The sequence below is a fragment of the Bradyrhizobium sp. SEMIA genome (assembly GCF_014844175.1).
GTDB lineage: Bacteria > Pseudomonadota > Alphaproteobacteria > Rhizobiales > Xanthobacteraceae > Bradyrhizobium > Bradyrhizobium arachidis.
In genome coordinates this window covers 8,132,230-8,189,900 of sequence record NZ_CP046601.1, presented here as the reverse complement: position 1 = coordinate 8,189,900, position 57,671 = coordinate 8,132,230, and the positions used below count along the sequence as shown (strand labels likewise).

General features: G+C 64.7%; 45 protein-coding genes and 9 pseudogenes (2 of these 54 only partly in view). 25 read left to right on the top strand and 29 right to left on the bottom strand.

Translation table 11 applies throughout. From position 1 onward, the window contains the following. The 6 genes and pseudogenes from cyoB to FOM02_RS39260 form a co-directional block, all read left to right on the top strand. On the top strand, positions 1-1,723 hold the 3' portion of the coding sequence (gene cyoB, locus FOM02_RS39285; protein WP_027565012.1) for a cytochrome o ubiquinol oxidase subunit I. It extends 275 nt beyond the left edge of the window; only the last 1,723 of its 1,998 coding nucleotides appear in the window; the start codon falls outside the window, past its left edge; its stop codon occupies positions 1,721-1,723. Continuing rightward, positions 1,724-2,353, top strand: coding sequence for a cytochrome o ubiquinol oxidase subunit III (gene cyoC / locus FOM02_RS39280; RefSeq protein WP_027565013.1), 630 nt, complete (start codon positions 1,724-1,726; stop codon positions 2,351-2,353). Beyond that, positions 2,350-2,730 (top strand): cytochrome o ubiquinol oxidase subunit IV, encoded by a 381-nt coding sequence (gene cyoD, locus FOM02_RS39275; RefSeq protein ID WP_027565014.1) that lies wholly within the window; start codon positions 2,350-2,352, stop codon positions 2,728-2,730. Before cyoC ends, cyoD begins: the two co-directional genes overlap by 4 nt. Then, a pseudogene (locus FOM02_RS39270) lies at positions 2,727-3,574 on the top strand (SURF1 family protein). The gene cyoD and the pseudogene FOM02_RS39270 overlap by 4 nt, the downstream one beginning before the upstream one ends. Then, positions 3,546-4,936 (top strand): annotated as a pseudogene (locus FOM02_RS39265) (ATP-binding protein). The pseudogenes FOM02_RS39270 and FOM02_RS39265 overlap by 29 nt, the downstream one beginning before the upstream one ends. Then, a complete protein-coding gene (locus FOM02_RS39260) occupies positions 4,926-5,459 on the top strand; it encodes a response regulator transcription factor (protein WP_027565016.1) in 534 nt (177 codons plus the stop codon). Before FOM02_RS39265 ends, FOM02_RS39260 begins: the two are co-directional and overlap by 11 nt. A gap of 69 nt (positions 5,460-5,528) precedes the next feature. On the opposite strand, the gene FOM02_RS39255 is transcribed toward FOM02_RS39260, so the two are convergent. Then, the gene (locus tag FOM02_RS39255; protein WP_027565017.1) at positions 5,529-6,422 is read right to left on the bottom strand and encodes a LysR substrate-binding domain-containing protein; all 894 of its coding nucleotides are present in this window, start codon (positions 6,420-6,422) and stop codon (positions 5,529-5,531) included. Positions 6,423-6,563: 141 nt separating this feature from the next. Here FOM02_RS39255 and FOM02_RS39250 point away from each other — a divergent pair, with 141 nt between their 5' ends. Both FOM02_RS39250 and FOM02_RS39245 read left to right on the top strand, forming a co-directional pair. Next, the gene (locus tag FOM02_RS39250) at positions 6,564-7,235 is read left to right on the top strand and encodes a hypothetical protein (protein ID WP_027565018.1); all 672 of its coding nucleotides are present in this window, start codon (positions 6,564-6,566) and stop codon (positions 7,233-7,235) included. A 15-nt stretch (positions 7,236-7,250) separates the two neighbouring features. Further along, on the top strand, positions 7,251-7,652 hold the full coding sequence (locus tag FOM02_RS39245; RefSeq protein ID WP_027565019.1) for a nuclear transport factor 2 family protein: 402 nt from the start codon (positions 7,251-7,253) through the stop codon (positions 7,650-7,652). A 93-nt stretch (positions 7,653-7,745) separates the two neighbouring features. On the opposite strand, the gene FOM02_RS39240 is transcribed toward FOM02_RS39245, so the two are convergent. The 5 genes and pseudogenes from FOM02_RS39240 to FOM02_RS39220 all read right to left on the bottom strand — a co-directional run bounded on the left by FOM02_RS39240 (position 7,746) and on the right by FOM02_RS39220 (position 14,762). Next, positions 7,746-8,564, bottom strand: a complete 819-nt coding sequence (locus FOM02_RS39240) for a CarD family transcriptional regulator (RefSeq protein WP_084335133.1) — start codon at positions 8,562-8,564, stop codon at positions 7,746-7,748. A gap of 345 nt (positions 8,565-8,909) precedes the next feature. Next, positions 8,910-9,248, bottom strand: a complete 339-nt coding sequence (gene fdxA, locus FOM02_RS39235) for a ferredoxin FdxA (RefSeq protein ID WP_025033361.1) — start codon at positions 9,246-9,248, stop codon at positions 8,910-8,912. A 132-nt stretch (positions 9,249-9,380) separates the two neighbouring features. Beyond that, the gene (locus tag FOM02_RS39230) at positions 9,381-9,650 is read right to left on the bottom strand and encodes an RNA-binding S4 domain-containing protein (protein ID WP_084335135.1); all 270 of its coding nucleotides are present in this window, start codon (positions 9,648-9,650) and stop codon (positions 9,381-9,383) included. Between the two features lie 22 nt (positions 9,651-9,672). Continuing rightward, positions 9,673-13,070: pseudogene (locus tag FOM02_RS39225) on the bottom strand (helicase-related protein). 828 nt (positions 13,071-13,898) lie between these two features. Next, on the bottom strand, positions 13,899-14,762 hold the full coding sequence (locus FOM02_RS39220) for a DUF3108 domain-containing protein (RefSeq protein WP_027565023.1): 864 nt from the start codon (positions 14,760-14,762) through the stop codon (positions 13,899-13,901). 471 nt (positions 14,763-15,233) lie between these two features. Between FOM02_RS39220 and rpmB the strand changes: the two genes are divergently transcribed. The 5 genes and pseudogenes from rpmB (at position 15,234) to ftsZ (ending at position 19,442) form a co-directional block, all read left to right on the top strand. After that, the gene (gene rpmB, locus FOM02_RS39215; protein ID WP_027565024.1) at positions 15,234-15,542 is read left to right on the top strand and encodes a 50S ribosomal protein L28; all 309 of its coding nucleotides are present in this window, start codon (positions 15,234-15,236) and stop codon (positions 15,540-15,542) included. 245 nt (positions 15,543-15,787) lie between these two features. Beyond that, the gene (locus FOM02_RS39210) at positions 15,788-17,272 is read left to right on the top strand and encodes a helix-turn-helix domain-containing protein (RefSeq protein WP_210248915.1); all 1,485 of its coding nucleotides are present in this window, start codon (positions 15,788-15,790) and stop codon (positions 17,270-17,272) included. Then, positions 17,242-17,426, top strand: a pseudogene (locus FOM02_RS47400) (hypothetical protein); the annotation flags it as partial. The gene FOM02_RS39210 and the pseudogene FOM02_RS47400, both read left to right, overlap by 31 nt. Before the next feature lie 91 nt (positions 17,427-17,517). Further along, the gene (locus FOM02_RS39205) at positions 17,518-18,132 is read left to right on the top strand and encodes a hypothetical protein (protein WP_265440999.1); all 615 of its coding nucleotides are present in this window, start codon (positions 17,518-17,520) and stop codon (positions 18,130-18,132) included. 50 nt (positions 18,133-18,182) lie between these two features. After that, positions 18,183-19,442, top strand: a complete 1,260-nt coding sequence (gene ftsZ / locus FOM02_RS39200; RefSeq protein ID WP_027565026.1) for a cell division protein FtsZ — start codon at positions 18,183-18,185, stop codon at positions 19,440-19,442. A 305-nt stretch (positions 19,443-19,747) separates the two neighbouring features. Here the strand turns inward: ftsZ and FOM02_RS39195 are convergent, their stop codons facing one another. Then, a complete protein-coding gene (locus FOM02_RS39195) occupies positions 19,748-20,293 on the bottom strand; it encodes a hypothetical protein (protein ID WP_231164183.1) in 546 nt (181 codons plus the stop codon). Between the two features lie 204 nt (positions 20,294-20,497). Next, positions 20,498-20,776, bottom strand: coding sequence for a DUF1488 domain-containing protein (locus FOM02_RS39190; protein WP_027565028.1), 279 nt, complete (start codon positions 20,774-20,776; stop codon positions 20,498-20,500). A 394-nt stretch (positions 20,777-21,170) separates the two neighbouring features. Between FOM02_RS39190 and FOM02_RS39185 the strand changes: the two genes are divergently transcribed. After that, positions 21,171-22,490, top strand: coding sequence for a DUF2235 domain-containing protein (locus tag FOM02_RS39185; RefSeq protein ID WP_035730488.1), 1,320 nt, complete (start codon positions 21,171-21,173; stop codon positions 22,488-22,490). A gap of 344 nt (positions 22,491-22,834) precedes the next feature. Next, positions 22,835-23,080 (top strand): PilZ domain-containing protein, encoded by a 246-nt coding sequence (locus FOM02_RS39180; protein ID WP_027565029.1) that lies wholly within the window; start codon positions 22,835-22,837, stop codon positions 23,078-23,080. A 172-nt stretch (positions 23,081-23,252) separates the two neighbouring features. Here FOM02_RS39180 and FOM02_RS39175 read toward each other — a convergent pair whose 3' ends face one another. The 7 genes and pseudogenes from FOM02_RS39175 to cobS all read right to left on the bottom strand — a co-directional run bounded on the left by FOM02_RS39175 (position 23,253) and on the right by cobS (position 30,439). After that, the gene (locus tag FOM02_RS39175) at positions 23,253-23,660 is read right to left on the bottom strand and encodes a hypothetical protein (protein WP_027565030.1); all 408 of its coding nucleotides are present in this window, start codon (positions 23,658-23,660) and stop codon (positions 23,253-23,255) included. A 356-nt stretch (positions 23,661-24,016) separates the two neighbouring features. Further along, positions 24,017-25,128, bottom strand: a pseudogene (locus FOM02_RS39170) (NADH:flavin oxidoreductase/NADH oxidase). A 119-nt stretch (positions 25,129-25,247) separates the two neighbouring features. Beyond that, positions 25,248-25,943 (bottom strand): hypothetical protein, encoded by a 696-nt coding sequence (locus FOM02_RS39165; RefSeq protein WP_027565032.1) that lies wholly within the window; start codon positions 25,941-25,943, stop codon positions 25,248-25,250. A gap of 109 nt (positions 25,944-26,052) precedes the next feature. Beyond that, on the bottom strand, positions 26,053-27,126 hold the full coding sequence (locus FOM02_RS39160) for an esterase-like activity of phytase family protein (RefSeq protein ID WP_027565033.1): 1,074 nt from the start codon (positions 27,124-27,126) through the stop codon (positions 26,053-26,055). Then, complete coding sequence (cobT, locus tag FOM02_RS39155; protein WP_027565034.1) at positions 27,123-29,030, bottom strand: cobaltochelatase subunit CobT; 1,908 nt, start codon at positions 29,028-29,030, stop codon at positions 27,123-27,125. Before cobT ends, FOM02_RS39160 begins: the two co-directional genes overlap by 4 nt. Further along, positions 29,027-29,437 carry a GNAT family N-acetyltransferase gene (locus tag FOM02_RS39150; protein ID WP_265440996.1) on the bottom strand — a complete coding sequence of 137 codons (411 nt, stop codon included), beginning with the start codon at positions 29,435-29,437 and terminating at the stop codon, positions 29,027-29,029. The genes cobT and FOM02_RS39150 overlap by 4 nt, the downstream gene beginning before the upstream one ends. Positions 29,438-29,440: 3 nt before the next feature. Continuing rightward, positions 29,441-30,439: a cobaltochelatase subunit CobS gene (gene cobS / locus FOM02_RS39145; RefSeq protein ID WP_018643488.1), complete on the bottom strand. Its 999-nt coding sequence runs from the start codon at positions 30,437-30,439 to the stop codon at positions 29,441-29,443. Between the two features lie 322 nt (positions 30,440-30,761). Here cobS and FOM02_RS39140 point away from each other — a divergent pair, with 322 nt between their 5' ends. After that, positions 30,762-31,424, top strand: a complete 663-nt coding sequence (locus FOM02_RS39140; protein WP_027565037.1) for a DedA family protein — start codon at positions 30,762-30,764, stop codon at positions 31,422-31,424. A 171-nt stretch (positions 31,425-31,595) separates the two neighbouring features. Here the strand turns inward: FOM02_RS39140 and FOM02_RS39135 are convergent, their stop codons facing one another. Beyond that, complete coding sequence (locus FOM02_RS39135) at positions 31,596-32,804, bottom strand: citrate synthase family protein (protein ID WP_265440995.1); 1,209 nt, start codon at positions 32,802-32,804, stop codon at positions 31,596-31,598. Positions 32,805-32,883: 79 nt separating this feature from the next. Between FOM02_RS39135 and FOM02_RS39130 the strand changes: the two genes are divergently transcribed. Further along, positions 32,884-33,849, top strand: a complete 966-nt coding sequence (locus tag FOM02_RS39130) for a citrate synthase/methylcitrate synthase (RefSeq protein ID WP_265440994.1) — start codon at positions 32,884-32,886, stop codon at positions 33,847-33,849. A 234-nt stretch (positions 33,850-34,083) separates the two neighbouring features. Here FOM02_RS39130 and FOM02_RS39125 read toward each other — a convergent pair. Next, positions 34,084-34,828 (bottom strand): annotated as a pseudogene (locus tag FOM02_RS39125) (J domain-containing protein). Between the two features lie 105 nt (positions 34,829-34,933). Between FOM02_RS39125 and FOM02_RS39120 the strand changes: the two are divergent. Then, entirely contained in the window at positions 34,934-35,203 is a 270-nt protein-coding gene (locus FOM02_RS39120; protein ID WP_027563446.1) for a BolA family protein, read from the top strand. A gap of 163 nt (positions 35,204-35,366) precedes the next feature. On the opposite strand, the gene FOM02_RS39115 is transcribed toward FOM02_RS39120, so the two are convergent. From FOM02_RS39115 to FOM02_RS39105, 3 genes and pseudogenes are all read right to left on the bottom strand, one after another. Next, on the bottom strand, positions 35,367-36,671 hold the full coding sequence (locus FOM02_RS39115; RefSeq protein ID WP_027563447.1) for an HlyC/CorC family transporter: 1,305 nt from the start codon (positions 36,669-36,671) through the stop codon (positions 35,367-35,369). A 29-nt stretch (positions 36,672-36,700) separates the two neighbouring features. Next, positions 36,701-37,848 (bottom strand): annotated as a pseudogene (gene aroB / locus FOM02_RS39110) (3-dehydroquinate synthase). Further along, a pseudogene (locus FOM02_RS39105) lies at positions 37,845-38,467 on the bottom strand (shikimate kinase). Before FOM02_RS39105 ends, aroB begins: the two co-directional pseudogenes overlap by 4 nt. Positions 38,468-38,629: 162 nt before the next feature. On the opposite strand from FOM02_RS39105, the gene FOM02_RS39100 reads away from it, so the two are divergent. The 4 genes and pseudogenes from FOM02_RS39100 to FOM02_RS39085 all read left to right on the top strand — a co-directional run bounded on the left by FOM02_RS39100 (position 38,630) and on the right by FOM02_RS39085 (position 42,986). Continuing rightward, on the top strand, positions 38,630-38,776 hold the full coding sequence (locus tag FOM02_RS39100; RefSeq protein WP_035730492.1) for a hypothetical protein: 147 nt from the start codon (positions 38,630-38,632) through the stop codon (positions 38,774-38,776). A gap of 17 nt (positions 38,777-38,793) precedes the next feature. Next, positions 38,794-39,780, top strand: a complete 987-nt coding sequence (xerD, locus tag FOM02_RS39095; RefSeq protein WP_092218512.1) for a site-specific tyrosine recombinase XerD — start codon at positions 38,794-38,796, stop codon at positions 39,778-39,780. 322 nt (positions 39,781-40,102) lie between these two features. Beyond that, positions 40,103-41,064 (top strand): annotated as a pseudogene (locus FOM02_RS39090) (acetyl-CoA carboxylase carboxyltransferase subunit alpha). 491 nt (positions 41,065-41,555) lie between these two features. Then, positions 41,556-42,986, top strand: a complete 1,431-nt coding sequence (locus tag FOM02_RS39085) for a L,D-transpeptidase family protein (protein ID WP_416207742.1) — start codon at positions 41,556-41,558, stop codon at positions 42,984-42,986. A 293-nt stretch (positions 42,987-43,279) separates the two neighbouring features. On the opposite strand, the gene FOM02_RS39080 is transcribed toward FOM02_RS39085, so the two are convergent. From FOM02_RS39080 to FOM02_RS39050, 7 genes are all read right to left on the bottom strand, one after another. Further along, positions 43,280-43,975 carry an ABC transporter ATP-binding protein gene (locus FOM02_RS39080; protein WP_027563453.1) on the bottom strand — a complete coding sequence of 232 codons (696 nt, stop codon included), beginning with the start codon at positions 43,973-43,975 and terminating at the stop codon, positions 43,280-43,282. Then, positions 43,968-44,699 (bottom strand): ABC transporter ATP-binding protein, encoded by a 732-nt coding sequence (locus tag FOM02_RS39075; RefSeq protein WP_027563454.1) that lies wholly within the window; start codon positions 44,697-44,699, stop codon positions 43,968-43,970. The genes FOM02_RS39080 and FOM02_RS39075 overlap by 8 nt, the downstream gene beginning before the upstream one ends. After that, positions 44,689-45,792: a branched-chain amino acid ABC transporter permease gene (locus FOM02_RS39070; RefSeq protein WP_027563455.1), complete on the bottom strand. Its 1,104-nt coding sequence runs from the start codon at positions 45,790-45,792 to the stop codon at positions 44,689-44,691. The genes FOM02_RS39075 and FOM02_RS39070 overlap by 11 nt, the downstream gene beginning before the upstream one ends. A 6-nt stretch (positions 45,793-45,798) precedes the next feature. Continuing rightward, a complete protein-coding gene (locus tag FOM02_RS39065) occupies positions 45,799-47,016 on the bottom strand; it encodes a substrate-binding protein (protein WP_027563456.1) in 1,218 nt (405 codons plus the stop codon). 2 nt (positions 47,017-47,018) lie between these two features. Further along, positions 47,019-47,876, bottom strand: a complete 858-nt coding sequence (locus FOM02_RS39060; RefSeq protein ID WP_027563457.1) for a branched-chain amino acid ABC transporter permease — start codon at positions 47,874-47,876, stop codon at positions 47,019-47,021. 36 nt (positions 47,877-47,912) lie between these two features. Next, positions 47,913-49,427 (bottom strand): amidase, encoded by a 1,515-nt coding sequence (locus FOM02_RS39055; protein WP_027563458.1) that lies wholly within the window; start codon positions 49,425-49,427, stop codon positions 47,913-47,915. 155 nt (positions 49,428-49,582) lie between these two features. Then, complete coding sequence (locus FOM02_RS39050; protein ID WP_027563459.1) at positions 49,583-50,767, bottom strand: substrate-binding domain-containing protein; 1,185 nt, start codon at positions 50,765-50,767, stop codon at positions 49,583-49,585. Positions 50,768-50,946: 179 nt separating this feature from the next. Here FOM02_RS39050 and FOM02_RS39045 point away from each other — a divergent pair, with 179 nt between their 5' ends. Further along, a complete protein-coding gene (locus FOM02_RS39045) occupies positions 50,947-51,390 on the top strand; it encodes a MarR family winged helix-turn-helix transcriptional regulator (protein ID WP_025576502.1) in 444 nt (147 codons plus the stop codon). A 323-nt stretch (positions 51,391-51,713) separates the two neighbouring features. Here FOM02_RS39045 and secA read toward each other — a convergent pair whose 3' ends face one another. Then, positions 51,714-54,554, bottom strand: a complete 2,841-nt coding sequence (gene secA, locus FOM02_RS39040; protein WP_027563460.1) for a preprotein translocase subunit SecA — start codon at positions 54,552-54,554, stop codon at positions 51,714-51,716. A 353-nt stretch (positions 54,555-54,907) separates the two neighbouring features. Here secA and FOM02_RS39035 point away from each other — a divergent pair, with 353 nt between their 5' ends. Both FOM02_RS39035 and argJ read left to right on the top strand, forming a co-directional pair. Further along, a complete protein-coding gene (locus tag FOM02_RS39035) occupies positions 54,908-55,840 on the top strand; it encodes a peptidylprolyl isomerase (RefSeq protein ID WP_027563461.1) in 933 nt (310 codons plus the stop codon). Positions 55,841-55,941: 101 nt separating this feature from the next. Then, on the top strand, positions 55,942-57,183 hold the full coding sequence (gene argJ, locus FOM02_RS39030) for a bifunctional glutamate N-acetyltransferase/amino-acid acetyltransferase ArgJ (protein WP_027563462.1): 1,242 nt from the start codon (positions 55,942-55,944) through the stop codon (positions 57,181-57,183). 156 nt (positions 57,184-57,339) lie between these two features. Here argJ and FOM02_RS39025 read toward each other — a convergent pair whose 3' ends face one another. Next, positions 57,340-57,671, bottom strand: the 3' end of a protein-coding gene (locus FOM02_RS39025) for a TadE/TadG family type IV pilus assembly protein (protein WP_027563463.1). Its footprint extends 1,027 nt past the window's final position; 332 of the gene's 1,359 nt are visible here — the last part of the coding sequence; its start codon lies beyond the right edge, outside the window; the stop codon is at positions 57,340-57,342.

Genomic DNA, 57,671 nt, shown 5'->3' with positions numbered 1-57,671 from the left:
GCTCGCGTTCGGCGGCTCCGAAGGCTTCCTCCCCGCCCATCACTACGACCAGGTCTTCACCGCCCACGGCGTGATCATGATCTTCTTCGTGGCGATGCCGCTGGTCACTGGCCTGATGAACTACGTCGTGCCGCTCCAGATCGGCGCGCGTGACGTGTCGTTCCCGTTCCTGAACAATTTCAGCTTCTGGATGACGGTCGGCGGCGCGGTGCTGGTGATGGCATCGCTGTTCATCGGCGAGTTCGCCCGTACCGGCTGGCTGGCTTATCCGCCGCTGTCCAACATCGGCTACAGTCCTGACGTCGGCGTCGACTATTACATCTGGGCGCTACAGGTCGCCGGCGTCGGCACGACGTTATCGGGCATCAACCTGATCTGCACCATCGTCAAGCTGCGCTGCCCCGGCATGACCATGATGAAGATGCCGGTGTTCACCTGGACCTCGCTCTGCACCAACGTCCTGATCGTCGCCTCCTTCCCCGTCCTGACCGTCGTGCTCGCGTTGCTCTCGCTCGACCGCTACGTCGGCACCAACTTCTTCACGAACGATTTCGGCGGCAGCGCCATGATGTACGTGAACCTGATCTGGATCTGGGGTCATCCCGAGGTCTACATCCTGGTTCTCCCCGCCTTCGGCATCTTCTCCGAGGTGACCTCGACCTTCTCCGGCAAGCGCCTGTTCGGCTACACCTCGATGGTCTACGCCACGGTCGTCATCACCATCCTGTCGTACCTGGTCTGGCTGCACCACTTCTTCACGATGGGCTCAGGCGCCAGCGTCAACTCGTTCTTCGGCATCACCACGATGATCATCTCGATCCCGACGGGCGCGAAGATGTTCAACTGGCTGTTCACGATGTATCGCGGCCGCATCCGCTACGAGCTGCCGATGCTGTGGACGATCGCCTTCATGCTGACCTTCGTGCTCGGCGGCATGACCGGCGTGCTGCTCGCGGTGCCGCCGGCCGACTTCGTGCTGCACAACAGCCTGTTCCTGATCGCGCATTTCCACAACGTGATCATCGGCGGCGTGGTGTTCGGCGCGTTCGCCGGCATCAACTACTGGTTCCCGAAAGCGTTCGGCTTCAAGCTCGATCCGTTCTGGGGCAAGCTGTCGTTCTGGTTCTGGGTCACCGGCTTCTATCTCGCCTTCATGCCGCTCTATGTGCTCGGCCTGATGGGCGTGACCCGCCGCCTGCGCGTGTTCGACGATCCGTCCCTGCAGATCTGGTTCGTCGTCGCCGCGATCGGCGCCGGCCTCGTCTTCCTCGGCATCATGTGCATGCTGATGCAGTTCGCGGTCTCCTTCCTCAAGCGCGAGCAGCTCAAGGACGTCACCGGCGATCCCTGGGACGCGCGTACGCTGGAATGGGCGACCTCCTCGCCGCCGCCGGACTACAACTTCGCCTTCACCCCCGTCGTTCACGACAATGACGCGTGGTGGGACATGAAGAAGCGCGGCTACCAGCGTCCGCTCACCGGGTTCAAGCCGATCCACATGCCGAGCAGCACCGGCACCGGCATCATCCTCGCCGGCCTCGCCACCGCAATGGGCTTCGGCCTGATCTGGTACATCTGGTGGCTGGCGGCCGTGAGCTTCATCGCGATGCTCGCCGTCGGCATCGGCCACACCTTCAACTATCACCGCGACTTCGACATTCCGGCTGAAGACGTCATCCGGACCGAAGACGCGCGCACCAAACTGCTCGCCGGAGCCAAGTAAATGACGATCGCTGTCAATCCCACCCAAACCGGCGAGCCGATGTTCTACCTCGCCGACGAACACCCGCATCCGGAAGGCTACAGCACCTCGCTCGGCTTCTGGATCTACCTGATGAGCGACTGCCTCATCTTCGCGATCCTGTTCGCCACCTTCGGCGTGCTCGGCGGCAACTACGCCGCCGGCCCCGCGCCGAAAGACCTGTTCGACCTCAACCTGGTCGCGGTGAACACCTCGATGCTGTTGCTGTCGTCGATCACCTACGGCTTTGCCATGCTGACGATGCAGCAGAACAAGGTCGCCCAGACCCAGATGTGGCTGGCGATCACCGGCCTGTTCGGTCTCGCCTTCATCGGCATCGAGCTCACCGAGTTCGCCCACATGATCCACGAAGGCGCTACCCCTCAGCGCAGCGCCTTCCTGTCCGCCTTCTTCACCCTGGTCGGCACCCACGGCCTGCACGTCTCCTGCGGCCTGATCTGGCTGGTGACGCTGATGGTGCAGGTCTGGAAGTTCGGCCTGATCGAGGCCAACCGCCGCCGCCTGATGTGCCTGTCGATGTTCTGGCACTTCCTCGACGTGGTCTGGATCGGCGTCTTCACCTTCGTCTATCTCCTGGGAGTCCTGCGATGAACACCGATACCCACGCAGCCGGCGCGCACGACCATCACCACGGCGATAGCCACGCCCACGGCACGTTCTCGACTTATATGCTCGGCTTCGTGCTCTCGGTCGTGCTGACCGCGATCCCGTTCTGGCTGGTGATGAGCGGGGCACTGCCGAGCAAGCAGATCACCGCACTGGTCATCATGGCGTTCGCGGTCGTGCAGATCGTCGTGCACATGATCTACTTCCTGCACATGAACACGACGTCGGAGAACGGCTGGAGCATGATGGCGCTGATCTTCACCATCGTCATGGTGGTGATCGCGCTGTCCGGGTCGCTGTGGGTGATGAACCACCTCAACAGCAACATGATGCCGATCCACCAGATGACGGGAATGAAGTGAGCGACACCGGGACCGTGACGGGCAAGGCAGAGGGGACGCGCGGCAAGACTGCGCGCCCCTCTTTGTGGCTCACGGTCCTCTCGCTCACCGCCATTGTCCTTCTGATCGCGCTCGGCATCTGGCAGGTCGAGCGCCGCGCCTGGAAGCTGGCGCTGATCGACCGCGTCGAGCAGCGCGTCCATGCCCCGGCCGAGCCGATTCCCGCGCCAGCGTCATGGCCTGCGGTCACCGCCGCGAACGACGAATACAGGCACGTCCGCCTCGCCGGTCGCTTCCTGCACGATCGCGAGACGCTGGTTCAGGCCGTCACCGAGGAGGGTCCCGGCTATTGGGTGCTGACGCCGCTTCAGCGCGATAACGGCACGCAGGTCCTGATCAACCGCGGTTTCGTGCCGTCCGAGCGGCGCGACGCATCGACGCGCCAGAGCGGCAATCCCGACGGCAAGGTCGAGATCACCGGCCTGTTGCGCATGACCGAGCCGAAAGGCGGATTCCTCCGGAACAATGTGCCCCAGCACAACCGCTGGTATTCGCGCGATGTCGCCGCGATTGCGGCGGCACGCAGCCTCACCCACGCCGCGCCGTTCTTCGTCGATGCTGACGCCGGATCACAAACCGCCGGCGGGCCGATCGGCGGATTGACCGTGATCCGCTTTCCCAATAACCACCTGATCTACGCGCTGACGTGGTTTTCCCTGGCTTTCATGCTGGCCGGCAAGCTTTTCGTCACATTCGGCGGCGGGCTGTTCCGCCGCACGCGCTTCGTCCACGAACCGGAAGGCGGGCCCGATGCGCCGCCCGCAGGACGGGATCAGATGCTGAAACGATCGTCGAACAGGCCTGACGACGGAAGAACGCAGACGCTTGCGGGTAGCGCCGTCACGCTGCAATCGCAGGCGGACGCGCGCGGCGAGTTGATCGGCGCTGCGCCGACCGACGACGAGACCAACCGCAAGAACATGGCGCTGCTGATCCAGCTGCGCTGGACCGCGGTGGTCGGCCAGATCGTGACCATCGGCGGCGTGCATTTCTGGCTCGGCATTCCCCTGCCCCTGGAGCGGATGGGCGCGGTGATCGGCGCGCTGGTGCTGCTCAATGTCTCCAGCCTGATCTGGGTGCGCCATCGCGCCGCGATCTCCAGCAACGAGCTGCTTGTCGCCTTGATGCTCGACGTCGCAGCGCTCACCGCGCAGCTTTACCTCAGCGGCGGGGCCACCAATCCCTTCACTCGCTGTTCCTGCTTCAGGTGACGCTCGGTGCGGTGCTGCTCGATGCCCGCTCGACCTGGTCGCTGGTCGCGCTGACCTGCGCCAGCTTCGTCTGGCTGACGATCGCCTATCGCCCGCTCGACCTGCCGCCGAACCCGCTGAGCGAGACCTATACGCTCACGGTCGCCGGCATGCTGCTGGGCTTCGTGCTCAATGCGGTGCTGCTGGTCGTATTCGTCACCCGCATCAACAGGAATCTGCGCCAACGCGATGCGCATCTGGCGGCGCTGCGCCAGCATGCCGCCGAGCAGGACCACATCGTGCGCATGGGGCTGCTCGCCTCCGGCGCCGCGCATGAGCTTGGTACGCCGCTGGCCTCGCTCTCGGTCATCCTCAGTGACTGGCGCCGCATGCCGGATCTCGCCGCCGATCAGGAGCTCGCCGAGGATCTCTCGGAAATGGAAACCTCGCTGCAGCGCTGCAAGACCATCGTCACGGGCATCCTCGTATCGGCCGGCGAAGCGCGCGGCGAAGGCTCCTCGCCGACCACGGTAACGGCGTTCGTCACCGCGCTGGTCGAAGAATGGCGCGACGCGCGCTCGGCGCGCACCCTCTATTTCGTCAACACCTTCGGCGAGGATGTCGCGATCGTCTCCGACATCGCGCTGAAACAGGTCATCTTCAACGTGCTCGACAACGCCTATGAGGTCTCGCGCGACTGGGTCGAGCTCGTGGCCGAGCGCGAGGGCGACAATCTCGTGCTGGCGATAAGCGACCGCGGCCCGGGCTTCGCGCCGGAGATGCTGGCGCAGCTCGGAAAACCCTATCAGTCGAGCAAGGGCCGCGCCGGCGGCGGGCTCGGCCTGTTCCTGGTGGTCAACGTCGTGCGCAAGCTTGGCGGCAGCGTGACCGCCGAGAACCACAGGAAGCGCGGCGCCACCGTCCGCCTGACGCTGCCGCTCGCAACGCTCGCGATCGGAGACAAGTTTGACACCTGACCGCTCGCTCATTGTCGTCGAGGACGATGCCGGCTTCGCGCGCACGCTGAAGCGCTCGTTCGAGCGCCGCGGCTACGAGGTCGTGCTGGCGGCCTCGATCGAAGAGGTGCGCAAGGTGCTGGAGGAGCGCTCCTTCGGCCATGCCGTGGTCGACCTCAAGCTCGGCGGTGCCTCCGGACTCGCCTGCGTCGAGCTACTGCACACCCACGATCCGGAGATGCTGATCGTGGTGCTGACAGGCTTTGCCAGCATCTCTACCGCCGTCGAAGCGATCAAGCTCGGCGCCTGCCACTATCTCGCCAAGCCGTCCAACACCGACGACATCGAGGCCGCCTTCAACAGGGCCGAAGGCAACGCCGAAGTCGCGCTCGACACGAGGCCGACCTCGATCAAGACGCTGGAATGGGAGCGCATCCACCAGACGCTGATCGAAACGGACTTCAATATCTCGGAAGCGGCCAGGCGATTGGGGATGCATCGGCGCACATTGGCGAGAAAGCTCGAGAAGCGGCCGGTGAAATGAGCCGTCGTCCCGGGCTCGCGCTTCGCGCGCCCCGGGACGACGCCGAATATGTCGCGGGTCCCTGCGGCTTCACGAACCCGCCGCCCCCGCGAGCGAGCCAACCTTGGAGAGAAGCAGCTTCAGGATCGGAGACTTGTTCGCCTTGTGATAGGCGACAACGAGGTCGAGCGTGGGCGCCTCTCCCCGCACCGGCCGGGTCGTGATGGTCTCGGGCAGATATCGCCTGGTATAGGCCGGCAGCATCATGACGCCGCGAGTCGATGCAATCATCGAGATCGCGTGGACGACGTTGTGCACTTCGCGGTCGGGCTTGAGGTCGATACCGGCCCGGCCAAGATAGTCGAGCACGATGCGGCGCACCGCGGGCGCGGATTTGGAAGGCAGGTAGAAGGTCTCGCCCTTGATCTCCTCAGGCGCCACTGCGGATTGTGAAGCTAGCCGGTGATCGCTGGGAAAGACGAAGACCAGCGGATCGGTGCGCACGCGCCGGCAGGCCAGATCCCCCATGTTCTCTTCGGGCCGGATGAAGGCGGCATCGAGCTTTCGCCGCATCAGTGCCCTGGCGAGTGAAGGCGAGTAGTCGCTCGACAGGCGGATGTCGATGCCGGGAAATGCATCGCGCAAGACGCGATCCACCTCCGGCAGCAGGTCGATCTCGGCGCCCGACAGAAAGCCAAGCGAGAAAGCCGGCTTCGGCGGTTGCGCGGCATGGAGCGCGGCTTCCTTTGCGGCGTCCGCCTGCAGCAGCGCCATTCTGGCGTGATCGAGAAAGGCCCTGCCCGCCGCCGTCAGCGCGATGCCCTGGGCACTGCGGCTCATCAAGGGAACGCCGACCTCCTGCTCGAGGTCACGGATCTGACGGCTGAGCGACGGCTGTGACGTGTGCAGCTTCTGCTCGGCCGCAACAGTCAGGCTGCCTGCGTCGGCCACGGCAACGAAGTATCGGAGATGCCGAAGCTCCATCGCGATCTCCCATGCTCATCGGGCATGGGCCCAGCTTACAAAGTCTTTTTCAGCACAGCCAGCCGACCGTATAGCCACCGTCAGCGAGGTCTGCCTCGCAGGCAGGACGCGCCTCAGGCACCGTACGGGAGCGAGCTCCGCATGTTCAAAGGCATTCAAACGGCGCTGCTGATCCTCGCGCTGGCGGGAGCTGGCGAAGCCGCCGCGCAATCCCCCAACGATCAATCGAAGGCAAACGGCATGGAAACGGATGTGGCAGGGTTGAAGCAGGCGATGCTCGGCGAGTGGGAGAGCATCGCACCGGAAGTGCGGCCGAGCGCGGCCAAGAATTCTGACGGCTCACTCAAGCCGTTCTATCTCAAGCGCACCTTCAAATATCAGCCGTCCGACCGGTTCGAGCTCGAGATTGTCAACTCGGCCGATCCGTTCGGGGCGGTGCCGCTGGCCCGCATCAGGATCGGCGGGCACATGCTGTGGCGGGGCGCACATCCGATCGCCCCCGGTGCGCAAAAGGTCGACTTCGTCGCCGACGAAGCCTACGAGGTCACGCCGCTGGCGATAGGGTTTGCCGATCTCCTCAACAAGGTCGCCTCAGCCGGATACGCGCCGTGGACGGTCGATACACCCCAAAGCATCTTCGGCAAGACATTCGCGCCCTTCGGTCTCCAGCAAGGCACGAACTTCATGGAGTACGACCTCGTCTATCTCCGTGGCAGCCTGCTGTTCTGGGGCGCCCGCAATATCGACGGCCGCGGCTTCGATACCGAGCAGAACCGGCCGACCAATTTGCAGATTCCGCTGATCAGGAAGTAACGGAGGAGCACAGTCATGAGCGGGGCCGGCCAGGATCACCGCGTCAAATTCGTCCTCGACGCATTCGACACGCTCTTCAACAAGCGCGACTACGCCGCGGCCGAGCGCCTCTGGTCCGCGCAATATATCCAGCACAGCGCTCATATCCCGCCGGGCCGCGACGGGCTGTTTGACCTCGTCAAGGGTCTGCCCGCCACGTTGCGCTACGAGAACCACGTCGCGGCAGCGAGCGGCGATTTCGTCATTCTCCATGGACGCTTCAGCGGGATTGGCGCGCCGGCCGCATGGGTCGTTGCCGATATCGTGCGGCTGGAGGATGGCATGCTCGCGGAGCATTGGGACGTCATCCAGGACGAAGCAACGCAGGCGCAATCGCGCAGCGGCCTGCCGATGTTCGGCGACCGTTTCCCGGCCTGACCACGGTCACACGAAAGCTGATCGCCACCGCGTTCTCAAACAAAAAGCCCGGCCGAGCGGCCGGGCTTTTGATCTCTTGCGATCGACGTGGGCTTACGCGGCCTCGTCGGCGACGGTGGTGTCGTCGCCATCCGTATCGTCGGCATCGCCCTCGGCATCGCTCTCGCCTTCGCCGTCGGCAGCTTCCGCCTTGGCGTTGGTGCGGCGCGGGCTCTTCGCGAGCTGGGCCTCGATCTCCTTGACCGCTTCGGTCTCGGTCGAGTGCTGCACCACCGCGATCTCGCGGGACAGACGATCGAGCGCCGCTTCATAGAGCTGGCGTTCGCTGTAGGACTGCTCCGGCTGCGACTCCGAGCGGTAGAGGTCGCGCACGACTTCCGCGATCGCGACGATGTCGCCCGAATTGATCTTCGCTTCGTATTCCTGGGCGCGGCGCGACCACATGGTGCGCTTGACGCGGGCGCGACCCTTGAGCGTCTCCAGCGCCTTCTTGACCAGCGCGGGCTCGGACAGCTTGCGCATGCCGACGTTGGCGACCTTGGCGGTCGGAACGCGGAGCGTCATCTTGTCCTTGATGAAGTTGATGACGAACAGCTCGAGCTTCGCGCCGGCGATCTCCTGCTCCTCGATGGCCAGGATCTGGCCGACGCCGTGAGCGGGATAGACCACGAATTCGTTGGCCTTGAAGCCCTGACGCTGGGTCACGACCTTCTTTTCCTCGACCTTCGGCGCAGCAGCGGGCTTCACGGCCGGCTTGGCGGCAGCAGCGACGGGAGCCTTGGCAGGCGCAGCTGCAACGGGGGCCTTCGGCGCGGCGGGCTTGGCAGCGTGAGCCTTAACAGCAGCGGGCTTGGCAGCAGCAGGCTTGGCAACGGTCGCTTTCGCGGCCGGTTTGGCAGACTTGTTAGGCATTGCGCTTCTTTTGTTCTTCGAGGACTTTGCAGCCGGCGCCTTCGTCGCGGTCCGACCCTTGGATGCGCTACGGCTGGCCGCGGCGACTTTTTTGGCCTCCTTATGGGAAGCCCTCGCTGAAGTACTCTTTTTACGCGTTTTCTGTGACACAGCCTGCGCGCGGAAACTGCCACGCCCCTGTTCGACATTTTGGTTTCACGGGAACCCAGAGGGGCCAACGGGGCTGACGGGGTTCGGCTCAATGTGCCCAATATAGCACATTTCCCGCAAAAATCAATGATTTAGGGGCTTTTGTGACTGGTTTTCGGCGCCGACGAAGGTATTAGGGTTAAGTTTGGACCCGATTCAGTCTCCGGAACCGGGGTTCGGAGAAAAATATTTCTCGAACTTGCCGTCCATCCCGTCGAATTCCTTGGCGTCGGCGGGTGATTCTTTCTTCTGGGTGATGTTCGGCCAGCTCTTGGCGTAGTCGGCGTTGACCTGGAGCCACTTTTCCAGGCCCGGTTCCGTATCCGGCTTGATGGCGTCGGCGGGGCATTCCGGCTCGCACACGCCGCAATCGATGCACTCGTCCGGATGGATGACGAGCATGTTGTCACCCTCGTAGAAACAATCGACCGGGCAGACCTCGACGCAGTCGGTGTACTTGCACTTGATGCAGTTTTCAGTGACGACGTAAGTCATCCAACGCTCCGAAAAGCTCTCTTAAAAGTCGCGGCTTGCGTAGCGCGGATGGCCCGGCGCCGCAAGGTCGGGAAGCCCCGATCATGACGGCTTTATGTGGTTGATCGACCAAGAAATGAATTCGAAGCGCAATTAATTGCCCCGAGAACCTGGATTGCCTTCGCTCAGCTCCTCGTAGAGCACACGGGCCGAGGCAGCATCGCCGCGGCGTTCGTTGAAGGCGGTAACTTTCAACACACGCACCGTGCGATCGAGCGCGATGGTAAGGACATCACCGAGCTTGATCGCATGGCCCGGCGATGTCTCGCGGGCGCCGTTGACGCGGACGTGGCCGGACTCGACGAGCTCGGCCGCGGAGGTGCGCGCCTTCACCACCCGCGCGTGCCACAGCCATTTGTCGATGCGCTGCCGCTCGGTCGTGGGATCACTCCTTCCGACCGGACAGCTGTTCCTTCAGCGCGGCGAGCTTGGCGAACGGCGAGTTCGGATCGATGGGACGATCGCGCTCGCGCGGGTTGGCGCTCGAGGCGTAGGGACGGAGCGAGGGACCGGACTCGCGGTCGCGACGATCGCGGCCCTTGTCGCGGTCGCGACCGCCACGGTGCTCGCGCTCGCCCGGCTTGCCCTTGTTGCGATCGCGGTCACGATCGCGATCCTTGCCCTCGAAGCGGCGGTTGTTGTCGCTGCGCTGCTCGCGGCGCTCGCCACCACCCTCTTCGCGACCCTTGCGGAAATCCCTGCCATCCCTGCGATGACCGCCGCCGTGACGATGGCCCGGCTTCGCGCCTTCAGCAGCTTCGCCGGGCGCGGCGCTCGCTGCACCGGGCGCGGCGCCCGCTTCAGCACCGGCCTGCGCGGCTGGTTGTGATGGCGCTGGTGGCGATGGCGGCTCGTGGCGCGGCTTGCGATCCTCGTGACGGCCGCCGGGACGCCAGACCTCGACCAGCTCGGGCTCGGCGGGCGTAGCAACAGCCTCGACGGGCGCAGCGGCATCCGCCGATGCGGCGGCTTCCGTTGCAGCGGTCTCGGCAGGAGCGGCTTCAAGACCGGCAGCCTCCGTGGGCGCAGCGGTTTCTTCCGCCGGCGGAGCGATGCCTGGAGCGTCCTCGGGCGTGACGGGAGCCTCGGGCGAGGCTTCCAGCGCCGGCTCCTCGTGCGCGGGCTCGTCGTGCTGCTCCATGCCGGGCGCGTCTTCGACGGTGACGGGTTCAGCAACTGGCGTATCAGAAGCGGCGGCCTCGGCCGGCAGACCGGCGACGGCTTCAGCGGCGGTCTCGGTCGAGGTCTCCGCGCTGCCTTCAGTGGGCGGCGTCTCGGCCGCAACTGTCTCGGCGGCAGGCGCTGCCGGCTTCACCGGCAGCGGCGGACGCTTCTCCATGCGATAGCCGAGCGCGCGCAGCACCGAGGCGAAATCCTCACCGGCCGAGCCGGTGAGCGAGGTCATCGCCTGCGTCACCACGAAGCTACGGCCATCGAATGCGCCGGCGGGCTTTTCGCCGGGCGAGTTCTCGCGCCAGGCCAGCGCCGGGCGGATCAGATCGGCAAGACGCTCCAGGATGTCGACGCGCACGGCGCGCTCGCCGGCCTGCTTGTAGCCGAGCACGCGATAGGCATCGCGCGGTAGCTGCTTGTCGACCGGGAACGAGGTGCGGCCGGATGATGCCAGATGCTGCGCGCCCGAGAGCGAGGACAGATCGACATTGTCCTGCTTCAGCGCCCACAATAGCGCAGCGAGCGCACGCGCGGCGGGCTTCAGGAGGCCGGGGAAATAGATGTGATAGGCGCCGAAGCGCACGCCGTATTTGCGCAAGGTCGCGCGCGAGGGCTGGTCGAGATCCTTCAGCTCGTTCGCGATCTTCGGACGCTCCAAAACGCCGAGCGCCTCGACCAGCTGATAGGCGATGCCGCGGGCAATGCCGGTGACGTCCTCGGCCTTCGACAGCTCGAACATCGGCCCGAGCAGCTTTTCGATATGCGTTTTGAGCCAGAGCTCGAGGCGCGCCTGCACCTTCTCGCGGGGGCCGCCGGTGAGGCGCTCGTCGGAGATGATCCGGATGCGCGGATGCAGCGCGTCGTCTGCGGCAGACAGCCGCGCCACGGCATCGCCGGTCCAGCGGATCATGCCCTCCGAGGTCAGCACGAACTGGTCGTCCGGCGCGTTGCCCAGTTTTTCGGCGCGCGCATTGATCTCGCCGGCGAGCACCGCTTGCGCTGCAGCCTGCAAGGCTTTCGCATCGGAGCCGGCCTCCGCCGCATCCGGTGCAAAGGTGAAGCCATCGAGGCGGCCGATGACATGGCCTTCGACGATGACTTCGCCGGTCTTGCCGATTTCAGTATTCAAGCTCGTGTTCTCCCGCAGGCGGCGCATCAATACACTGGTCCGACGATCAACGAAACGCTCAGTCAAGCGTTCATGGAGCGCATCCGATAATTTATTTTCGACCTCCCGCGCGATCCCCTGCCAGCGTTCGGGGTCTTTCAGCCAGTCCGGGCGGTTGGCGACGAAGGTCCAGGTGCGGATCTGCGCGATCCGGGCCGACAGCGTGTCGATGTCGCCGTCGATGCGGTCGGCCTGGTCGACCTGGGCCGCGAACCAGGAATCGGGGATGCAGCCCTTCTGCATCAGGAAGCCGTAGAGCGTGGTCACGAGCTCCGCATGGGCGGCCGGCGACAGCTTTCGGTAATCCGGGACCTGGCAGGTCTCCCAGAGCCGCTCCACGGCGGCCTTGCCATGCGCGATATCGCGCACCTCGACGTCGCGGGCGCGTGGTCGAGCACGCGCATGTCCTCGGCGATCGGCGCACGCGTCAGCACCTCGTGGCCGGGGGCCAAGTTCAGCGACACCTGGAGCGCGCCGAGCGAGGAGAAATCCAGCTTCGAGTTGCGCCATTGCAACATCTTCACGGCATCGAAGGTGTGATTCTGCAGCGCGTTGACGAGCTCGGGCTCGAACGGCGCGCAGCGCCCTGTCGTACCGAAAGTACCGTTGCGCGTGGCGCGTCCGGCGCGGCCGGCGATCTGCGCGAATTCGGCCGGCGTCAGGCGGCGGAACTGGTAGCCGTCGAACTTGCGGTCGGAGGCGAAGGCGACGTGGTCGACGTCGAGATTGAGACCCATGCCGACGGCGTCGGTGGCGACGAGGTAATCGACATCGCCGTTCTGGAACATCGCCACCTGCGCATTGCGCGTGCGCGGCGACAGCGAGCCCAGAACAACGGCAGCGCCGCCATGCTGGCGGCGGATCAGCTCGGCGATGGCGTAGACCTCATCCGCCGAGAAGGCGACGATGGCGGTGCGGCGCGGCTGGCGCGTGATCTTGCGGTCGCCGGCGAATTCGAGGCTGGACAGGCGCGGCCGCGTGATCATGGAGACGCCCGGCAACAGCCGCTCGATGATCGGGCGCATGGTCGCTGCGCCCAGCAGCAGCGTCTCGTCGCGGCCGCGGCGGTTGAGGATGCGGTCGGTGAAGACGTGGCCGCGTTCGAGATCGGAGGCGATCTGGACCTCGTCGACGGCGAGGAAGGAGACATCGATATCGCGCGGCATCGCCTCGACGGTGGAGACCCAATAGCGCGGGTTCTTCGGCTTGATCTTCTCCTCGCCCGTGACCAGCGCGACGCTCTCGATGCCCGCGCGGTCGGCGATCTTGTTGTAGACCTCGCGCGCAAGCAGGCGCAGCGGCAGGCCGATCATGCCGGAGGGATGCGCCAGCATCCGCTCGATGGCGAGATGGGTCTTGCCGGTGTTGGTCGGCCCGAGCACCGCAGTGACGCCCGCGCCGGGTGCGCGCTCGGAAGCGAAGGGGGAGGAAGAGAAGGGCATGTCTGGGGGATTAGGTAATGGCGATTTGGGCGAATGTCAGTGCTGGATGAGGCGTGTTGGGGGCTCGTGCCCAATCCCGTCATCCTGAGGTGCGAGCCGTGCGGCGCATCGCGCCGTGCGGGAAGCCTCAAAGGATGAACGGCCCGGATGCCAGCCGAGTGGCACCAGCCGGGCCCGTCGTCCTTCGAGGGCCGCTGAAGAAGCGGCCACCTCAGGATGACGGGACGCACCACCGATCGCGTGGGAGCGCGCTCCCCAAACCTCGCGCAACTGTCTCACTTTGCGACGCTTTTCCCGTTCTCTTAAGCTTCGGAACGACTCTAGAACGAATCGCGGCCGAATCGCTGACTCCCCATTGAGTCCTGTTACGTTCACGCAACATGTCGCGGGACTCGTTTTGCGTGTGCACTAGATGGAGTTTTGGGGTGCCGCACAAGCGACGATTTGAGGACGGAAATGCTTAAGTTGGGGACGAGCCTGAGTCGAATCAGAATTGGGAAGGAGTCAAATGGATTCCTGTTCCAGGCGCCCAAACCCATTTCGCGAAAACAACCCCATGCACAGTAGAACCGGCCCGCCGCCGGAAGGGCGGGGTAACGGCGGGTAAGGCGTTGATAGAGCGTGAAAAATCCTGCCGATCCGTCATCCTGAGGTGCGAGTGGCGCGGTGCGCAGCATCGCGTCGGGAGCCTCGAAGGATGGACGGCCCGGATCGGGCGGCATGCCGGGCTATTCGCGCGGGAACAGCCGGGCTGTCGCCCTTCGAGGGCCGCTGAAGAAGCGGCCACCTCAGGGTGACGGTCTGAGAGGTGAGTGCGCGGCTAAAGACCTACTGCGTCTTCGCGACGCGCGGGGGCTGGGGCGAGGTGATGAAGCTGGTGGCTTCCAGCATCGCCGGGCCGAGCGGCGTCGGGACCTTCAGCCAGAACGGGACCAGGATGCGCGTGCCGGCGACGGGGGCAAACGCGATCTCGATGTTGCGCTGGGCGGCGAGGTATTTGATCACCGGGCGGTCGGGGATGTAGCCGGCCACGGGGACGAAATAGAGCGCGCAGACCACGACCGGGCCGCGATAGCCCTTCTCGGCCTTCACCGTCTCCATCCGCTTGAAATCGAGCTTGAGGTCGTAGCGCATGCGGCCGTCGAAGACGGGCGCGGCGTTGTGGCAGGCATCGGGCGTCACGGGATCGCCGGTGCCGGGCACGCGGAGCAGCGAGGCCGTCATCGGATCCCAGACGCCGCGGCGATGCGCGTCGGTGACGACGATGCGATCAGGATCGACCGGCGGCTCCGGCACGATGCCGAACTCCTTCACATTGCCCTTGTCGAGGGTGATGTGGATCTCTTCGGTCTTCTTCGAGGTGGTGGTGGAGGCCTGGTAGCCGGTCGCGACCAGCGCGCCGTTGACGACGCGCCCCTGCGAGGCACCGGTGCCGGACCCGCCCGCGAACGACTTCAAGAGCCCCGTGGTGCCGCCGGAGGCTGCGGCCGCGAACACGTCGTCGCCGATATCGATGTTCCAGGCGCCTTTGCCGACGGGAATGCCCGCCAGGGTCGCCTCATATTGCGCCTCGAGCTTGCCCTGCGCCGCCACCGGCTCGGCGCCCCACGCGAGCGCGAGCCCGCAAAGGGTCGAGAAGGCCAGCCGGCGAGCCGAGCGCGGCCGGGACGCAAGTCGGGGAGGTCTGGGCACGAAACGATCCAATCGGGGCGCGACGGTTGTTACTTAAGCCAAAAACCGCGGCGGGCAATGTGTCCGGGCATCCAGCCTGGAACCTGACCGGACTTTTCAAGCCCGATTGCGCCCTTTATGTGATGGTAAGGGGTTTCAATCATTGCCGTTTTGGTGATCGGGGCGCATCAGGGGCGCGCACCCTCTCACCACCCATTCCGTCGTCATGCCCCGCGAAGGCGGGGCATCCAATACGCCGCAGCTTCTCGGTTCCAGCCGCGCGGCCGGTGGAATACTGGATCGCCCGGTCAAGCCGGGCGATGACACCGTGGTGGGGCAGAGCGCGGCCCCAAAACCCCGCCCAAAACCTTGACGTCCCGCCCCTTCCCCCCTATACGTCCGCCCGCTCCCTGCAAGGACAGAGAATTTGCCCCTGTGGCGCCCCGAATGGCGGCCGCAACTCATTGGGGGCTCGAACCAAGGAACTATGCCATGTCTCGCCGCTGCGAACTGACGGCCAAGGGCCCCCTCGTCGGCCACAAGGTCAGCCACTCCAACATCAAGACCAAGCGCCGCTTCCTGCCGAACCTCGTCAACGTGACGTTCATCTCGGAAGCCCTGGAGCGCAACGTGCGCCTGCGCGTCTCCACCAACGCGGTGAAGAGCGTCGACCACAATGGCGGCCTCGATGCCTTCCTGCTCAAGGCCAACGCCGACGTCCTGTCGCCGCGCGCCCTGGAGTTGAAGCGCGCCATCCAGAAGAAGGTCGGCGACACCGCGCCGGCGAAGAAGGCCAGCTAAGATTTCCATTTAAGGAGGGGGCTGAGTTGCGTCGCGTGGCGTAGGCTTAGCCAGTCGAGTTTTGCGTTGCGGCCGGATCGAAAGATCCGGCCGTTTTTGTTTCTTCTTTCCAATGCGCAACGGTAGCCGCTTCATCTGTAAATGCGGCACATCCCTTTCCAAAGCGAAACGCCATACTCTAGTGTCGCGCTAAAGTTGTCCCTGAGTTGGAACGCTAGGCAGATATGGCGGCTCGTCCTCGAACCTTGAGCGATCGTGAAATCGCACTCGCAAAAGCAATGCTCCTAAGAGGATTCAAAAATGACGCCATCCACTTCTATTTCAATCTTCCCAATCGACTAATTAGTCCTGGCCGCATCACTCAAATCAAGCAGAAGAAGTATGGCGCCAATGTCGAGGAAGCGCCCCAAGAAGAACTCGACCAGTTCCTCCAGACCTGGAATAGCTCTCGATCAGGCTCTGGTCACGCCCTGACCTCGCCGCTCGACCGCTCACGCCTTATGCGCATGTTTCACGAAACGTCTGCCGGCTGGGCATTGGTCCCCGGCGAAACGGATTTCACGGAATGCAAGCGCAGCTTTCGAGTGTCGCCCGAGACACGCTTCGCGGATGTCATCCGATCGATCGCAGGGTTAGCAAACAACCAAGGAGGCTATCTCTTCTTTGGCGTCACCGACAAAACTCTACTCGTTGAGGGTCTTCCCGACGATACATTTGCCAAAACCGATCCTGCAGAGATAAATCGCTCACTCGCAGGCTCGCTGGATCCAGTTCCGCGAACAACCACAGCGACACTTCTGCTTTCAGGCAAAACCATCGGCATTATGCATGTGGAAAGGCACGATGGAGCCCCCGTTATCGCTCTGAAGAATATCGGGACGGAAGTCCGAGAAGGCACCGTGTATTATCGATACGTTGGAGAAACACGCGCGATCAAACCGGGCGAGCTGCGCAAAATCATCTCAGATCGAGAGCAAAGAGCCGTGGCAGCGTTCAGCCATCAAATGGCGCGCATTGCCGCCGGAACCGATGCAACGCTGAATTTAGACACCGGAGAGGTGAGCGGGAAAAGCGGCAACCTTGTAATCGACAAGTCCCTCCTATCGAATATTCAGTTCATCCGCGAAGGTGAATTTTCGGAACTCAAGGGCGCACCAGCTCTACGACTAATCGGAGACGTAGAGCCGCTAGATGCAACAGAACGCAAGCGAGCAAACATAATTAGAGATAACGTCACGGCCGACGCGGTCATAAGAAATTTTCTGAGAGACGAGAAGGTTTCCGACCCAACACAGTATGTGCATTTTCAAGCTCATTCGCAGCGAAAATGGCTACCAGCCTGGTACTACGTCAAGCAAACGAAGCAACCAGTTGGCGAAATCATAGACGACCTTCGAAAGCAGGTCGCAACCTATCCAGCCAATCGCGACGCTCTCGTGCAAAGACTTCTTCGTAAATCAACCGCCCACAAAGAGCCCACTGGCAAACCTGCACGAATTCTATCAGGGCTTCTCTCAGGGAATGTCCGTGCACCAACAGACATCGAGAGCGACGCTCTCTTCGCAACTGCACTCCAGGGACTTCCTACCGGCTACAGGCGCGCTCGCGATTTAAAGCCCTTGCTCCTAGCAAGCCTTGATCGCGCTCAGGGCCCAGATAATCGAAGCAGCAACCGGCGAAGCTTAATATATCGAGCCGCATGCCGATTGGACGAACTTGGGAATGCGTAACCGGCAACGAGATCTCGGAGAACATCTCCAACGTCCTGAAGCTCGATCGGTGCCTGCGCGAGACCAACAAGACGCAGCCGCGGCAATGGTGCTTTGCGATCCCGGGGTCGGCTCGGTGACGGGCCCCCGTAAACGCCACCTCGCGCCCGTTAACCGTCCGTTAACCAACGCAGCCTAGCCTGCGGTAATCGTCCAGCCATCATTAGCTCGAAATGCCTTCCCGGTTTGCTCCAGGAGAAGCGCCGATGTGCGTTGCGTTGTTGACGTATGCCGATCTCAGTGCCCGCCTCAAGATCTCGCGCGAGGCCGCGCGTTCGCTGGCGAGACGTCGCCGGTGGCCGCGCTCGCGGTCGGATGACGGCAAGGCCCTGATCACCGTTGATTTATCCGAGCTTCGCTACACGCCCCGCCCGCGACGTGCCCGCGAGGCAAGCCACACCGATGCCGCCGCGGCAAGGATGGAGGCGTTAGAGCCATTTCCGTTCGGACCGAGTCCGAACGGGGCTCCAGATTCTTATTCTGACGCGCTTTCCCTGCGCGAACCGGTAGCCACTTCGCTCGAAAACGCTATGGAGATCGAGGCACTCAAGGCGGAGGTCGCGCGGCTCGAAGAGGTCGCAACCGCCTACAGGGCCGTGTTCGAGCGCGAGCGCGAGCGCGCCGATCGGCTGGCCGCCGAGCTGATGCAGGCGGCGGCCGAGACGGCGGCAGCCAATGCGTGGGCGGCACGACTGGAAGACGAAGTGGCGGAGTTACGGACCGGTCGCCGCCCTGGCGGCGGGGTCGCGGGACAGGGCGCGCTTCGATTGGGACGACTGGCCGCTTCGATCGTGCAAGCAGACCGCGCGGCTCGCAGGTAGCACTTGAACCTTTCCCCATTCCCGGCCGCCGGAGCAACCGCGAGGACAGAATGACTGACATCACCGACATTCGCGAGATGAAGGCCCGCATCGTCGTGTTCGGCGTCGGCGGCGCCGGCGGCAACGCCGTCAACAACATGATCACGGCCGGGCTGGAAGGGGTCGAGTTCGTCGTCGCCAACACCGACGCGCAGGCGCTTGCCATGTCGAAGGCGACGCGCCTGATCCAGCTCGGCACCAACGTCACCGCAGGCCTCGGCGCCGGTTCGCAGCCCGAACTCGGGCGCGCAGCGGCCGAGGAGGTCATCGATACGATCCGCGAGCATCTGACCGGCGCACACATGGTGTTCGTGACGGCCGGCATGGGCGGCGGCACCGGCACCGGGGCTGCACCGATCGTCGCCAGGACCGCGCGCGAGCTCGGCATCCTCACCATCGGCGTCGTCACCAAGCCGTTCTACTTCGAGGGCCAGCGCCGCATGCGCTTTGCCGAAGCCGGCATCGAGGAGCTGCTGAAGACGGTCGACACCCTCCTGATCATCCCGAACCAGAATCTGTTCCGCGTCGCCAGCGCGAAGACCACGTTCGCCGATGCCTTTGCCCTTGCCGACCAGGTGCTCTATTCGGGCGTGGCCTGCATCAGCGACCTCATCGTCAAGGAAGGCCTGATCAATCTCGATTTTGCCGATGTTCTCTCCGTGATGCGGGAGAAGGGCAAGGCCATGATGGGACGGGGCGAGGCGTCCGGCGAGAAACGCGTGCTCGCGGCCGCCGTGGCGGCGATTTCCAATCCGTTGATCGAGAACCCCTCGATCAAGCGCGCCAGTGGCCTCATCATCTCCATCACCGGCGGCAAGGATCTCATGCTGTACGAGGTCGACGAAGCCGCCACCCGCATTCGCGACGAGGCCGATCCGGACGCCAACATCATCGTCGGCGCCTCGTTCGATGAAAGCCTCGAAGGCATCGTCCGCGTCTCGGTGGTGGCGACCGGGATCGACAATGTCGACCCGGCGCTCCAGGCGCCGGCGGTGGAAACCGCGCTCACGCAGCTCGCCGGCCGGTTGCGCAACGACAGCCGCCGCATCGCCGATCGCATCGAGCGCGGTGCAGCGCTGCCGCAAGTGGAAAGCCCGCCGCTCCGCCCGCAGCCGCATCACCCCGTGGGGCCACCGGCAAGGCCGAATCAGGACCATGCGCGCCAGGCGGCTCTGCAGACACTCGATCTCTACGGCCGATCATCCCCGCGCAACATGGCCGACGAAAGCGTTCTCGATATCCCGGCCTTCCTGCGCCGCGCCGCCAACTGAGCGGTGGGTCAACGACAGGTCGTCATCCCGGGGCGCGACGAAGTCGCGAGCTATGATGCGCAATTGCGCATCTGAGGATCCATAACCACCATCGTGAGTATGGATTCTCAGGTGCGCAATTGCGCACCGTAGCTCGCGCCAAGAGGCGCGCCCCGGAATGACGGAGCAAAACAACAACTCTCCCGCTTCGGCGGGCTCCTCACCATGAGGGTCTGATATCACGCCGCAAGACGCGACCTCATCCTGAGGGCCCGCCATAGGCGGGCGTCTCGAAGGATGCGCCACGAGGAAGCCACCCGCTACGTTCACGCTGCGGTGCTGCGCGGGCTCTCCGCTGCTTCCCGTTTTTCCGTCTCCTTGTCGCGAGACAGCCATGCCGGAAAGCGAAGCAGGCGATCGCCCGCCTCTTTTGGCGGCTCGATGGGCGCTTCGCTGGCCGAGCTCGGGAGGTCCAGCACGGCGTGTCCCGTTCGCACGGCGTCCGCGCGCTGGTCCAGTTCACGCAACAGGGGATCGAGCACGGTGTCGATTTCGGTCGCCACCGACACCAGGAAACTCTTGAGCTCGCGCGCCTCGGGCACGACGGCCGAAGCCTGCGCGATCGCCTTGGAGAGACCATCGACGACCGGGGCAAACGCGCCGGCGGCTTGCATGATTCGCGTTTTTATCGCTTCGATTTCGGCCAGGACGCGATCACGCTCCCGCCTGTTCTTCTCCTCCGAAAGGCGGGCTTCGATCTCGGCGATCTGGGCCGTCAGGGTGGTGGCTTCGGATGCGAGTGCATCGCGTCTTGCGCGTGCGCGATCGAGATCGCGGCTGAGATTGTCCACTAGATCGTCCTTCCCGAACATTGCTTTGCTCCGTAGGACAGCCGTGGCGCGAACCGCCAGCCGGTTGAGCGAGCCAAGGGCTCGATCGGCCGAAACAGGCATCAATTGCGGTCGCGTCACATGGGCCGACATGGTGACCCCCAGTCGTCCCCATTAGGCGCCGGCATGGTTAACGAGTGGTTAATGTCAACAGATGATGCGACGCAGCCGCGATAGCCCCCTCCCCTAGCTCCGAAAATCGATGCTCCGCAGCACGATGCCCGGCGGGGTGCCTTCGAACTCGCAGGCGCGGTATTTGCTGGCGGCGCAGGCTTCGATGCGGTCGCGCAGGCGGCTGAACTGGGCTTCGCGCTGCTCGGGGGCGACCTTCGGGCCGCGTTCGAGATCGTCCATCGCCGAGGTCGAGATCGCGCAACCGATCTCCTGCGGGCCGTCCTGCATGGAGAACAGCACGATCATCCGGTCGTATTCGAGGCCGATGTAGCGGCCGCTGGTGAGGGTCATGGGGGAATCCTTTCGCTGGTTGCCCGGCAACGCGATGATCGCGCGAAGCGCACAAACCCACCTCGACGTCGTCCATCACCCCGGCCAGCTCCTGGCCGCGCACGCCGTGGCACAAATATCCACAACAACTCATTTCGGTGGTTATGGGTCCTGCCTCCCCTGCGCAATCGCGCACCAGGCCAGGACGGCAGCTGCTTTCCACGCCCGTACCCTAGTTGCCGCAGAGCGCGGCGGGTGAGGGCTCTTTCCTCTTGGGGATTATGATGCCGCCGCATCATGCAAGCCACATGCGATAGCCCCTGCCCTCCTGGGAGGGTAAGAGCACCACCGTCTCCTCTCCGTCGCGCAGTTCCGCTATACTCGTCGGGGTAGCATTTCCCGGAGGGGCAGACCTGTGGAGCACGCACACAACACCGAGCCGAAAAACCTCGTCATCTGCTGTGACGGGACCGGCAACGAGATCTCGGAGAACATCTCCAATGTCCTGAAGCTCTATCGCTGCCTGCGCAAGACCGACAAGACGCAGCCGCGGCAGATGGTGTTTTACGATCCCGGGGTCGGCACGGTGACGGAGCCGACGACGTGGCACCGCTGGAAGGCCAACATCAATCTGGTGCTGGGGCTCGCCACCGGCTACGGGCTCGATGACAACGTGCTGTCGGCCTATTGCTTTTTGATCGAGCACTACGCGCCGGGCGACCGCATCTATCTGTTCGGTTTTTCACGCGGTGCCTACACGGTTCGCGTGCTGGCGGGGCTGATCCACAAGATCGGCCTGATCTCGCCGGAGCAGGCGAACCTCGCAGGCTCGGGGCTCGTCGCCTACAAGCAATATTCCGGCACCGGGCGCGGCAACTCCATCTCCGACCTCCAGGACGTCGCGGTCGACGACCAGGGGCCGCTGCCGAAGGACACGTTCGACCTCGCCGCCCAGTTCGCGCGCATCACTTCGACGCGCTGGCCGACCATCCACTTCATCGGCGTCTGGGACACGGTGGCGAGCGTGATTGTGCCGCGGCGCGACAATTTCTTCTTCGTGTTCAGCCTGGAGGAGCTCGCCTTCACGCTGCGCAATCCGAGCGTAAAAATCTTCCGGCAGGCGATCGCGATCGACGAGCGGCGCTGCATGTTCCGCCTCAAGCAGTACGAGGAGCCGCAGGAATACTGGCGCAACCGCTATGTGCCCGACGAGAAGAAGGAGCCGCAGGACATCTTGCAGGTGTGGTTCGCCGGCGTGCATTGCGACGTCGGCGGCGGCTATCCGGAAGCCGAGAGCGCGGAGTCCAAATATCCGCTGATCTGGATGATCGAGGAAGCGGCGAAGGCCGGGCTGAACTTCAACCCGCGCACCGTGAACCAGCTCGCCTGGGGCGTGCAGCGCAAGAACTCGCCGTTCAAATATGTCGCGCCGGCCTACACCGGCAAGGCGGGCGCGCTGCACAATTCGATGACGACGGCCTGGCGCGTGCTGGAATATCTGCCGAAGAGCGCGAAGTACAAGGAATGGCCTGACAGGACGGTGGTGCTCGGCTTCTACATCCCCGATTGCGAGCCGCGCGTCATTCCCGAAGGCGCGCATGTGCATGAGAGCGTGCTGAAGCGGATGGCGGTGGAGCCGGACTACCGGCCGGTGAACCTGCCGAAAGAATATGTCACCGTGCCGATGCCGGTGCCGCCGCATGCGGACGCGCCGGTGGAGGAGCACGTGGCGTGAGGGGGGTGATGGCGACGATGATGGAGGCAGTGGCGTGCAACATCACCGGTGTCGTCCCTGCGAACGCAGGGACCCATACCGCGTGATCTCTCGGTCGCAGGAGGCAGGAGTACCGAACGACGAATCTTCGCCAAACCTCTCCCTGGGGTTATGGGTCCCTGCGTTCGCAGGGACGACAGGGGAGTTTGGGGTGGACGGCGGAGCACCTCGCTACCGCCGGTTTCTCCATTCGCCGCCACTTTTCGTTAAAATTCTCCGGCCCGCCTTAGCATCATCGCATCAACTCCTCTGCATCATCCTGCACAGAGCCCGCCGTAAGCAGCGGAATTGGAGGAGATGTGCCAATGCATCCGCGAAAATTTGTCCGCGTCAAACCCGCAGGCCTGGTGTCCCGCCAGGCCAAGATCATCACCGACCCGCGCGCGCCGGTGATCCCCTGCACGCTGATCGACTACTCGCCCGGCGGGGCCTGCGTCGATCTCGGCGGGCAGGTGAAGATCCCCGACCGGTTCGAGCTGTTGCATGTGAACACGAAGAAGCGCTGCCGCATCGCCTGGAAGCGCGGCACGCGCGTGGGCGTGGTGTTCTAGCTGTCGGCTTCGTAGCCCTCCCAATGGGTCGTCATGCCCGGGCTTGTCCCGGGCATCCACGTTTCTTGGGCACGGATGCAAAGACGTGGATGGCCGGGTCATAGGCGAGCGGAAGCGACGCCGTCCTTCAGACGGCTATGCCCGGTCATGACGGTGCGGGAGGGTCAGAAAACTACTTCCGCATCCTCGCCTTCGTTCCCGCGACGATCTGCATGGCGACGCCGGCGATCCAGCCAAGCAGGACGAGCCAGGTCCAGGCGATGTGCGGGTCCAGCCGCAGCACGATCACGGCGACGGAGGCGAGCGCGGTGAAGGTGGCGCAGAGCGTGCCGGCGGCGCTCAAGAATTCCGCGGCGTCGATCTGGCTGTGCGCGTCGTCGAAGGGAAGCTGCGGCGTGTCGATGCCGAGATAGAAGCCGATGAAGCCCAGCACCATCATCGTCAGCAGGAAACCCTGCGTGGTGAGGTGCGCGATCGACGAGCCGACATAGGCGCCGACGAACAGCCCGCATGCCGCGCCTGCCATCGCAAGGCCCACGCGCTCGAACACATGGGCAGTCTTCCGGACACGAAACCGCATGGGCCGGCCTCCGTGATGCCCCGGGATGCAAGGTTAGGCCAGTTTTGCGGACCGCGAAAGCTGAGGAGTTTTACGGATACGTGAGGTCGCGTGATGAGAGGCGTGAGGGAGGTGAGGTGGACACCACATCCTCCGCTGTCGTCCCGGACAAGCGAAGCGCAGATCCGGGACCCATAACCACAGGAAGCAGTTTGGCGAAGACTCTTAGTTGAGTTGTCAACGCACACAGCGCGCTATCGTGAGATCACGCGGTATGGGTCCCTGCTCCCCGTGCGCAATTGCGCACTAGGCAGGGACGACAGGGGCGGTGTGGCGCGGTCATCGCGCCACAGACATACATCACGCGCGCAGCGCCCTCACCGCGCCCCGAACGTTGTCTTGCCGAACAGCGCCTTCTGCGTCGAGGGCTGCGAGCGCCAATATTGCGGCGGGGCTTCGACTTCGCCGCCGAGCTCGGCGGCGGCGTGCCAGGCCCAGCGCGGGTCGTAGAGCAGGCCGCGCGCGAGCGCGACCATGTCGGCCTTGCCGCTGGCGACGATCTCTTCCGCCTGCTTCGGCTCGGTGATGAGGCCGACCGCGATGGTCGGCAATCCCGTCTCGCGCTTGATGGCCTCGGCAAACTGCACCTGATAGCCGGGGCCGAGCGGAATCTTCTGCAGCGGCGAGACGCCGCCGGAGGACGCATCGATCCAGTCGACGCCGCGCGCCTTCAACGCGCTCGCGAACTCGATGGTTTGACCCAGGTCCCAGCCGCCCTCGACCAGTCGGTCGACGACACCCGCATGCCCACCGGCTTGTCGTGCGGGACGACGGCGCGCACCGCGTCATAGACCTCGAGCGGGAAGCGCATGCGGCTCTGCAAGGAGCCGCCATATTCGTCGGTGCGCTTGTTGGAGACCGGCGAGAGGAACTGATGCAGCAGATAGCCGTGCGCGCCGTGCAGCTCGATCGCGTCGATGCCGATCCGCATCGCGCGCTTGGCGCTGTCGACGAAGGCGTCGCGGATGCGCTTGAGACCGCTCGCATCCAGCGCCAGCGGCGCGGCTTCGCCCTCCTTGTGCGGCACCGCGCTTGGCGCCACCGTCTGCCAGCCGCCGTGCTCGACCGGGATCAGCTGGCCGCCGTCCCAGGGCCGCGCGCTCGACGCCTTGCGGCCGGCATGGGCGAGCTGCATCGCCACCGCGGTTGAGGAATGCTTGCGCACGGAAGAGAGGATCTGCTTCAGCGCGGCCTCGCAGGCATCGCTGTAGAGCCCGAGGCAGCCCGGCGTGATGCGGCCGATCGCCTCGACATGGGTCGCCTCGATGCAGAACATCGCCGCGCCCGACAGGCTGAGATTGTTGATGTGGGTGAAGTGCCAGTCAGTGGCGACGCCGTCGTCGGCCGAATATTGGCACATCGGCGACACCACGACGCGGTTCTTCAACGTCAGGCCGCGCAGCTTGATCGGGGAAAACAGGGCGCTCATGCGGGAAGGTTCCGGGGATGGAGGGATGGAAGCGATTGCATGAAGTTTAGTAGGCCGATGGCGAATTGCCAGTTGCGCGGGCAGCATGGCCGACCGGGACGGCATGCATTGCGGCTGCCCTACTCCAGCTCCTCGAACCTCCCCGGCACGGGTTTGCCCATACGCACGCTGCCATCGGGCAAGATCTCGCCATCCGCCTCCGCCGAAAACTGGATCGTGTTGCCGCCGCCCTCGCGTTTCGTCGCCTTGCCGAACACCCCCAGCTTGTCCGCGAGCGCCAGGTCGTCGAGCACGAACACGCGGTACTCCGTGAGGTGAAAACGGCGCGGCGACTGCCAGGTCAGCGCCGGCACGGAGGTGCGCATGTCGCCGTCGGTCTTGATGTCGATGCTGCGGCCGGTGACGTCGCGGAACAGGTCCGGCCCCTTGAGCAGGCGCGCGTGGCCGCCCTCGACGGCGTAGAGGTTCAAGGTGACGATATGGCGCTCGGTGCGGAAGCTCACCGCGACAGTGCGCGCGTCGGCCGACCAGGCGGCGTGGAAGGCGTCCGGCGCGGTGTCGAGGATGTTGTCGTCATCGACATTGTCGAGCGTCATCAGCCGGCGATGGCTCGGCTCCGCCATGAGATAGAGCCGAAAACCCTCGCGGCCGGCCTCGCCGCCGGCATGGGCGGCGACCGAGAGCTTCCCATTCGGCGCACGGCCGCCCTGGATGATGGCGTATTCGCCCTTCTTGTACTGGTGCTCGGCCGTGGCGTGCGCCTGAGGCAGCGCGGCAAGCATGAGGATGAAGGCGAGGATGGCGCGAAGGGGCATGGATGTATGTAGCGGACTCGTACGCGCGAGTTCAATCTCCGCTGCTAGCGCCCACCTCCGCTGTCGTCCCGGGTTCGCGCTTCGCACGCCCCGGGACGACAGCGGAGAATTACTCCACCAGCGTGAACTGCAGCAGCAGCGTCCGTTGCAGCAGCGAGAAATTGTCGTCCGACACCAGCGTCAGCACGGTCTCGCCCTCGGCGGTGACGTGGGCGTCGATGCCTTCCATGTTGTCGATCTCGTGGCCGAGATCGGCGGCGAACAGCGCGGGGCCGTCGACCACCGCGCCCGGCGCGATGGACTTCAACGGAATTGAGCGGATGCGGATGTTGACGCCGGTGAACCAGGAGAATTTGCGTTCGAGGATGAGCAGCTCGCCGCTGGGCAGCAGCACGGCATCGCTGATGTCGAACTTGTCGGTGCGGCGCACGCTGAACTGGCCGGGCCTGGGACCGCCGATCAGGAACGCCATCAGATTGCCGTCGGCATCGAGCCCGCGCTCGGAGAACGCGATCAGGGTGCCGGCCAGCGGCTGGCCTTTCGGCACGAAGATCAGCGCCTCCAGCCCCTTGTTGCTCGGCAGCTTGCGGATCGCGGCCGGCGTCGGCACCACCTCGCCGCGCGCCCCGATGCCGCCCTTGGCGAAATCGAAGCGCATGATCTGGTTGACGCGCTCGAGCCCGACATAAAAGACATTGCCGTCACGCGCGAGCGACTCGGTGTCGTACCAGTAGCGCGTCTCGGTGATCGGCCTCCCCTCGCCATTGAGCATCGGCGCCGCCTCGACATTGTCGAGGGCGACCATCTTGCCACTGGCGTAACGGATGCTGCCGGTGAACCAGCTGCCCTGGTCGGACAGCGCGAGGAAGCGCTCGCCCTTCGTGTCGAGAAAACGGAGCGCGGACAGGCCGCCGAAACCGCGATGCGGCGAAGTCAGCACGAGGCCGCTGCGATATTCCAGCGAGCCGAAGCGCACGTGCGAACGATCGCGCGGCTCGAACGAGGGGATCTGCCGCGCGTTGACCTCGATGCTGACGGGCGCGGTGACGGCGTGCTCGACCTGCGCCGGACGCAGCGCCGGCTCGCTCGCAGGCTGCGCCCGCGCAAGTCGCGGGATTGCTAGAATGGAAAATCCCGCCGCCGCGTGGCCGAGAAGGCTGCGGCGGGATGGTTGCGTGCTCACGAATGCAATTTGCGTCGCGGGCGACCGGCCGGCTGGGTTGGTGCGGTGTTGGTCTCGCTGAAGAGCTCGGCGAGCTTCTCGGTGATGGCGCCGCCGAGTTCTTCCGCGTCCACGATCGTCACCGCGCGGCGATAGTAGCGCGTGACGTCATGGCCGATGCCGATCGCGATCAGCTCGACCGGCGAGCGGGTCTCGATCTCCTCGATGATGTGGCGCAGGTGCCGCTCGAGATAGTTGCCGGGATTGACCGACAGCGTGGAATCGTCGACCGGCGCGCCGTCCGAGATCATCATCAGGATCTTGCGCTGCTCGGGCCGGCCGAGCAGGCGCTTGTGCGCCCAATCCAGCGCCTCGCCGTCGATGTTCTCCTTGAGGAGACCCTCGCGCATCATCAAGCCGAGATTCTTCCGCGCACGGCGCCAGGGGGCATCCGCCGACTTGTAAATGATGTGGCGGAGATCGTTGAGGCGGCCGGGATTGGCCGGCTTGCCGGCGGCAAGCCACGCCTCGCGCGATTGCCCGCCCTTCCAGGCGCGCGTGGTGAAGCCCAAAATCTCGACCTTGACGCCGCAACGCTCCAGCGTGCGCGCGAGGATGTCGGCGCAGGTGGCGGCGACCGTGATCGGGCGTCCGCGCATCGAGCCGGAATTGTCGAGCAGCAACGTCACGACGGTGTCGCGGAACGTCGCCTCCTTCTCGTGCATGAAGGACAGCGGGTGATAGGGATCGGTGACCACGCGCGACAGGCGCGCGGGATCGAGGATGCCCTCTTCGAGATCGAACTCCCAGGCGCGGTTCTGCTGCGCCATCAGCCGGCGCTGCAGCCGGTTGGCGAGGCGGGCGACGATACCTTGCAGATGCGCGAGCTGCTTGTCGAGATAGGCGCGCAGGCGCTCCAGCTCGTCATGGTCGCAGAGGTCTTCGGCGGAGATGACCTCATCGAATTTCGGCGCGAAGGCGTGATATTCCGGCCCGCGCGGCTCGTTCTTGCCGTGCGCGTTCGGACGCGTCGCCTCGCCCGGCGTCTCGTCGTCGCCGAGCTCGCCGTCGTCGAAGGTGTCGGAGGTCGACGCCTGCGCGCTTTCCATGGCGCTCTCGCTCATCTCCTCGGATGAGGCCTGCGCCTGGTCTGCGCTCATCTCCTGCGCGGCATCGGAATCGGGCGAGCCCTCGGCGCCGGACTGATCGTTGTCGCCGTCCTGGTTCTCGTCGTTCTCGTCATTGTCCTCGCTATCGGCGTTGCGCTCGTCGCCGAGCTCGAGCGCCGACAAGAGATCATGCACGGCATCGCCGAACCGGGTCTGGTCCTCGACCACGCCGTCGAGCCGGTCGAGCCGCCTGCCGATCTTGTCTTCCAGGATGGGACGCCAGAGATCGACCATCTTCTTGGCGGCCGCAGGCGGCGCCATGCCGGTCAGGCGCTCGCGCACCAGCATTGCCAGCGCGTCGGCCAGCGGCGCGTCGGCGCGGTCGGTGATCTCGTCGAACTTGCCGCGGTGGAAATGGTCGTCGAGCATCGCGGTGAGGTTTTTGGCAACGCCTGCCATGCGGCGCGCGCCGATCGCCTCGACGCGGGCCTGCTCGACCGCCTCGAACACGCCGCGCGCCTGCGGATTGCCGGGCATCAGCTTGCGGTGCACCTTGGGATCATGACAGGCGAGCTTGAGCGCGATGGAATCGGCGTGGCCGCGCACGATCGCCGCATCGCGCTTGGTCATTTTCCGCGCCGGCTCCGGCAACCGCGCCTTGCCGGGGGCAAGGCCCGGGCGCTCGGCCGCGAACGAGACATCGAGCTCGGGCGCCTTGGCGATCGCCTTGAGACAGGAGGCGACCGAGCGCTTGAACGGCTCGGTCGGCGCTTCCTTGGTATTACGGAATTTGGAGTTGGATGATGATGTGCTCATAGCGACTTCGTAAACGAATGGCGCGTCACGCCGCCGGGATAGCCGTCAAGAGTGCCGAATTCCCCGTACCCGCAGGAACGATAGAAGCCCGGCGCCTGGAAACTCATCGTATCGACATGGACCCGGATCGCGCCGAGCCGTCGTGCCTCGTCCTCGATCGCCGCGATCAGCTTCGTGCCATGGCCCTTGCCGCGCTGCTTCTGCTCGATCCAGAAATACTGGATGAACAGAACCGTGGACCAGAGGTGCCCGACGATGCCGCCGACGATCTTGCGGCCGTCCTTCAAGGCGACCGCGATGCTCTTGACCTTCTGCTTGCCAAACTTCTCGTCGTTGTAGGCGCCGAGCCCGGCGAGCACAGCCTTCTTGGTGGTCCCAATGGTGCGCTCGACGAAGACGGTCGGCATGGTCTAGCTGAGCGCCACGTTGACTGCCGATTCCGGCAGCTCCGCATTGAAGCAGCGCTGATAGAACTCGGCGACCAGGGGACGCTCGAGCTCGTCGCACTTGTTGAGGAAGGTGACCCGGAACGCGAAGCCGATATCGCCGAAGATGTCGGAGTTTTCGGCCCAGGTGATCACCGTGCGCGGGCTCATCACCGTCGACAGATCGCCATTGGCGAAGGCGTTACGGGTGAGATCGGCAAGGCGCACCATCTTGTTGACGATGTCGCGGCCTTCCTGGGTGCGATAGTGCTTGGCCTTGGCCAGCACGATCTCCACTTCCTCGTCGTGGCTGAGATAGTTCAGCGTGGTGACGATCGACCAGCGGTCCATCTGGCCCTGGTTGATCTGCTGGGTGCCGTGATAGAGGCCCGAAGTATCGCCGAGACCGACGGTGTTGGCGGTCGCGAACAGGCGGAACGCCGGATGCGGCTTGATCACCTTGTTCTGGTCGAGCAGCGTCAGGCGGCCCGAGACTTCCAGCACGCGCTGGATCACGAACATCACGTCCGGACGGCCGGCGTCGTATTCGTCAAACACCAGCGCGACGTTGTTCTGGAGCGCCCAGGGCAGGATGCCGTCGCGGAATTCGGTGACCTGCTTGCCGTCGCGGACCACGATGGAGTCCTTGCCGACGAGGTCGATACGGCTGATGTGGCTGTCGAGGTTGACGCGCACGCACGGCCAGTTCAGCCGGGCGGCGACCTGCTCGATATGGGTGGATTTGCCGGTGCCGTGATAGCCGGTCACCATCACGCGGCGATTGCGCGCAAAGCCGGCGAGAATGGCGAGCGTGGTGGCGCGGTCGAAGCGATAGTCGGAATCGACTTCGGGCACATGAGGATCGACTTCGGAATAAGCCGGCACTTCGAGATCGCTGTCGATCCCGAACACCTGGCGCACCGACACCTTCATGTCGGGCAGACCGGAAACTTCCTCAACTTTGGACATGGCGGCGGTCGTCATCAATCCTCCGAGGCCCCGGGCGGTCCCGAGACCAGTTATTTGCACGTTGGCTGCGGCTGGGTGCGGCTGCGAACCTATCAGAGACAACGTGCCGGCAGAAGCCCGCGTGCCAATCAAAGTTCCGTTGTCTTTTCATTTAGATAGGTCAGGAACGCAGTTTTTGGAGGGCTGCCTTGCGAATCACGCTCGAATTTCGAACCTGAACGGCCATCCTGCCCGCGCAAATGGCACTTTTGCCGCCTGCCCTTACTTATGTAGGGTCCGAACCCCCGGGATAAACCCAAGGGTGAACCGAAGTCCACCCGACCGCCACAGAGACGACGTGACGTCCTTTCTCGATCCCCTCATCTCCTTCGTGTCAGTCCATACGTGGCTGGCCTATCTGACCCTGTTCCTGGCGGCGCTGCTGGAAGCCGTGCCTGTGGTGGGATCGGTCATTCCCGGCTCGACCATCATCCTGGCCTTGAGCGCCCTGGTTCCGGGCGGCGAGCTGAAGCTGCAATGGGTGCTGCTGGCGGCCGCGCTCGGCGCCGTGCTGGGCGACGGCTCGGCCTACTGGATCGGGCACCGGCGCCAGCGCGAGATCCTCACCGCCTGGCCGCTGACCAATTACCCGCGCGTGGTCGCCGAGAGCGAAAGCTTCTTCAAGCGCTTCGGCACCTGGGCCGTGTTCTTCGCTCGCTTCGTGCCCCCGATCCGCGCCTTCGTGCCGGTGACGGCCGGCGCGCTGGGCATGGCGCCGGCACGGTTTTATGCAGTGAATATCCCGGCGATCCTGGTCTGGGCCCCCGCGCATGTGCTGCCGGGCGTGCTGGCGGTGTCGGCCTTCCACCAATATTTCGGCGTGCCGCACCATGGGCATCCGTTCAAGCACATGTGGATTTTGACGGTGGTGGCGGTGGCGATCGTGGTGGGCGTGGCGCTGTGGATCTATCGCCGGCGGAGGGGTGGCGATGTGGCTGCGGCGGCCAAGCCGCCGGCGTAGCCGCCACATAACAGGTGTCGTCCCTGCGAACGCAGGGACCCATACCGCGTGATCTATCGATTGTGACCGGCTGGAGTACCGAACGACGAGTCTTCGCCAAACCGCTTCCTGGGATTATGGGTCCCTGCGTTCGCAGGGACGACAGCGGAGAGCGACGCGCTCACAGAGATTCTAGCTGCCTGCCCTCCTCCCCGGCGCCGGCCCGACATACCTCGCCCGCGGCCGGATCAACTTCCCGAACTGCAACTGCTCGCTGGCATGGGCGATCCAGCCGACGCTGCGGGCCATCGCGAACAAGGCGAGCTCGCTGCCAGCAGGGAGCCGCAGCGCGTGCACGAGCACCGCGAGCGCGTAGTCGATATTCACGAGCTCGCCGGTCGCCTCGATGATCCGCTCCGGCACTTCGCGGGTGAATTTTCGCGGTGCGCCGGCGCGGGCGAGCGCGTTCAGCAGCGATTGCGCGCGGGGATCGCCGCGCTTGTAGACGCCGTGGCCGAAGCCGGCAAAGCGCTCGCCGAGCGCGACGCGCTCGCGCACCATGGGCTCGACATCACGGTCGATCAGCGTCTTGACGAGCTGCGAGGCCAGCACGCCGGCGCCGCCATGCTTGGGGCCTTTCAGCGCAGCAAGGCCGGCAATCACGGAGTCATAGAGGTTGAGGCCGGTGGACGCCGCACAGCGCGCGGTGAAGGTCGAGGCGTTCAGCTCGTGATCGGCCAGCAGCACCAGCGCGCGGCGGATCAGATCGGGCGCGTGCTTATTGTCCGCCGCCCAGGCTTTCGCGACCTGCTGATGCAGCGGCTCGGCTGACGGCTCGGCGTTGAGCATGGTCGCAACCAGCAGCCGGACGATGCGCGCGCCGACCATGGCGCGGCCATCGGGCGCGCGGGTGAAGGCGCGGGGATCGGACTGACCGACGCTCGGGGCCTTGCCGAGCTCCTTGGCCATGTCGAGATGGTGCTCTTCCGCGATCGCGCGCATCTCGTCGGACGTCGCAGGCTGATTGTCCGGCGCGAAGGGATCGACGTCGGAGACGTCCCAGAGCAGCGTTGCGGTGTGCTCCAGCGTGTCGTTCTCGGCGAGATCGACGCAGTTCACGCCGCGGTAGATCGCGCCCTCCTCGGTGATGGTCGAGATTTCCGTGTCCATCACCGGCAGGTCGGCATCGAAGCTGCGCAGGCCGCGCGGCTCCGGCGACGGCACCCGGCGCTCCTTCAGGGCACGGACGTCCTCGGCGCGGTAGCGGTTCTTGCGCGAGTCCGGCGTCGGCTCGGAGCGGATCAGGCCACGGCTGACATAGGCGTAGAGCGTGGCCGGCGAGATCGCGAGCTCGGCGGCGGCCTCCCGGGCGGAGAGGTAGAGCTCTTCGGAATTATTCATATTGATTTATGTAATCAAGATTGATCAATCTGTCGAGAGGGCCGATTTTCTCCGGGTGCAGTGCAAAGGAGATTGGGCCATGAACATCCACCTCACCAAAAGCCAGATCGGACTGGACGGCGTTCCTGCGGCCGAGACCGCGCTGAGCCATGTTGACGGCGAGCGCGGCGAACTGATCATCGCCGGCGAGCATGTCGGCCGCCTCGCCGCCAAATCGAGCTTTGAGGGGGTCACCGCCCGGCTCTGGAACGGCGCCAGCAAGACCGCGCTCACCGAAGCCAATGTCCGGGCGAGCCTGGGCGCAGCGCGCGACCGCGCGTTCGCGCGGCTGGACGAGCTTTTGCCGGCGACGAAAGGGCTCGATCCCATCGCGCCCGATGCGACCGTGAGCCACGCCGCCGATACGCTGCGCATGCTGCATGGGCGCGCGCCCGCATCGCGCGAGGTGACCGCGCTGGATGCCTATCTCGTCACGGCCAGCGACCACGGCATGAACGCCTCAACTTTCACCGCGCGTGTCGTCGCTTCGACGCAAGCCGATCTGTTCGCGGCCGTCACCGCCGGCTATTGCGCGCTCACCGGCCCGCTGCATGGCGGCGCGCCGGAGCCGGTGCTGGAAATGCTGGACGCGATCGGCTCGCGCGAGCGCATCCAGCCGTGGGTCGATGCGGCGCTGGCGCGCGGCGAGCGGATGATGGGTTTCGGTCACCGCGTCTATCGCGTGCGCGATCCGCGCGCCGACGTGCTCAAGACCGCGGTCGAGGCGCTGGCATCCAACGGCACCGATCTGCCGTTTGCCGGCGAGGTCGAGGCCTATATCCGCGAAGCCCTGCGCAAGAAAAATCCGGAGCGGCCGCTGGAGACGAATGTGGAGTTCTTCACCGCGATCCTGCTCGATGCGCTGGCGATCCCGCGGCAGGCGTTCACGCCGATCTTCGCGGTGGCGCGCAGCGCAGGCTGGACCGCACATGCGCGCGAGCAGCAGCGGACCGGGCGGCTGATCCGGCCGAGCTCGTCCTATGTAGGGGCGATGCCGGAGGCGTGAGGCGAGTAACGAGCGCAAGAGGCGGCGGCGGAGCCAAATACTCCGCTGTCGTCCCTGCGAATGCAGGGACCCATACCGCGTGATCTATCGGCGAGAGGCGGTGTGAATACCACGGGAAGACTATTTCACTACGAGTCTTCGCCAAACCTCTCCCTGGGGTTATGGGTCCCGGATCTGCGCTTCGCTTGTCCGGGACGACACCGAGAGTTTGGCTACGACTGTGGCCGCGAAGCCCTACGCCTCGCGCACCACCGTCTTCAGATAATTATACGCCTTGATGATCTCGATCAGGCGATCCTCGGTGGAGCGGTCGCCGCCATTGGCGTCGGGGTGGTGCTGCTTGACCAGCGCCTTGTACTTGGTCTTGACGTCGGCGAGCGTGGCGTCGGGGCCGAGGCCCATGACCTGGAGCGCCTTGCGCTCGGCGTTCATCACCTTGCGCGTCTCGGCCTTGGGCTGGGCATCCGGGCCCTTGCGCCAGTTGGCGCGGCCGTTGATCTCGCTGAACATGCTGAACGGATCGAACGCACCGTCGATCTCGGCTTCCGATCCCTTCTTGACGCCGCCATTGGCGCCCATCTTCCAGGTCGGACGGTGACCGGTCAGCGCATCCTTCTGATAGCGCGCGACGGCGTCGGCATTCATGCCGGAGAAGAAATTGTAGTTCTGGTTCCCGACAATTACATCCGCAGCATCCTCAACAGCGTGAAGTCGATCGCGATGGTCGATAGCGCGCGACGGCGTCGGCATTCATGCCGGAGAAGAAATTGTAGTTCTGGTTGTACTCGCGCACATGGTCGAGGCAGAAGTGCCAGTAGTCGCGCTGGTTCTCGCGCCCCTTCGGCGCGCGGTGCGAGCCCTTGTTCTGGCATCCGGCCCATTCGCAAGCGACCACGGTCTCGCGCGGCTTCGCTTCCGGCTGCTTGCCACGCGGCTTGACGCGGATGGAGTCGAAGAACTTTGATGAATCGATCGGCATGGCTGACTTTGACTACGCAATGCAAAAACCTTCAAGTCTTGACATTGCAATTAGCTGACCACCCCGGCAATTGACGGGGCGCTTGCGCACGCTTTAATGGCACTCATGGTTATGAAAGATACTATCAGCAACAAGTTGCAGGAAGCTTTCACGCCGGAAAGCCTGCAAGTCGTCGACGAGTCACATTTGCATGAGGGTCACGCCGGCCATCGGCCGAGCGGCGAGACGCACTTCCGGGTGTATATCGTATCTGAAGCCTTCAAAGGGAAGAGCCGGGTCGACCGCCACCGCATGATAAATTCGGCGCTGGCCGCGGAACTTTCCGGCAGCGTGCACGCGCTCGCGATACACGCGCAGGCGCCGGGGGAAGGCTGAGGTTCTTCACCCTCCCCGGAAGGCCTCGCACATAATCGAAAATGGTCGTCATGCCCGGGCTTGTCCCGGGCATCCACGTTCTTCGTTCGGTTATTAAGGCGTGGATGGCCGGGTCAAGCCCGGCCATGACGATGTGGAAGCTGCAGTGCTTACGACTGCCGCGTCAAAACGACGTCCCGGCCCGTCTCGGCTTTGCCTCTTCCAGCTCGGCCTCGCGCGGCACCGGTGAAATACGGAGCGCGGTGATGCGGTTGCGTTCGCGGCGGAGGACGCGGAAGCGGAAGCCGTGGAACGTAAAGCTCTGGCCGCGGTCGGGGATCGAGCGCGCCTCGTGAATGACGAGGCCGGCGACCGTGGTTGCCTCTTCGTCGGGCAGATGCCAGTCCATGGCGCGGTTGAGATCGCGGATCGGCACCGAACCGTCGACCACCACCGAGCCGTCAGGCTGGGCGCGCACGCCGGCGACGACGACGTCGTGCTCGTCCGAGATGTCGCCGACGATCTCTTCCAGAATGTCTTCCAGCGTCACGAGACCTTCAACCTCGCCATACTCGTCGACGACCAGCGCGAAATGGGTCTTGCGGCGGCGGAACGCCTTGAGCTGCTCGGACACGGGCCGCATCTCCGGCACGAACCAGGGCGGCAGCGCGATGGTGGAGACGTCGATGCGCGAGGTGTCGCCGTCGGAGGCGCGGATCGCGCGCAAGAGGTCCTTGGCGTGGAGCACGCCGATGATGTTCTCCGGCTTCTCGCGCCAGAGCGGGATGCGGGTGTATTCGGTCGCCAGCACCTCACGCACCAGCTCTTCCGGCGGCAGATCGGCGTTGATCATCATCATCTCGGTGCGATGGATCATGACGTCGGAGACCTGGAGCTCGCGCAGGTCCAGGAGGCCGCCGAGCATGTCGCGGTCCTGCTTCTCGACCTTGCCCTCGTGGTGCAGAAGGTCGACCGCGCCGCGCAGGCGCTCGGTCGGCGACAGGATGGCCTGGTGCTCGCCAGCGAGGCCGAAGAGGCGCATCAACACGCGCACGATGACTTCGACGATTCTGAGCAGCGGCCCCAGCACGTACATCGTCAGCCGCATCGGGCGCGCGACTGCGAGCGCCATGCGGTCGGGCGCGTTGATCGCGATGGTCTTCGGCAGCACTTCCGCAAAAATCACGACCAGCGCGGTCATCACGCCGGTGGCATAGAGCACGCCGACGTCGCCGAACCAGGCCGTAAAGATCGAGGTTGCGAGCGCGGAGGCGCTGATATTGGCGATGTTGTTGCCGAGCAGCAGCGCGCCGATCAGGCGCTCGCGCATGTCGAGCAGCTCAGAGACGACGTCGGCGTCGCGGTTACCCTGCTTGGAGAGCCTCAGCATGCTGGCGCGCGAGGCGCCGGTCAGCGCGGTCTCGCTCGCGGCGAAGAAGCCCGAGACGAGCAGGCAGATAATGACGATGGTGAAGCCGAGCCAGTCCATGCACCACTCAACAGAAGTTCAATCGCGCACTATGCCTTCTGCGCGAGCTTCTCTTTCAGGAAATCGCGCACCGGGGCCGGCTCGACATCCTTCGCGATCACCGCACGGCCTACGGCCTCGAGCAGGATGAAGGTGAGCTTGCCGCGCTTGACCTTCTTGTCCTGCGCCATCAGCGCCATCAGCGCGTCGGCGTCCGCGAGCCCTTCCTGCGCGAAACCCGCGATGTCCTGCAAGCGCGTCGGCAGGCCTGCCTCGATCAGGTGCCGCTCGACCCGTGCCGCCTCAGTCTCGCCGATCATGCCGAGCTTCGCCGAGAACTGCGCCGCCAGCGTCATGCCGATGGCGACGCCCTCGCCGTGGAACAGGCGATCGGAGAAGCCGGTCGCGGCTTCCAGCGCGTGACCGAAAGTGTGGCCGAGATTGAGCAGCGCACGCTCGCCGGTCTCGCGCTCGTCGCGCGAGACGACGCCGGCCTTGGCCCGGCAGGAGGTCGCGATCGCATGCTCGCGCGCGGAGCCGCCCTTGAAGATGTCGGAATGGTTCTTTTCCAGCCAGGAGAAGAAGGCCTCATCCCCGAGCACGCCGTATTTGGCGACCTCGGCATAACCGGCGCGGAACTGCCGCGGCGACAGCGTGTCGAGCACGGCGGTGTCGGCAATCACAAGCACCGGCTGGTGGAAGGCGCCGAGTAGGTTCTTGCCCTGCGGCGAATTGATGCCGGTCTTGCCGCCGACGCTGGAATCGACCTGCGCCAGGAGCGAGGTCGGCACCTGCACGAAATCGACGCCGCGGCGCAGGATCGCCGCGGCAAAGCCGGCGAGATCGCCGACCACGCCGCCGCCGAGCGCGATAACGAGATCGTTGCGCTCGATTTTTGCGGCGATCAGGGCTTCGCTGACCTTTTCCAGGCCCGCGTACGTTTTCGAGATCTCGCCTTCCTCGACCACGATGCGCGAGGTCGGGATGCCGCTCGCCGCGAGCGATGCTTCCGTCGCTCGAGCCAGTACTTTGCGACGGTGCGGTCGGTGACAACAGCCGTGCGCACGCCGGGGCGCAAGGCGGCGACGCGCTCGCCGAGCGAGGCCAGCACGCCGCGGCCGATGACGATGTCATAGGCACGGTCGCCGAGCGCGACGTCGACGTTCACAGGATCGGAATGCTGCAGGGGCGCGGTCATCGTACGGCACTCGCGACGTCGGCAGGTGGCGGGGCGGACTGCGCGCCGCAGAGATGGGCGTGCAGCGTCTCGATGGTCTCCTCGACGATCTTGTCGTGCGGCACGTCGCGCGAGGCGATGGTGAGGTCGGCATTGCCGTAAATCGGCTCGCGCTCGGTGAGCAGGCGCGTCACGGTTCCTTCCGGATCGGGCGTCTGGAGCAGCGGACGGTCGGCGCGGCGGCGGACGCGGCGCATGATGACGTCGTGGTCGGCCTTGAGCCAGATCGAGACCGCCTTGGCCGCGATGCGCTTGCGCGTCTCCTCGCGCATGAAGGCGCCGCCGCCGGTCGCGAGCACCAGCGGTCCGCCCTCGAGCAGCCGTGCGATCACGCGGGCCTCGCCGTCGCGGAAATGCGGCTCGCCATGGCGCTCGAAAATCTCAGGTATGGTCATGCCGGCCGCCGCCTCGATCTCGGTGTCGGCGTCGACGAAGGGCAGCTTGAGCCTGGCCGCCATGCGGCGGCCATGGTGGACTTGCCTACCCCCATCATGCCGACGAGCACGATCGAGCGCGCGCCGAGCGCCGACAGGATGTCGGCCTCGGGGGACGCGGGAATCGGCAGGACGGCGTCGGACATGAATTTCGCTCAGGATCTCGCTCAATCTGCCGCCAAAGACGGCATGGTTTGGCCACCTATACGACCCTGCAGGGGGCCTCGCCAGAGGACTCTTGCCACGAAACGGCGAACATGTTGGATGATTTCATTGGTTAATTCGCCACGCCTCGAGACCCTAGCCCGATGCCCAGCCTGTTCCGCTTCCTGACGGTCGTCGCCGTGCTTGCCGGCATCGTCTATGGCGTGGTGTTCGCGCTGGCGAACTTCGTCAGCCCCAAGTCGCGGGAAATGACGGTGACGATCCCGCCGGATAAGTTTCTCAAGAAATAGGAGCTAGCCTCACGGGCATGCGCGCCAAATCTTCTGCCAGCAAGCCCTCAGATGCCAAGCTCACCGGCCTGTTCCTCGACATGCTCGCGGCGGAACAGGGCGCCGGCCCCAATACGCTCGATGCCTACCGCCGCGACCTCACCGATTTCTCCGAGTTTTTGGGCCGGGTCGGCCACAGTTTCGCGGATGCGGAGACGCAAACGCTGCGCGACTATCTCGCCGACCTCGACACCCGCGGCTTCAAGTCCACCAGCGTCGCCCGGCGGCTGTCGGCGATGCGGCATCTCTATCGATTCCTGCTGAACGAGCGGATCCGGAGCGATGATCCCGCTGCGATCCTGTCCGGGCCCAAGCGCGGCCGCGGCCTGCCGAAGGTGCTGTCGATATCGGATGTCGACCGCATGCTCCGCCGCGCCAAGGAATTGAGCGAGTCGGCGGAGGCATCGCCCTCGAAACGGCTGCGCGCTTTAAGGCTCTATTGCCTGCTCGAGGTGCTCTATGCCACGGGCCTGCGCGTCTCCGAGCTGGTGGCGCTGCCGCGCACAGCGGCCAAGCGCGATGCCCGCATGATCGTGGTGCGCGGCAAGGGCAACAAGGAACGGCTGGTGCCGCTCAACGAGGCCTCGCGCCAGGCGATGGCGGATTATCTCGCGGCGACGGAGGCGGCCAAGGAAAACAACAAGGGCGAGAAGAAGAAAGACGGCCTCGCCGCCGCGAAATGGCTATTCCCCTCCTTCGGCGAGAGCGGGCATCTGACGCGCCAGCATTTTGCCCGCGACCTCAAGGAGCTCGCGGTCGCCTCAGGCTTGCAGGCCCGGCTGGTCTCCCCGCACGTGCTGCGCCATGCCTTCGCCAGCCACCTGCTCCACAACGGCGCCGATTTGCGTATCGTGCAGACGCTGCTCGGCCATACCGACATCTCGACCACGCAGATCTACACCCATGTGGTCGAGGAGCGGCTGAAGAGCCTGGTGCGCGATCTGCATCCGCTGGCGGAGAGGTGACTGTCGTCCCTGCGAAAGCAGGGACCCATACCGCGTGATCTATCTGTAACGGGCGGTGTTGGTACCGCGGGAAGATCAGTTCACTGCCAATCTTCGCCAAATTTCTCCCTGTGGTTATGGGTCCCCGCGTTCGCGGGGACGACAACGGAGGGAGCGAAACCGCCTTGACTTCGGCCACATCTCCGCAGAAAGAGCCGGGGCCTTTCGAGTGAACTGCCGCGCTTCCGACAGCGCACAGGTCAAGCCCTTGAAGAAGCTACACTTCTCTCATCGAGCCGAAATCCGCTTCGCCGCCTCGCCCGATCCTTCCTATATTGAGTTGATGCCAGACCAGATGCGCAGCTATCTCGACTTCGAAAAGCCCGTCGCCGAGCTCGACTCCAAGGTCGACGAGCTCCGGACGCTGGCGGCCTCCGGCACCGATATCGCCGAGGAGATCGGGCGGATCGAGGACAAGGCGGCGCAGGCGCTGGCCGACCTCTATCTGAACCTGACGCCGTGGCAGAAGACGCTGGTCGCGCGGCATCCGCAGCGGCCGCATTTCAACGACTTCATCAAGGGCCTGATCACCGAATTCACTCCGCTCGCCGGCGACCGCAAGTTCGGCGAGGACGAGGCGCTGGTCGCCGGCTTCGGCCGTTTCCGCGGCGAGCCGATCTGCGTCATGGGCCAGGAAAAGGGCGATTCCACCGACAGCCGCATCCGGCACAATTTCGGCATGGCGCGGCCCGAGGGCTATCGCAAATGCGTGCGGCTGATGGAGATGGCCGAGCGGTTCGGCCTGCCCGTGCTGTCGCTCGCCGATTCCGCCGGCGCTATCCCGGCATCGGCGCCGAAGAGCGGGGACAGGCCGAGGCGATCGCACGCTCGACCGATGCGTGCCTCGCGCTGACCGTGCCGAACGTCGCCATCATCACCGGCGAGGGCATGTCGGGCGGCGCCATCGCCATCACCACCGCCAACAAGGTGTTGATGCTGGAGCACGCGATCTACAGCGTGATCTCGCCGGAGGCCGCCTCCTCCATCCTCTGGCGTGACGGCACCAAGGCGCAGGAAGCCGCCAACAACATGAAGATCACCGCCCAGGACATGCTCCGCTTCGGGGTGATCGACCAGATCCTGAAGGAGCCGGTCGGCGGCGCCCATCGCGACGCCGCCGCCATGATCGCCACCACGGGCGAGGCCATCGCCAAGGCGTTCGACGAACTGCGCAGCATGGACGGCGATGCCATCCGCAAGCAGCGGCGGCAGAAATTCCTCGATATCGGCCGGAAACTGGGCTGATTCGGGTTAGATTCGGTGCCGTAGGGTGGGCAAAGCGAAGCGTGCCCCACCATTCCCCATCGTACGAACAGCTCGTGGGCACGGCGCTTCGCGCCTTTGCCCACCCTACGGGACCTCCCCAGCCGCCCCCGGTAACCCCGCGTTAACCCTTTTTTTGCCCAAATCGGCGATCTCTGTACCGTTTTGGCCGAAAGGCCCAAGTACGGCCCAAAGTTGCGTCCATTTAGTTTCTGTTGACCATGCCACTGGGCCAACGCCCTCGTGATCCCTGCTCGGGTTGCGACCACATGACCCAGAGGTTAGAATTTTAATCAATGGCTTCAGGGCATAAGCGCTGGAGCGTGGTCTGAACGAGCCCGTCACGGCGGGTCGGTTTCCGGTCAGGTCACGCGCCAAACGTAGTGGGGTTCGCGCTCTCTGCCCGGCACGGTGTGGGGTCCATCTTGATTTCTCGTTCGCTTGCTCGCGCGCTCTTGGCTTCGGTTGCGCTGATGACGGCTAGTGTCCTGCTGGCCGGCTGCGATACCGACCAGGTCTCGCTCGCGACCAATGCCAAGGCCAATCAGCCGGTGCCGCCAAAGCTTCTCGCCGCGATGGTCGAGAAGAACATGGATCTGCAATCGCCGATCCTGGTGCGCCTGTTCAAGCAGGAGGCCGAGCTCGAGGTCTGGAAGCAGACCCGCAACGGCCAGTTCGCGCTGCTCAAGACCTATCCGATCTGCCGCTGGTCGGGCGATCTCGGCCCCAAGGTGCGCGAAGGCGACCGCCAAGCGCCGGAAGGATTCTATTCGATCAATCCGAGCCAGATGAATCCGCAATCGGCGTACTACCTGTCGTTCAACACGGGTTACCCGAATGCGTTCGACAAGGCTTTGGGCCGCAGCGGCTCGCAGCTGATGGTGCATGGCGATTGCTCCTCGCGCGGCTGCTACGCGATGACCGACGAGCAGATCGCCGAGATCTATTCGCTCGGCCGCGAATCCTTCTTCGGCGGCCAGAAGGCGTTCCAGCTGCAGGCCTATCCGTTCAAGATGACGCCGGTGAACATGGCCAAGCACCGGAACAATCCGAACATGGCCTTCTGGAAGATGATCAAGGAAGGCTATGATCATTTCGAGGTGACGCGGCAGGAGCCGAAGGTCGATTTCTGCGAGAAGAGGTACGTGTTCGACGCGGCCAAGCCGGCCGACGCCAAGCGCGATCCGGTGTTCGACGCCTCGGCAAAATGCCCGGCCTATGTGATCCCCGAGGACATCGCCAGCGCTGTGCGCGAGAAGCAGCAGCAGGACGAGGCCGCCTACGCGAAACTCGTCGCCAAGGGCACGCCGGTGGCGCGCATGAACACCGGCATCGACGGCGGCATGAACAAGATCTTCGCCTCCAAGATTCCGGAGGGATCGACCGGCCTGTCCGAAAGCGCCGAAGGCTCGACCCTGGAAATGCTGGCGATGGCCAAGGCGCCGGGCACGATCCCCGGGCACGTCAATCCGCCCAAGCCCAATCTCGATGCCGTCGCCACCGCGCCCGCGAGCCAGGAGCCGGTCGTCGCCGTCAGCGCACCTGCGACCAACACCCGCGTTGCTGCAGCTCAGCCTGCCGAAAAGTCCCAGGAGAAATCCCAAGGCGGCTTCTTCTCGAATCTCGGCCGTAAGATGGGCCTCGGCACCGCCGACACCACGGCGACGACGACGCCTCCGCCGCAAGCCACCGCGTCCGCCGCTCCGGCTACCACGTCCACGACGCCGCCGACCGCAGCATCCCGGCTGAAGGCCGCAGTGACCCGTTTCGTGCCGGGCCACGACAAATCCAAGGACGCCGCGAAGGACGTGCCGAAGCCGGCGGTCGCCGCCGCCAAGCCCACTGAGGCTCCGAAGCCCGACACGCGCCTCGCCCAGACGCGCCCGACGCTGAAGCCGTCGTGAGCGATGGCGCGAGCGAGCAGATGGCCGGCGCAGCGCCCGTGGTGTCATCGAACTCATTCGACAGCCGCTTTGGGGCGGTGAAGTAAGGGCGCTCGTTCTTCCGGTCTTGGTCGACCGACGATCTCTCACCGTCACCCTGAGGCACTCGCGCAGCGAGCCTCGAAGGGCGACGGCCCGGCTGCGGCAGCGGGGGCCGCCCATCCTTCGAGCTCGCTCCGCTCGCACCTCAGGATGACGACGGGACCGGCAAGGTGCCGCGGCGAGATGCGGCTGCGGAACGGGCGACGCGTCCCCTACGGCGCCAGATACCGCATCAGCTCCGGATTGCTCCTCACCTCACCTGCCTCGCCTTGCAGGGCGACCCGTCCGCGGTCCAGCACGTACGCGTAGTCGGCAACGCGCAGCGCGAGGTCGAGGTGCTGTTCGACGATGATGACGGCGATGTCTTTCGCGAGCGCGATCAGGCGCTCGGTGATCTCCTCGATCACGCCGATCCAGACGCCTTCGGTCGGCTCGTCGAGCAGCAACAGCTTTGGATCACCCAACATCGCGCGGCCGATGGCGAGCATCTTGCGTTCGCCGCCGGAGAGCGTGCCGGCGGGCTGGTCGAGGCGCTGGCCGAGCTTGGGGAAGATGGTCAGCACGCGGTCGACCGCGCTGGCATCCTTCTTCGCGAGCGAGCCGACGGCGAGATTGTCGCGCACCGACAGGCGCGCGAACACCGAATGCTCCTGCGGCACATAGCCGATGCCGGCGCGCACGCGTTCCTGGGTCGCGCGACGGCTGATGTCGCGGCCGTCGAAAGCGACCTCGCCCTTCCATGCCGGCAGCTCGCCGACGATGGTCTTCATCAACGTGGTCTTGCCGGCGCCGTTGCGGCCGAGCACGGCGACGCCGCCGCGCCAGGGGATGCCGAGGGTGACGTCGAACAGGACCTGGCTGCGGCCGTAGCCGGCATCGAGATGCTTGATGTCCAAAAATTCAGGCACGGCGCAGATAGATCTCCTGGACGGATTGGTTGGCCTGGATCTCGGACACGGTGCCCGACGCCAGCACCTTGCCCTGGTCGAGCACGGTCAGCCGATCGCAGATGTCGCGGATGAAATCGAGATCGTGCTCGACGATGACGAGCGAGCAATGCCTCTTGATCGGCTGGAGCAGTTCGCCGGTCACACGGCGCTCCTCGAGGCTCATGCCGCCGGTCGGCTCGTCGAGCAGCAGCAGCTTTGGCTTGCCCGCGAGCGCCATCGCGATCTCCAGCCATTGCTGCTGGCCGTGCGACAGGGCCGCTGCCGCATCGAAAGCGCGGTTCGCAAGCCGAAACTGCGTCAGCATGGTCATGACCTGGTCGTGCAGCGCGCCGCGGGTGCGCGAGAACACGAGGTCGAACAGCGAGGACTGCGCCTGCAACGCGAGCAGAATGTTGTCGTAAAGGGTCAGCGAGGGCAGCACGCTGGTAATCTGGAATTTCAGGCTCATGCCAGCGCGGGCGCGCTCAGTCGGCGTGAACGCGGTGATGTCGGTGTTGACGAAGGAGACTTTTCCCTGGGTCGGCACCTCCGCGCCGGCGATGCACTTCATCAGCGTGCTCTTGCCGGAACCGTTCGGGCCGATCAGACCATGAAACTCGTTCTCCCCCACGGTGAGCGCGGCGCCGTCGAGCGCCGTGAGCTTGCCAAAGACCTTCTTGATGCCGGCAGCTTCAAGGAGCATTGCGCTTCTCCTTGGCGCGGGCCCTGGGTTTGGCACCAAAGCTGCCGACCCGCTCGCGCTCGCCGAGCACAAAGCTGATCAGACCGAGCGGCCGGAACAGGATCACCAGCAGCAACAACACGCCCAGAATGATCGGCCAGATGTCGCGATAATTGTCCGAGAGCCAGAAGCTGACGCCCTCGACGATGATAGTGCCGATGACGGCGCCGATCAGCGTGCCGGAGCCGCCGAACAGGACGTAGAGCACCACTTGCGTGGAGACGACGACGCCGACCATGTTAGGCCAGACAAAGCCCTCGTGGAAAGCATAGAGGCTGCCGGCGAGGCCTGCGATGGCGCCGCCGATCGCAAAGATGATGGCCTTCAGGTGCTGCGCCTTGTAGCCGAAGAAGGCAATGCGCTGCTCGTTCTCGCGCAGGCCAGCGAGCGCGAGGCCAAACTGCGAGCGCACCAGGAAGCGGCAGAACAGGTAGACGACGACGAGGATGCCGAGCACGAGATAATAGAACGCCGGTCCCTCCGTGAACTCGTAGCCACCGAGCGACATCGGCGCGATCGAGGGGATGCCGTTCTGGCCGCCGAGATAGTACCAGCCGCGCGCAAGGCGATCGGCGGCGTAGGAGCCGGTGAGCGTGCCCAGCGACACGAAGATCACGCTGGAGGGGTGCCTGCCCAGCAGCAGGAAGCCGCCGAGCAGCAGTGCGAAGGTGAGGCCGATCAACGTCCCCGCGGGCAGCACCAGGAAGATGTTGGTGATGTCGAGGTCGCGCGCCAGCAGCGCCACGCCATAGCCGGCCGAGCCGAAGAACAGGGCCTGGCCGAAGCTCATGATGCCGGCATAGCCCCAGACCAGATCGAACGACAGCGCGAACAGTGCAAGGATGATCACGCGCGTCGCGAACACCGTGAGGTAGTCCTGCAGCACCAGCGGCGCGATCAGCGCGGCGACGAGCACCACGCCCTCCACGATCGGCAGCACTTTTCGCCCCGATACGGCCTCAACCGCCGCTCCGCTGCTACCCATTGCGACGTCCATATACCCGCCGATCTCGGCGGGGATGGCCTGTTTCACTGCGCCCATCGACTTCGACATGCGATCTTAGCATTCCTTGGGATCGACCAGACCCTCGCTGCGCGCGACGATCTCGTAGTTCCCGCCCTTGGCGACCGCGGTGTACATCTTCATCTTGCAGTGCCGCTTGCCCGGCACCATTTCGGCCGGCCCCCCGGGGCCTTCGGCGATCTTGGCGTGATCGAGCGCGGCGGCGACCGACTCGCGGTCGATCTTGCCGGCTTCCTTCACCGCGGCTTCCCACAGCTTCAGGCCACGATAGGTGCCGGTCGCAGCGCTGCCGGCCGCGAACAGGAAGTTGCCCGGAAAATCCTTCTCATAGGCCGCCTGGATCTTGGCGTCGAACGGGTTCTCCTTGGTCAGCACCTTGAAATAGTCGAGACAGCTCGCGAGGCCCTCGATCTCGCTGGCCTGATTGATGTTGAGCGTGTTCTCGTCATAATAGACGCAGGCGAGGCGCCCGCCGTTCTTGAGGAAGCCGGCCTCATAGAGCTGCTTGAAGAAGGGGCCGACACCCGGCGGAATCACGGTGTTGAAGACGACATCGACCTTGTTGGAGATGATGCGGTTGACCGTCGCGGAGAAATCGACCTGGTCGAGCGGATAGTATTCCTCGAACACCACCTCGCCGCCGTTCGATTCAATCACCTTGCGGGCATAAACGTTCAGCGTGTGCGGCCAGACATAATTGGCGCTCGGCAGCGCGAATTTCTTGCCGCCGTTCTTGATCAGCCAGGGGATGAACTCGTCGCATTGCTGCGCCGGCGTCGGCCCGGTGCAGAACAGGTACGGGGTGCACTCCTTGCCCTCGTAGAGCTGCGGATAGATGTAGAGCGTCTTGCCGCGTGCCACGATCGGGTCCTTGATCGCGTTACGCATCGACGAGGTGATGCCCCCCAGCACCATGTCGACCTTGTCGCGCTGGATCAGCTTGCGGACGTTGCCGACGGCGACGGATTCGTTGGAGGCGGTGTCCTCGATGTAGAGCTCAAGCGGACGGCCGAGCAGGCCGCCGGCCGCGTTGATCTCCTTGATCACCATTTTCGCGACGTTGGCGTCGGCGTTGCCCGCATAGGCGATCGGGCCGGTGAGATCGGTCGCAATACCGACCTTGATCGGGGCTTCCGCGGCATTGGCCCAGGGCGCCGGGATCACCCAGCTCCCGACACCGGTTGCGACCGCACCGGTCGTAAAGGCGAGATTGGAGAGAAAGCGTCGGCGCGTAAGATTGCGATCTGCAAACATGACTAAACCCCTTTTCCAGCGATGAGGCCCTGTGGCCGGAATTTGATGAAGACAATGGCGAGAACGAAGACGAGGACGTCGGCGACGACGGGCGCCATGATCCATGGCAGCGCGGCGCTGAGCGTGCCGATGACACCGGCACCCGCAACCGGCCCGATGAAGGAGCCGACGCCGCCGACCATCACCGCGACAAAGCCCTGGATCAGGAAGCGCAGGCCGAGATCGGCATAGAGGCTGAACACCGGTACGATCAGCGCGCCGGCGAGGCCGGCGAGCGCGGAGCCGAAGGCAAACGTGGCGCCGTACATCAGCGGCGTGGAAATGCCGGAGGCCCGCGCCAGCGACGGATTTTCCAGCGTCGCGCGCATGCGCAAGCCAAAGCTGGTGCGCGACAGCAGGAGATAGCAGCCCGCCATCACCAGCAGCGTGATGACGATGATGGTGAAGCGCCAGGCCGAGATATGGATCGTGCCGAAATCGATCGAGCCGCCGATCGGCTCGGGGACGGTGAGGTAGAAGCCGCCGATCAGGCCGCGCACGGCCTCGCGGATGATCAGGCCGAGCGCGTAGGTGCCAAGCATCGCCACGATCGGCGCGGCGTAGAAGCGGCGGATGATCAGCGCCTCCAGCACGAAACCGAGCGCGCCGACCACAAAGGGCGCCGCGACCATGCCCGCCCAGATCGGCAGGCCCTTGGCATAGGCGAGATAGGTGATGTAGGCCCCGAGCAGGACGAACTCGCCCTGCGCGAAGTTGAAGATGCCCATCATGCTGGCGATGATCCCAAGCCCCAGCACGATCAGAACGATGATCGCGCCGAAGCTCAGGATTTCGAACGCCGCGACGAACGCGTTAGCCATGCCGTGCCGTTCCGTCCGCCAGTGTCAACGTCTTGCTCACATCTTCTTCCAGTCGCCGATCTGCTCGAAGGCATGGGCGGCGCGGTAGATGGTGGATTCCTCGAACATGCGGCCGACCAGCATCAACCCGACCGGCAGGCCGTCGACCATGCCGCAGGGCAGCGACATCGCGGGATGGTGGGTGATGTCGAACGGCGCGGTGTTGGAGATCATCTCCAGCGCGCGCGCGACGTAGTCCTCGCGGCTGGCATTGGGCTCCGGCAGCTTGGTCGCCTTCATCGGCGTGGTCGGCATCAGCAGCAGATCGTAGTCGCCGAACGCCTTGTCGTAGGCGGCGGTCAGCCGGCGGGAGATGTTGAGCGCCTTGCCGTAGAAGCGCGGGCCGAAATTGTTGTTGATGTAGGTGCCGAGCATCATGAACAGCTTCGTCGTCTCCGACAGCGAGTCCGCCTGCCGGCGCCAGCCGCGATGAAAATCCATCAGCGAGGTCGAATAGAGATCGCCGCGACTGAGGCCGTAGCCGTCGCCGAACATCATGGTCTGGGTCAGGCCCTCGGTGCCGATGGGGGTCCAGATCGCGCCGCCCAACAGATGCATCGGGATCGACACCGTCTCCACGCTGGCGCCAAGATCCTTGAAGCGTTTTGCCGCCTCGCGCACGCTTTCATTCACCGCGGCCTCTGCGACCGGCTGCTCGAAGCCTTCCTTGACGATGCCGATCTTCATGCCCTTGACGCCCTGGCCGAGTGCTTTGGTGTATTCCTCGACCTTCGGCGCCTTGATGCGGGGATCGTAGCCGTCGTCGCCGGCGAGCACTTCGAGGAGCAGCGCGTTGTCCGCGACTGTTGCGGTCATCGGGCCGGTATGATCGACATAGATCTCGATCGGCATGATCCCGGTATAGGGCACGAGACCCCAGGTCGGTTTCATGCCGTAGATGCCGCAGAACGAGGACGGCATGCGGATCGAACCGCCCTGGTCGCCGCCGATCGCCATGTCGACCTCGCCGAGCGCGACCACGACGCCCGAACCCGACGACGAGCCGCCGGCCGAGTAACCCATCTTGTGCGGATTATGCACCGGCCCGTAGGAGCCGGTGTGGCTGCCGCCAGACAGGCAGAAGTGCTCGCAATGCACCTTGCCCTTGATCTCGGCGCCGGCATCCAGCATGCGCGTGACGATGGTGGCGTCGAAATCGGGCACATAGCCCTCCAGCGTCGACGAGCCGTTGGTCATGGGAACGCCGGCCAGCATGATGTTGTCCTTCAGGGCAACGGTCTTGCCCTTGAGCTTGCCGCTGGCGGCACCCTTCACGGTCGACTTGCGATACCAGGCATTGCGAGGGTTCTCCTCGGCTGAGGGCCTGTATCCGGGCGTGCGCGGGTACTTCACCTCCGGCAATTCGTCGGGCATCGCGGCAACGAGATTGTAGGCCTCGATCGAGCCCTGCATCAGGCCGCGAAACGAGGCAACGTCGTCGTCGGTCAGCGAAAGGCCGCACTGCTCGGCGACGCTGCGAAGCTGGGCTGGCGTGGGAAGGACAACTGTCATGGCGCTCTCCTGAAGTTTCTTGCAACGAACGTTGGGGCGCGGTCGCCCCCGGCGCGACGCACGCACCACCGGCCTCGCCAAAACATTCAAAACGGAAATATTTTCCTTTTCAAGTATTATTTTGCCGGTGTGTGCCCCGCGGATTGTCGCGCGAGTCAGATCGGCTTGATCAGCTTGAAGTCGAGACCATCGGCCTCGGCGAGATGCATCGGCATCCGCACGTGCCCGTTGCGGACGGTGACCTGCCCGCGGGCGCCGCCGTAGACGATATTGCGGCCGGCTGCCAGCATCGGACCCATCGCCAATGAGCCGGCCTTGTTGGCGACCGCTTCGAGAAAGCGCAGGCCCTCGTACCCGGACTGCCCGACCGAACCGATCGGCGGCGCATTCGGCCCGAACATCGCGCGATAGCGGCTCTGGAAGTCGTCATTGGCGCGCGCGCCGGTGCCGGTGAAATAGCCCGAGGCGCAGAACATGTTCTCGCTGTTGTCGGCGCCGATGCCGAGCAGCACCGTCTCGTCCATGGCTCCCGCAAGCCGCAGCGTGGTGGCGCCCAGGCCGCATTCGCCGAAGGCGCGATTGAAGGTGCTGCTGTCGGTGCCGATCAGCGAGATCAGCACCACGTCAGGCCGCGCGGCGCGAATGCGCGCCAGATGCGGCTCGTGATTGTCCTCGCCGAGTGGAACGAACTCCTCGCCGACGACGTGGCCGCCGGTTTCCCTGATGTAGTTCTTCACCGCACGGTGCGATTGCCAGGGCCAGACATAATCGCTGCCGATCAGGTACCAGCGCTTTGCTTTCTTGACATCCGCCAGCCAGTGGATCGATGGCCGGCTCTGCCAGCGCGGCGTCTCGCCGATCGCCATCACGCCCGGCGTGCGCTCGCCGCCTTCATAGACCGGCGTGTAGATGTAGGGGATGCGATGCCGCGTGGTGATGTCGCGCAAGGCGACGCGGACCGCGCTGGTGTGCAAGCCCACGATGAGATCGATCTCGTCGAACGCGATCGCCTGCTCGGCCCGGTTCAGGACCTCGTCGAGCGGCCCGCCGGCGTCATAGATCGACAGCTCGAGCTCGCGGCCGAGAATGCCGCCGCGCTTGTTGATCTCGGCGACGGCGAGCTGCGCGCTGTTGGTCGCACAAGGCCCCCACACTCCGGGCGAGCCGGTGCAGCAGAGGAAGCCGCCGATGCGCAGCTTGTTGGCGCGGCGTCGCCTGAGAAACGCGTGATCGCTGGGCGACAACGCACCCTCGGCCGCCGATGACGACAGATTCCTGAACAGCAAGGACGGCGGCAACGCCGGGCCGCCGTGAGCCGGGAAGTTTACCGTCGCGCGCACGCCAACTCCTGTCTGGGACCAGACCTGAAAGCACGTTCTTCGGGCGGCCGCGGCTTCCGCCCTTTTGTTGGGCAATCATCCTATTTTGAAAATATTGAATATTCAACAATTGAAGTGCATATAGATGCAGCATTGATTGCAAGACATTCACTCATTTGGGTCAAGACGAAGTCTTAGCCGTGGCAAAACCGTCGAAAGAAAACTCCCCGATCACCGAACACCTCGCTTACCTGCTCGCGCAAGCCAACCGGGAGATCAACCGGCAGCTCGAACTGCGGTTGAGCAAGGAAGGCGTGCCAGTGGAGCAGTGGCGCATCCTGAAAGTGCTGTCGGATGGCAACGGCCATTCGATGGGCGAGCTCGCCGATGCCGTGCTGCTCAACCATCCGACGCTGACCAAGATGATCGACCGCATGGTCTCCGACACGCTGGTCTATCGCGTGCAGGACCCGAACGATCGCCGCAAGGTGCTGATGTTCATCTCCGACCGCGGCAAGGTGCTGTGCAAGAAGCTCAACTCGCTCGCGGTTGATCAGGAGGAGCACATCCTCGAGAGCTACGGCGACAAGTCGACGAGCGAATTGAAGCGGCTGCTGGAGAGCTTGATCGATAGTTCGAATTGAAGGGCGCGTATCGCCAAGTTGCGACGTAGCCAACCAAGCGAAGACTGTTGTCCCGGCGAACGCCGGGACCCATAACCACAGGACGTGGTTGTTTCAAAGATTAGTAGTTACGCTTCCTCGCGCGGTACGACGACTGCGCACCTTCGATAGATTCCGCGGTATGGATCCCGGCGTTCGCCGGGACGACGGCGGAATGTGCAGCAGCGCAATCGCACATAGCTGACGCCGCCGCGTACCGGGTCGCCCGGTCAAGCCGGGCGACGACAGCGGGAATTGAGGCGCGAACTTCGCGCCTCATGCGCGCTCGATAACGCAGCTAGCAGCTACGCATACCGCCCGTGGCAGTGCTTGTACTTCTTGCCACTGCCGCAGGGGCAATCCTCGTTGCGGCCGACCTTGCCCCAGCTGGCCGGATTCTTGGGATCGCGGAGCGCGGCGTCGGTGGCCTGCGGGGCGAGGGTGACGCTGGCGAGGGCCATCTCGTCTTCGCCGGTGTTCGGGTCGAACTTGTGCGCTTCCATCGCCGGCAGCACCGGGGCTTCCTGCTCCGGCGGGACGATCTCGACGCGCATCAGCTGCGCCGTGACGGCCTCGCGCAGATGCGCGCTCATCTCCTGGAAGAGATTGAAGGCCTCGGTCTTGTACTCCTGCAACGGATCGCGCTGGCCGTAGCCGCGCAGGCCGATGACCTGGCGCAGATGGTCGAGCATGATCAGATGCTCGCGCCAGAGATGGTCGAGGGTCTGCAAGAGGATGGTCTTCTCGACGTAACGCATCACGTCGGGGCCCCATTGCGCGACCTTGGCGGCCATGTGCTCGTCGGCCTTGGTCTCGATGCGGGTCAGCAGCTCCTCGTCGGCGATGCCTTCTTCCTTGGCCCAGTCGTCGACCGGCAGGTCGAGATCGAGCACGCGCTTCAATTCTTCCTTCAGGCCGGCGACGTCCCACTGCTCGGCATAGGCATGCTCGGGCACGTGCTTGGCGACGAGGTCGTCGATGAAGGCGTGACGCATGTCGGTGACGGTCTCGGCGACGCTCTCGTCCTTCATCAGGTCGACGCGCTGGTCGAAGATCACCTTGCGCTGGTCGTTCTGGACGTTGTCGAACTTGAGCAGGTTCTTGCGGATGTCGAAGTTGCGCGCCTCGACCTTCTGCTGCGCCTTCTCCAGCGCCTTGTTGATCCAGGGATGGATGATCGCCTCGCCCTCCTGCAGGCCGAGACGCTGCAGCATGCTGTCGAGACGGTCCGAGCCGAAGATGCGCATCAGATCGTCTTCCAGCGACAGGAAGAACTTCGAGCGGCCGGGATCGCCCTGACGGCCGGAACGGCCGCGCAGCTGGTTGTCGATGCGGCGGGATTCATGGCGTTCGGAGCCGATGATGTAGAGGCCGCCCGGCTTCTTCACGGTCTTGGCGGGCTTTGAACCCTTCGCCGGCTCGAGCTCGACGGTCTCCTCGGCCTTCAGCACGATGTCGCGGAAGTGCTCGATGTCGGCCTTGATCTGCTCGATCTTCTTGGCCTTCTCGGCCTCATCGGTGATCCCGGCAGTCTCCTGCTGGAGGCGCATCTCGAGCGAGCCGCCGAGCTTGATGTCGGTACCGCGGCCGGCCATGTTGGTCGCGATCGTGATCGCGCCGGGCACGCCGGCTTCCGCGACGATGTAGGCTTCCTGCTCGTGGAAGCGCGCGTTCAGCACCGCGAACAGCTTTGCCTGCTTGCCGGCGCGGGCGGCGGCATAGAGCTTGTCGAGCGCGTGCTCCTTGCCGAAGTCGATCTGCTTGTAGCCGTTCTGCTTCAGGAATTCGGCGAGCACTTCCGACTTCTCGATCGAGGCGGTACCGACCAGCACCGGCTGAAGCCGCGAGTTCGCCCGCTCGATCTCGGCAAGGATCGCCTGGTACTTTTCCTTCTGCGTGCGGTAGACCTCGTCGTCCTCGTCGAGGCGCGCGATCGACAGATTGGTCGGGATCTCCACGACCTCGAGCTTGTAGATGTCGAACAGCTCGTCCGCTTCGGTCGCGGCCGTGCCGGTCATGCCGGCCAGCTTCTCGTACATGCGGAAGTAGTTCTGGAACGTGATCGAGGCCAGCGTCTGGTTCTCGGGCTGGACCTGGACGTGCTCCTTCGCCTCCAGCGCCTGGTGCAGGCCTTCCGAATAGCGGCGACCCGGCATCATGCGGCCGGTGAACTCGTCGATGATGACGACCTCGTTGTCGCGGACGATGTAGTCCTTGTCGCGGGTGAACAGCGTGTGGGCGCGCAGCGCCTGGTTGATGTGGTGCACGACGGAGACGTTCTCGACGTCGTAGAGCGACTCGCCCTTGAGCTGGCCGGCATCGCGCAGCAGCGTCTCGATCTTCTCCATGCCGGCTTCGGTCAGCGTCACCGTGCGCTGCTTCTCGTCGACCTCATAGTCGGTCTTGTCGAGCCGGGGCAGGAAGCCGTCGATGGTGTTGTAGAAATCGGAGCGGTCGTCGAGCGGGCCGGAGATGATCAGCGGCGTGCGCGCTTCGTCGATCAGGATGGAGTCGACCTCGTCGACGATGGCGAAGAAGTGCGGCCGCTGGACCATGTCCTCGAGCCGGTACTTCATGTTGTCGCGCAGATAGTCGAAGCCGTATTCGTTGTTGGTGCCGTAGGTGATGTCGCAGGCATAGGCCGCCTTGCGCTCGGCATCGTCGAGGCCGTGCACGATCACGCCGGTAGTCAGGCCGAGGAAGCCGTAGATCTGGCCCATCCAGCCGGAGTCGCGGCGGGCGAGGTAGTCGTTGACGGTGACGACGTGGACGCCCTTGCCGGCGAGCGCGTTGAGGTAGACCGCGAGCGTTGCGACCAGCGTCTTGCCTTCGCCGGTCTTCATCTCGGCGATGTCGCCCTCGTGCAGCACCATGCCGCCGATCAGCTGGACGTCGAAATGGCGCTGGCCGAGCGTGCGCTTGGCCGCCTCGCGCACGGTGGCGAAGGCGGGGACCAGGAGGTCGTCGAGCGTCTTGCCCTCGGCGAGCTGCTTCTTGAACTCGGCGGTGCGGGCCTTGAGGGCCTCGTCGGAAAGCTTCGAGACTTCGGGCTCCAGCGCGTTGATCGCGTTGACGCGGGACTGGTATCCCTTCACCCGCCTATCGTTGGAGGAGCCGAAAAACTTGCGGGCGAGCGCGCCGATCATGACCAGTTCCTGTGTTCGCGATTTAACCGCGTGGCAGCCAAAAGGTTGTCACCCGCCTGCCTATCAACTCACCGTGACGCCTGATGGCGCCAGAGCCCGGACTGCGGGGGTCGTCCGCCATATGGGTGGGAATTGGGCAAGTCAGGGTTCAACGGCCAAAAACGCAGCAAAATAAACGCCATCGCCATGGACGCGACCGGGCAGAGATATGGCCGGGTCCGAGCCTTGTCAACGGCGGCCGCATTGCGGCTAATTCATCAAATTGACAGACTTTTCGCGTTGCAAAGGCCCCCTGAATTGGGCGAGTGTCCGCCCCGCTCGAGCAGCCCCCTGCTTCAACAAAAGGATTTTCCATGACCACCTCGTTCCCGGTAACCACCGGCCAGCGTTTCCGCCTTGCTTCCGCCCTGGCTGGCAGCCTCGCTCTGGCGCTGACCCTGGCGTTCGCAGGCCCGCTCCGGGCCGCCGACGATCCGGTGCTGGCGAAGGTCAATGGCGCCGAGATCAAGAAGAGCGACGTCGCCATGGCCGAGGAGGAACTCGGACCGAGCCTCGCGCAGATGGACCCAGCAACCAAGGACGAAAACGTCCTTTCGTTCCTGATCGACATGAAGATCGTCTCCAAGGCCGCCGAGGACAAGAAGATCGCGGACAGCGAGGAGTTCAAGAAGCGCCTGGCGTTCGCCCGCAACCGCCTGCTGATGGACAGCCTGCTCGCGGGCGAGGGCAAGGCCGCGACCACCCCGGACGCCATGAAGAAGGTTTATGAGGAGGCCTCCAAGCAGATCACCGGAGAGCAGGAGGTGCGCGCCCGCCACATCCTGGTCGAGACCGAGGACGAGGCCAAGGCGGTGAAGGCCGAGCTCGACAAGGGCGCCGATTTCGCCGAGCTCGCCAAGAAGAAGTCCAAGGATCCGGGCTCCGCCGACGGCGGCGACCTCGGCTTCTTCACCAAGGAGCAGATGGTGCCGGAATTCTCGGCCGTGGCATTCGCGCTGGAGCCGGGCAAGATCTCCGACCCCGTCAAGTCGCAGTTCGGCTGGCACATCATCAAGGTCGAGGAAAAGCGTAACCGCAAGGCGCCGGACTTCGAGCAGGTCAAGGCCCAGATCGAGAACTACGTCACCCGCAAGGCTCAGGCCGATTACGTCGCCAAGCTGCGCGCTGAGGCCAAGGTCGAGCGGATGGACCAGGCCGACGCCTCCAAGGATGCCAAGCCGGACGCCAAGCCGGCCGACGCGGCGAAGCCCTCCGACAGCAAGATGGCTCCGCCCGCCAAGAAGTAAGAATTCGCTGTCACTTCGGTGACGTGAAGAGTATCTAAGCCTTCGTGATGCCCGGCCTCGTGCCGGGCATCTGCATATCCAGACCTCACCAAGGCGCCCCGATGTCCTCAACCGTCTCCCCGCTCGCCCCGAAGAACGTTCCCGACATGCCCGTGATCGCGGGGGTCCGTCTCGCGACGGCCGAGGCCGGCATCCGCTACAAGAACCGCACCGACGTGCTGCTGGCGGTGATGGACAAGGGCACCGCGGTCGCGGGCGTCTTCACCAAGTCGAAGTGCCCGTCGGCGCCGGTGGAATGGTGCCGCGCCAAGCTGAAGGGCGGCAAGGCGCGCGCGCTGGTCGTCAATTCCGGCAATGCCAATGCCTTCACCGGCAAGACCGGCCGCGCCTCCACTGCGCTGACCGCGAAGATCGCGGCCAAGGCGGTCGGGTGCAGCGAAAGCGAGATCTTCCTGGCCTCGACCGGCGTGATCGGCGAGCCGCTCGACGCGACCAAGTTCGACGGCGTGCTGGGACGCCTGGCTGAGACCGCCGAGCCCGGCGACTACCTCGCCGCGGCCAAGGCGATCATGACCACCGACACCTTCCCCAAGGTCGCGACTGCGACCGTCAAGCTCGGCAAGGCCAAGGTCACCATCAACGGCATGGCCAAGGGCGCCGGCATGATCGCGCCCGACATGGCGACGATGCTGTCCTTTATCTTCACCGATGCGCCGATCGCCCCTGCCGCGCTCCAGGCCTTGCTCAAGGCCGGTGTCGAGGACACGTTCAACGCCGTGACGATCGACGGCGACACCTCGACCTCCGACACGCTGCTGGCGTTCGCCACCGGCGCTGCCGCCGCGCACGGCGCGCCCAAGATCAGCCGCGCCAGCGACCCGCGTCTGAAGGCGTTCGTCAAGGCGTTCAACCAGATCCTCGCCAACCTGTCCGAACAGGTCGCCCGCGACGGCGAAGGCGCGCGCAAGCTGGTCGAGATCACCGTCGAAGGCGCCAAGACCAAGGCGTCCGCGCGCAAGATCGCGATGTCGATCGCCAACTCGCCGCTGGTCAAGACCGCGATCGCCGGCGAGGACGCCAATTGGGGCCGCGTGGTGATGGCAGTCGGCAAGGCCGGCGAGCCCGCCGACCGCGACAAGCTCTCGATCTCTTTCAACGGCATCCGCGTCGCCAAGAGCGGCGCACGCGATCCCGACTATGACGAGGCCCAGGTGTCGGAAGCGATGAAGGCGCCGGAGATCGCGATCAAGGTCTCGCTCGGCCTCGGCAAGGGCCGCGACCGCGTCATGACCTGCGATCTCACGAAGGAGTATGTGGCGATCAACGGGGATTACAGGTCTTGAGTCTTCTCCCTCTCCCCGTGCTTACGCGGAGAGGGTTGGGGTGAGGGGCCTCTCTCCACACGTGAGATCGTTGAGGGACCTGTACCCCCTCACCCGGAATCCGCGCTACGCGCGAATTCCGACCTCTCCCCGCAAGCGGGGAGAGGTGAACAAGTCTCACCCCGAAATCCGCGCGTCGGCGACGGCCTTCTTGAACAGCGCGTTCATCGCATCCGAGATGCCTTGGGTCGGGCTCACCTCGAAATAGAGGCCCGGCGAGGCGCAGGCCTGCATGTTCTGCGCGATCTTGCTGTTCGGAGACGGCCCCCACGTCCCGGCGTTGAAGGGGGCGATCCATGTGCTGTACCAACTGTCGGTCGGGGGTTGATATGTTGTGTACAGCACCGCGATCTTGATACCCCGGTCCTTGAGCGTCTTGCAGAGCGCCGGATTGATCGGCGACTGACAGCGGTTTGTTGGGGTGTAAAGTGGATACGCAGCGGATGAGA

What these genes read in the sequence shown, in the direction of transcription:
- cyoC (WP_027565013.1), top strand. Translation starts at nt 1,724, where the DNA reads ATGACGATCGCTGTCAATCCCACCCAAACCGGCGAGCCGATGTTCTAC.
- cyoD (WP_027565014.1), top strand. Translation starts at nt 2,350, where the DNA reads ATGAACACCGATACCCACGCAGCCGGCGCGCACGACCATCACCACGGC.
- FOM02_RS39255 (WP_027565017.1), bottom strand. Translation starts at nt 6,422, where the DNA reads ATGGAGCTTCGGCATCTCCGATACTTCGTTGCCGTGGCCGACGCAGGC.
- FOM02_RS39250 (WP_027565018.1), top strand. Translation starts at nt 6,564, where the DNA reads ATGTTCAAAGGCATTCAAACGGCGCTGCTGATCCTCGCGCTGGCGGGA.
- FOM02_RS39245 (WP_027565019.1), top strand. Translation starts at nt 7,251, where the DNA reads ATGAGCGGGGCCGGCCAGGATCACCGCGTCAAATTCGTCCTCGACGCA.
- FOM02_RS39240 (WP_084335133.1), bottom strand. Translation starts at nt 8,564, where the DNA reads ATGCCTAACAAGTCTGCCAAACCGGCCGCGAAAGCGACCGTTGCCAAG.
- fdxA (WP_025033361.1), bottom strand. Translation starts at nt 9,248, where the DNA reads ATGACTTACGTCGTCACTGAAAACTGCATCAAGTGCAAGTACACCGAC.
- rpmB (WP_027565024.1), top strand. Translation starts at nt 15,234, where the DNA reads ATGTCTCGCCGCTGCGAACTGACGGCCAAGGGCCCCCTCGTCGGCCAC.
- FOM02_RS39205 (WP_265440999.1), top strand. Translation starts at nt 17,518, where the DNA reads ATGTGCGTTGCGTTGTTGACGTATGCCGATCTCAGTGCCCGCCTCAAG.
- ftsZ (WP_027565026.1), top strand. Translation starts at nt 18,183, where the DNA reads ATGACTGACATCACCGACATTCGCGAGATGAAGGCCCGCATCGTCGTG.
- FOM02_RS39195 (WP_231164183.1), bottom strand. Translation starts at nt 20,293, where the DNA reads ATGTTCGGGAAGGACGATCTAGTGGACAATCTCAGCCGCGATCTCGAT.
- FOM02_RS39190 (WP_027565028.1), bottom strand. Translation starts at nt 20,776, where the DNA reads ATGACCCTCACCAGCGGCCGCTACATCGGCCTCGAATACGACCGGATG.
- FOM02_RS39180 (WP_027565029.1), top strand. Translation starts at nt 22,835, where the DNA reads ATGCATCCGCGAAAATTTGTCCGCGTCAAACCCGCAGGCCTGGTGTCC.
- FOM02_RS39175 (WP_027565030.1), bottom strand. Translation starts at nt 23,660, where the DNA reads ATGCGGTTTCGTGTCCGGAAGACTGCCCATGTGTTCGAGCGCGTGGGC.
- FOM02_RS39165 (WP_027565032.1), bottom strand. Translation starts at nt 25,943, where the DNA reads ATGCCCCTTCGCGCCATCCTCGCCTTCATCCTCATGCTTGCCGCGCTG.
- cobT (WP_027565034.1), bottom strand. Translation starts at nt 29,030, where the DNA reads ATGAGCACATCATCATCCAACTCCAAATTCCGTAATACCAAGGAAGCG.
- FOM02_RS39150 (WP_265440996.1), bottom strand. Translation starts at nt 29,437, where the DNA reads ATGCCGACCGTCTTCGTCGAGCGCACCATTGGGACCACCAAGAAGGCT.
- cobS (WP_018643488.1), bottom strand. Translation starts at nt 30,439, where the DNA reads ATGACGACCGCCGCCATGTCCAAAGTTGAGGAAGTTTCCGGTCTGCCC.
- FOM02_RS39135 (WP_265440995.1), bottom strand. Translation starts at nt 32,804, where the DNA reads ATGAATAATTCCGAAGAGCTCTACCTCTCCGCCCGGGAGGCCGCCGCC.
- FOM02_RS39130 (WP_265440994.1), top strand. Translation starts at nt 32,884, where the DNA reads ATGAACATCCACCTCACCAAAAGCCAGATCGGACTGGACGGCGTTCCT.
- FOM02_RS39120 (WP_027563446.1), top strand. Translation starts at nt 34,934, where the DNA reads ATGGTTATGAAAGATACTATCAGCAACAAGTTGCAGGAAGCTTTCACG.
- FOM02_RS39115 (WP_027563447.1), bottom strand. Translation starts at nt 36,671, where the DNA reads ATGGACTGGCTCGGCTTCACCATCGTCATTATCTGCCTGCTCGTCTCG.
- FOM02_RS39100 (WP_035730492.1), top strand. Translation starts at nt 38,630, where the DNA reads ATGCCCAGCCTGTTCCGCTTCCTGACGGTCGTCGCCGTGCTTGCCGGC.
- xerD (WP_092218512.1), top strand. Translation starts at nt 38,794, where the DNA reads ATGCGCGCCAAATCTTCTGCCAGCAAGCCCTCAGATGCCAAGCTCACC.
- FOM02_RS39085 (WP_416207742.1), top strand. Translation starts at nt 41,556, where the DNA reads ATGACGGCTAGTGTCCTGCTGGCCGGCTGCGATACCGACCAGGTCTCG.
- FOM02_RS39075 (WP_027563454.1), bottom strand. Translation starts at nt 44,699, where the DNA reads ATGCTCCTTGAAGCTGCCGGCATCAAGAAGGTCTTTGGCAAGCTCACG.
- FOM02_RS39070 (WP_027563455.1), bottom strand. Translation starts at nt 45,792, where the DNA reads ATGTCGAAGTCGATGGGCGCAGTGAAACAGGCCATCCCCGCCGAGATC.
- FOM02_RS39065 (WP_027563456.1), bottom strand. Translation starts at nt 47,016, where the DNA reads ATGTTTGCAGATCGCAATCTTACGCGCCGACGCTTTCTCTCCAATCTC.
- FOM02_RS39060 (WP_027563457.1), bottom strand. Translation starts at nt 47,876, where the DNA reads ATGGCTAACGCGTTCGTCGCGGCGTTCGAAATCCTGAGCTTCGGCGCG.
- FOM02_RS39055 (WP_027563458.1), bottom strand. Translation starts at nt 49,427, where the DNA reads ATGACAGTTGTCCTTCCCACGCCAGCCCAGCTTCGCAGCGTCGCCGAG.
- secA (WP_027563460.1), bottom strand. Translation starts at nt 54,554, where the DNA reads ATGATCGGCGCGCTCGCCCGCAAGTTTTTCGGCTCCTCCAACGATAGG.
- FOM02_RS39035 (WP_027563461.1), top strand. Translation starts at nt 54,908, where the DNA reads ATGACCACCTCGTTCCCGGTAACCACCGGCCAGCGTTTCCGCCTTGCT.
- argJ (WP_027563462.1), top strand. Translation starts at nt 55,942, where the DNA reads ATGTCCTCAACCGTCTCCCCGCTCGCCCCGAAGAACGTTCCCGACATG.